This window comes from Pseudomonas sp. SJZ078 (assembly GCF_007828255.1).
Taxonomy (GTDB): Bacteria; Pseudomonadota; Gammaproteobacteria; order Pseudomonadales; family Pseudomonadaceae; genus Aquipseudomonas.
The window spans coordinates 57672-103777 of sequence record NZ_VIUG01000024.1 but is presented as its reverse complement, the minus strand read 5'-3'; the positions used below and the strand labels follow the sequence as shown (position 1 = coordinate 103777).

Genomic DNA, 46106 nt, shown 5'->3' with positions numbered 1-46106 from the left:
CGCGGCGCGCCAATCCCGCTCACCGCCTGGACGGTGAGGCTGAAATCTTCGCCAAGATCGTCCACCGAGAGCATCAGCGGGTAGTTGGTCCGCTCCTCGCCACCCAATGCCTCGATACCTTGCCAGGCTGACGACCCTTGCAATGCGAGGGGCTCCGCCATCGAATGGCGGTAATTGAGCAGCGCACTGAACAACGGCGTCGGTGCGACCACGCCACTGCAACGCTGGGCCAAGGCCAGGGAAGCGTGCTCGTGCCCCAGTAACCCGGTCAGCCGCGCATGTGTCGCCAACACGCCATCGCGCACGCTCCGCGCGCTCACCTGCACACCCAGCGGCAAAGTATTGATGAACATACCCAGCGCTCGGTCGGCGCCCTCGCCCCCTTGCATCCGGCCCATCAGCACGGTGCCGAACACCACGTCTTCGCGACCCGATACCCGGCCCAGCACCAGGGCCCAGGCCAAGTGATGCAGACTGGCCGCGCTCACACCCAACCGACGGGCCTGACTGCGCAGACGACGGCTCAGATCGATAGCCACCTCTTGCCTGGCCTCCTCGACATCGCTGCCGTCGCCACGGACATCCTGCAACCCGAATGGCAAGGTGGGTTCGTCGATGGCACCCAGCATGTCGTGGAAGAACGCTTCGTGTTCTTCACGGCTCACACCCAGGCGGGCCTGGGCCACATAGTTGCGATACGGCACCGCAGCGCCCAACTGCCCGGCCTGCCCGAGCAAGTGCGCCTGCATCTCCTGGCGCACCACTTCCAGCGCCGTGTGGTCGAGGGCCATATGGTGGAACAGCAGGGTCGCGACCCAGCGCTGGTGACTTGCATCCTGGGCAAAACGGATGCACATCAACGGCGCCTGGCGGATATCCAGGTGCTGCCGGGCGTTCAACTGAACAGCAATGTCGCCGTTCTCATCCCGCAACAACACCTGCTCGACGCCCAGCGACGCCTTGCGCCAGACCACTTGCACCGGCTCGTCCAGCCCTTCCCAGGCCATGGCCGTGCGCAGGATGTCGTGGCGATCGATCACGCCTTGCAGGGCCTGGGTGAAATCGTCCAGACGCTCGCGGTTGTCGAAGGCGAACTGCGCTTGCAGCACGTAGGGGTCGCCCTGTTCGGCCGCCAGGTGGTGATAGAGAATCCCCTCCTGCAACGGCGCCAGCGGGTAGATGTCCTGCACATTGGCCGCGCCGCCCGGCACGGTCGCGACGATGCGGTCGATGGCGTCCTGGGTCAACGTCACCAACGGCAGCATGTCGGGGGTGATGCGTTGGCAGTCCGACGCAATCAGATTGGCCGGAACGTTCACCGCGTTGCCGGCATCGTCGCCGACAGCCGCTGCCAGCGCGGCCAGGGTCGGTTGGCTGAACAGCACGCGCACGTCGGCACTCAGGCCGACCTGACGCATCCGTTCGATCAGGCTGACAGCCAGCAACGAGTGGCCGCCGAGTTCGAAGAAGTGATCATGACGTCCCACTTGTTGCAGACCCAGCAGGTCCTGCCAGATCTGCGCCAGGACGGTTTCGGTCTCGCCTTGCGGGGCTTCGTAGCCACGGGTGATCAGTGCATCGTGTTCCGGAGCCGGCAAGGCCTTGCGGTCGAGCTTGCCATTGGGGGTCAACGGCATGGCGTCGAGCCGCACGTAAGCCACCGGCACCATGTATTCCGGCAACTGCCCTTGCAGGTGACTGCGCAAGGCTTCGATGTCCGCTGTTTCGTTCACCGGCGTGAAATAGGCCACCAGGCGTTTGTCGCCGGGTACGTCCTCGCGGGCCAGCACCACCGCTTCTTTTACCGATTCATGCCGGGCAAGCCGGGCTTCGATCTCGCCCAGTTCGATACGGAAACCGCGGATCTTCACCTGGTCGTCGTTACGGCCCAGGTATTCGATATTGCCGTCCGGCAGGTAGCGGCCCAGGTCGCCGGTCTTGTACATCCGGGCGTTCGATTCGCTGCTGAACGGGTCCTTGAGGAAACGCTCGGCGGTCAGGTCATCGCGGTTCAGGTAACCCCGCGCGACACCGGCACCACCGATGTAGATTTCCCCTGGGACGCCCAGCGGTACTGGCTGTTTGTGTTCATCCAGCAGGTAGAACTGGGTGTTGGCGACCGGCTTACCGATGTGCGCGGCAAAGCCGTCCTCACGGGCCATCGACACCCAACTCGAATAGGTCGTGGTTTCCGAAGGACCATAGAGGTTGCACAGGCGTTTGACCTGAGTCTGCTCGAACAGCGCCTCCACCAGACTGCGCTTGAGCGCTTCACCAGCCACGTTCACCCTGTCCACGCCCTCGCCCAGCCCGCCGGATTCCAACAGCGCCTTGAGCGCCGACGGCACAGTGTTGATCAAGGTGATGTCGTGCTCGCCGTGTTGCAGTTCCAGCACATTAGTGACGACTTCGATGCTGCCGCCTGACGTCAACGGTGCGAAGCATTCGTACACGGCCAGGTCGAAGTTCAACGAGGTCGAGAACAGCGTCTTCGACAGGGTTTGCGCATCGAACGACTGATGTGCCCAAGTCAGGAAGTTCACCGTGTTGCGGTGTTCGATCATCACGCCCTTAGGCAGCCCGGTGGAACCTGACGTGTAGATCACGTAGGCCAGATGCGCCGAAGTCAGCTCGGCTACCTGCGGATTCGAGACGGACTCGTCCTGCCAGAGCCCGCTACCCAAATCAATCACCGGCATCGAAGCTCCGGCCAACAACCCGAGAGTCGCCGTCTGCGCCAACACCACCGCCGGCGCACTGTCTTCCAGCATGTAGGCAATCCGATCCGCCGGATAGGCCGGATCCAACGGCACGTAACCGCCACCCGCCTTGAGGATCGCCAGCAACCCGACCACCATGTCGAGCCCACGCTCGACACAGATCGCCACCCGAGAGTCCGGCCGCACACCCTGCCCGCGCAGGTAGTGCGCCAACTGGTTGGCCCGCTCGTTCAGTTCGCCATAGTTCAGACGCTGATCGCCATGCAGCACCGCCAGTGCATCCGGCGTGCGCCGCACCTGCTCCTCGAACAACCCATGAACGGTCTGTTCCAGAGGGAAATGGGCTGCGGTGTTGTTGAAGTCCTGCAACACCTGCCTGCGCTCGTTTACAGACAGGATTTCCAGATCGTTGATCGCGGATTCCGGCGCACGTTCCAGTGCCTCCACCAGGCTCGCCAGGGCCGTCTGCATGTAGGCGCCGACCTGGCGGGCATCGACCCCGCCGGCCGTCTGCACGCTCAGCAGGAAGCCTTCGCCCTGATCGTCCACCGACAACATGCACGGATAGTTGGTCCGCTCCATGACCTCCAACACCTGGGTACCGGCCCAACGCTCGACACTGTCGCCTTCCTGGAGCGGACTGTGCCGATAGTTCAGCAAGGCACTGAACAGCGGCAGCGAAGCCGGCACGCCACTGCAACGCTGGGCCAGGGCCAGCGAGGCATGTTCGTGCCCCAACAGGGCCGTCAGGCGCGCGTGGATCGCCTTGACCCCGGCGCGTACGCCCTGCCCACCCACATCGACGCGCAACGGCAAGGTATTGATGAACATGCCCAAGGCGCGGTCCGCGCCCTCGCCACTTTGCATGCGGCCCAGCAACACGGTGCCGAAGACCACGTCTTCACGGCCGGACACGCGCCCCAGTACCCTTGCCCACGCCAGGTGATGCAAGGCTGCCGCGCTCACGCCGAGTTGACGCGCCTGCTGCCGCAGGCGCCGGCAAAGATCCGGATCAAGATTCAGCTTGACCTCTTCGACGCCCCGACCATCTCCCTGGACCTCCCGCAGGCCGAACGGCAGCGTCGGCTCGTCGACATCCGCGAGCATGTCGCGGAAGAAGCGCTCATGCTGCTCACGCGACACGCCCAGCAGGGTTTGCGCCACGTAATGACGGTAAGGCATGGCCGCTTCCAGGCGGTCGCCCTCGCCATTGAGGAACGCCAGCATTTCCTCCTGCATCACGTCCAGCGCGGTGTGGTCCAGGGCGATGTGGTGGAACAGTAAAACAGCGATCCAGCGCTGGTGCACACTGTCCCAGGCACAGGCCAGACGCATCAGTGGCGCCTTGTCGAGGTCCATCCGGCAACGGCGAGGATCGAACATCCCTTGCAGTTGCGCCGCGATATCGCCCCTGGCCGGATCGAGGGCCTGCTCTTCGAGCATCAACCGGCACTGGCGCAGAACCACCTGCAACGGCGTCTCGAGGCCTTCGCGCAGCAGCGCGGTCCTCAGGATGTCGTGCCGGTCGATCACGGCCTGCAACGCTGCGACGAAGCCGTCGAGTTGCGCGCGGCTGTCCATGGCGAAAGTGGCTTGCAGCAGATAGGGATCGCCTTCTTCGGCGGCGATGTGGTGGTAGAGAATGCCCTCCTGCAACGGCGCCAGCGGGTAGATGTCCTGGACATTGCCGACACCGCCCGGCACACCGGCGACGATCCGGTCGAGGGTATCCTGGTCCAGCTTCACCAGCGGCAGCATCGACGGGGTGATCCGTTCGCAGCCGGCAACAATGCCGTTGGCCGGTACGCTCAGCTCGGCACGACTGCCCACTGCCGCTGCCAGGGCGGCCAAGGTCGGCTGGCCGAACAGCACCCGCACATCGGCGCTCAGCCCCGCCTTGCGCATCAACTCGATCAGTTTCACCGCCAGCAGCGAATGCCCGCCCAGCTCGAAGAAATGATCGTGCCGCCCCACCTGCCCGACACCGAGCACGTCAGCCCACAACCCCGCCAGCGTGGTTTCCACCTCGCCCAATGGCGCTTCATATGCACGGCTGGCGAAAGCGTCCGCCTCCGGGACCGGCAGCGCGCGGCGGTCGAGTTTGCCGTTGGGCGACAAGGGCAGTTTTTCCAGGCGCACGTAGGCCGCCGGCACCATGTAGTCCGGCAGCAACGCCTGCAAATGCGCACGCAATGCGTCGGCCTCCGGTGCCGCATCCGTCACCTGGGCGGTGATGTAGGCCACCAGGCGTTTCTCGCCGGGTTGGTCTTCACGGGCCACGACGGCCGCTTCCTTGACTCCGCCATGCTGGCAAAGCCGGGACTCGATCTCACCCAGCTCGACACGGAAGCCACGGATCTTGATCTGATCGTCGTTGCGTCCCAGGTACTCGATATGCCCGTTGGGCAAGTAGCGGCCCAGGTCTCCGGTCTTGTACAGGCGCGCCTGCTCATCGGCCGCGAACGGATCGCGGACGAAGCGCTCGGCGGTCAAGTCAGCGCGGTTCAGGTAGCCATGGGCAACGCAGATGCCGCCGATGTGGATCTCGCCGGCGACACCGACCGGAACCGGTTGCTGCTGTGGGTCCAGCAGGTAGATACGGGTGTTGGCCACCGGCTGCCCGATGGCGGGCAGCGTCGGCCAGGCGGCGACATCGTCCGGCAGCGTCAGGGCGGTGGTGACGTGGGATTCGGTCGGCCCATAGTGGTTGTGCAGGCGGCAGCCATCCAGGCGCTCGAACAACGCACGGATCTGTGGCGTGATGCGCAACTGTTCGCCAGCGGTGATGACATCCTTCAAGTCGCAGGTCAGCGGCGTGTCTTCACGCTCGCCGGCGACCGCTTCGGCCAGGGCCTGCAGGGCGATGCACGGCAGGTACAGGCGTTCGATGCGCTGTTGGCAGATATGCTCGAACAGGCGATGGAAATTCAGGCGGATGTCGGCGTGGATCAGCGACAGCTCGCCGCCGGCACACAAGGTGCTGAAGACTTCCTGGAACGCCACGTCGAAACCGAGTGCGGCAAACTGCAAGGTGCGCGCAACGGCACGCCCCTGCTGTGCGGCTTGCTCGATTTGCCACTGCATCAGGTTGACCAGGGCCCGATGCGGCATGGCCACGCCCTTGGGCTGGCCGGTGGAGCCCGAGGTATAGATGACATACGCCAGGCTGTCGGGGTTCAGGCCGCTCGCCTGGGCATCCGGGTTGGTGGACGGCTGCCGGTCGATGCCGGCGGCGTCGCGATCCTCACTGTCGAGCAGCAAGGCCGGAACACCCGCCGCAGGGAAGCGTTCCTGCAGGCTGCGCTGGGTCAGCAGCACCTTCGGTGCGCTGTCTTCCAGCATGTAGACCAGGCGCTCGGCCGGGTAAGCCGGATCCAGCGGCACATAGCCGGCCCCGGCCTTGAGGATACCCACCAGCCCCGCAACCATTTCCAGGCTGCGCTCCACGCAGATCGCCACCCGGTCGTCGGCACGGATACCCCACTCGATCAAACGATGGGCGATCTGGTTGGACAGCCGGTTCAGTTCACCGTAGCTCAGGCTCTGCCCCTGATACGTCAGCGCAACGGCCTCAGGCTGAGCTTCGGCGTGGGCCTCGAACAGTTGATGGATCAGCAGCCCCGACGGGTACACCGCATCGAAGTCATTGAAGTCGCGCAGCAACTGCTGGCGTTCGTTGGCAGGGACAAAGGCCAGCGTGTGCAGCGGGGTATCGCCATCCCGGTCGAGGGCATCGGCCAATGCTTCGAGTACGGTGTGCACGTAGCCACATACCCGCTGCGCGCCGATCCCGGCCACGGTTTGCACGGTCAATCCAAACGAATCACCGAGGTCATCCACCGACAGCGACAGCGGGTAGTTGGTCCGTTCTTCGCCGCCGAGGATTTCCGCGCCGGCCCAGATTCTGGCCTGGCCCGCATCCTCGCCCGCCTGTGCCGCCACGGCGGTCTGCCGATAGTTCATCAGCGCACTGAACAGCGGCGCCGGCGCCGCAACGCCACTGCACCGCTGTGCCAACGACAACGGCGCGTGTTCGTGGCCCAGCAGCGCCGCCAGGCGGCCATGGGTCGCCTGCAACGCCGCCAGTATCCCCTGGTTCCCCGCCTCGACCCGCAACGGCAGGGTGTTGACGAACATGCCCAAGGCATGTCCGGCCTCCTGCCCGCTGTGCAACCGGCCCATCAATACGGTGCCGAACACCACGTCCTGACGATTGGACAAGCGCCCCACCACCTGGCCCCAGGCCAAGTGGTGCAGGCTGGCGGTACTGACCCCCAGGCGTCGGGCCTGGGCACGTAGGCGCCGGGCAAGTCCGACCTCCAGCGACAGCGTCGCCTCTTCGATGCCGCTGCCGTCGCCCTGCACATCCTGCAGGCCCAATGGCAGCGTCGGCTCGTCCACGTCACCGAGCATCTCGCTGAAAAACGCCTCGTGTTGCTCGGGATGATTGTCCAGGCGGACCTGAGCCACATAGTTGCGATAAGGCACCGACACCGGCAGCTCCGCCGCGCGACCTTGCAGGTGCGCATCGATTTCCTTGCCCAGCATGCCGAGTGAGGTCGCGTCATCGATCAGGTGATGGAACAGCAACACCGCCACCCAACTATCGCTGACAATATCTTCGGCAAAGTGAATACGCATCATCGGCGCCTGACGCAGATCGAAGCGGGTATGGCGCGGATCGAAACGGACCTGCAACTGGCCGGAGATGTCGCCATCGGCCGGGTCCAGGGCCAGCTCTTCGACCATCAGGCGCGCCTCGCGCCAGACCACCTGCACCGGTTCGCCGAGCCCTTCCCACGCCACCGAGGTGCGCAGGATGTCGTGCCGGGCGATGACCGCCTGCAAGGCCTGCCCGAAGGCTTCCAGCTGTTCCCGAGTGCCGAAGCGTAACAGGGCCTGCAACAGGTACGGATCGCCTTCGCTGGTCGCCAGGTGGTGATAGAGAATGCCTTCCTGCAACGGCACCAAACCGTAGATATCCTGCACATTGTCCGCGCCGCCCGGTACGGTTGCGACAATGCGATCGATTTCACCCTGGGTCAGGGTCACCAGGGGCAGCATATCCGGGATAATGCGCTCGACATCCCGGGGAATCCGATTCTCCGGCACCACCACACCGCCGCTGGTGCTCGTGGCAGCGGCCAGGGTCTGCAGCGTCGGCTGGCCGAACAGCACGCCCACGTCGGCGTTCAAGTCCAACTGGCGCATGCGCTCGATCAGCTTGACCGCCAGCAGCGAGTGGCCGCCCAGCTCGAAGAAACGGTCGTGACGCCCCACCTGCTCGACGCCCAGCAGCTCGGCCCACAACGCGGCCAGGGTGATTTCCACCTGACCCACCGGCGCTTCATAGCTACGACGGGCAAACGCCTGCGAATCGGGAGCCGGCAGCGCCTTGCGGTCGAGCTTGCCGTTGGTGGTCAGCGGGAAGGCGTCGAGCATCACGAAGGCACTCGGCACCATGTAGTCCGCCAGCGAGACCAGCAGCTCGCTGCGCAACTCGCCCGCAGACACGCAGGCGCCATCTTCGGCAAGCACATAGGCCACCAGCCGCTTGTTCCCCGGCTCGTCTTCCCGGGCGATCACCACCGCCTCGCGCACTTTTGCGCAGGCCGTCAGCCTCGCTTCGATTTCACCCAGTTCGATACGGAAACCGCGGATTTTCACCTGTTCATCGTTGCGCCCCAGGTATTGCAGTTCGCCGTTGTGCAGCCAGCGACCAAGGTCGCCGGTACGGTACATCCGTGCGTTCGCACCGGTGTCGAACGGATCGGGCAGGAACCGCGTTTCATTGAGCTCCGGCCGGTTCAGGTAGCCTCGCGCCACACCGGCGCCCCCTACGTACAACTCGCCCTCCACGCCCTTGGGCACCGGCTTGCCGTACTTGTCCAGCAGGTACAGGCGCAAATCGGGAATCCGCTTGCCGATCGGGCTGACACCGATCAACTGGGCGTCGGCCGCTTGCAGCGCACGATAGGTCACATGCACCGTGGTTTCGGTGATGCCATACATGTTCACCAGTTGCGTGCCGGCATTGATTTCCCGGGCGTACCACGGTTTGAGGATGCCGGTTTCCAGGGCTTCGCCACCGAAAATCACCTGGCGCAGGCTGTGCTTCAGCTCGCTTTCGCCCTGCGCCGCGATCAACTGGCGGAACGCGCTTGGCGTCTGGTTCAACACCGTGACGCCCGCCTCGCACAACAGCGCATAGCAATCCTGCGGCGAGCGGCTGACCAGTTGCGGCACCACCAGCAGGCGACCGCCGTGGGTCAGCGCACCCCAGATTTCCCAGACCGAGAAGTCGAAAGCGAAGGAATGGAACAGCGCCCACACGTCCTGTGGGCCGAAGTCGAACCAGGATTGCGTGGCCGAGAACAGCCGCGCGACGTTGCGGTGCTCGACCATCACGCCTTTGGGCAGGCCGGTCGAGCCCGAGGTGTAGATCACATAGGCCAGGTGATGGGACGCCAGGGTACCGATATTCGGATCGTGCCGTGGCTGCTCGGCAAACCCCGCGGCTTCTGGCTGATCGAGCAGCAGCACCGGGACGGCCGGCGCAGGCACCTGGTCTTGCAGCGCTGCTTGGGTCAGCAATGCCACCGGCGAGCTGTCTTCGAGCATGAAGGCCAGGCGGTCCAGGGGATAGGCCGGATCCAGCGGCACATAACCGGCGCCGGACTTCAGGATACCCAACAGGCCAACGATCATGTCCAGGCCGCGTTCGACGCAGATGGCCACCCGGTCATCCGGGAACACACCCAGGGCCAGCAGCCGATGGGCGACCTGGTTCGCCCGGGTATTCAGTTCGCCGTAGGTCAGGGTCTGTCCTTCATGGATCACCGCCACCGCGCTCGGCTGTGCGGCGGCCCGCGCTTCGAACAAGCCATGGATCGTGCGGTCGTGCTCATACCGCTGCGCATCGCTCACGTTCCAGGCCTGGAGCAGACGGGCTTCAGCCGGTGTCGGCAGGACAAAGTCCCGGATCGGCAGCGTATCGTCGCCCAGTCCCTGCTCCAACACGTGGACGAAGCGCTCGGCCATCGCCTCGATTTCATCGGCCTGCAGGAATGCCTGGTTGTAGATCCAGTGCACCCAGGCATTTTTCTCGTTGGGGTTGGTCCGGAAATGGATCGCCAGCGGCATCTGTTCCTGGCCGTTGGAACTCTTCACCGAATAGGCCGTGGCATCGCCGAACCGGTATAGATAGTTCTCTTCCTCGTAGGAGAACGACACATCGAACAGCTGCGCACGATTGTCACGCCGCAGCTCCAGAGAGCGATGAATGTCGCTTAGAGGGAACCGTTGGTAGCGATAGTCCTGCTTGAGCGCGCGCGCCACCTCCTGGATCAGCTCGCCGAACGACAGGTCATCGGCGAATCTCAGGCGCATGGCACTGACCTGGGTGAACAACCCCACGGTCTGCTTGAAGGTCGGATTGGAGCGATTGAGGATCGGCAGGCCCACCACCAGCTCGTCACGCTGGGTCGTGCGAACAAAGTACACGTACAACGTCGCCAGCAGCACCGGGAAACGCGAGACCTGATGGGTCAGCGCCAGGGCATCGATCCGCTCGTTCAGCATCTGTGGGAACGGCGTCATGGCATGGGCGCTGGGCACCACGGGCTCGACGTAGCGATCACGGTAACGGGCGGTGAACAATGGGTCCGGCACATCATCCCGGTATTTGTCGAGCCAGTAGGCCTGGTCCCGCTGGAAACGGTCCGAGTCGTGGTAACGGGCATCATCCTCGATGAACCTGGCATAGGACGGTGCCGACAGGTCGGGCTCGCGGTTTTCCTCCAGCGCGTTGTACAGGTCACTGAGGGACGCGAGCATCAGGTTGATGCCCCAGCCGTCCTGGATAATGTGGTGCAGGTTGACGACGAAATAGAACGAAGCGTCGTTGAGCTTGATCAGGTAGAAGCGAAACAGCGGCCCTTTTTCGAGCTCAAATGCCACTTCCAGCCCCTGTTGCACCCAGGTCTGGGTCGCGGTCTGCGGTTCGGGGCGATTGGAGAAGTCGATCAGCGGGACCCGCACCTCCAGCGACTCGACCAGGGTCTGCATGGGCACGCCGTCGCCACCGACGTCGCAGTGCAGGACCGTGCGCAAGGCATCGTGCTTGCGAACCAACAGTTCGACTGCCTGCTGGATACGATCAGGGTCGACGACGCCCTGGATATGAAGGTAGCCACCCATGGTGTACAAGGGCGAGTCGCCCTTGGTCATCTGGTCCAGCCAGATATCCCGCTGGGACGCCGTCAGCGGATAGGTTGCTGCAAGCTCCAGGGACTGGTTCATACCCGGCCTCCTGTCACTTGCACGCCGGCAGGCTCTGGATTCCGGCTGGTCAAGCGCCCCATGGCGACAACATCACCCACAGCAAAGAAAAATGTCATACGTTCCTTCTCAGATATTTGTCAGTGCTGCCCGGGGCAAACGCAACAGGGCACGCCTGGAGTTAATGATGCAGATCCGCACAGACAGCCGGCGCCACCCGGCAGAGTTCCACTGCTGTCGGGTGCGGGTTGGTGTCAGGCGTCGTTCACAGGTTGGCAGGGGTGTTGTCGCTACAACATCGCCAGCCGGACGGTGCAGTCAGAACAGCCATTCAGGCGCGCTTGTCGCGAATGGCGCAGTTGATATCGGAGACGATGTGCCCGTCCGCCAGCTTGATGATCCGGTCAGCCAGCTGGAAGTACTGGTCGTCATGGGTAATGATCAGCACCGTCTTGCCGCGCCGCTTGAGGTCGGGCAGCAGCTCCTCGTAGAAGAACTTCTTGAACGGCGGGTCCTGGTCGGCGGCCCATTCGTCGAGCACGTAGACCGGCCGGTCCTCCATATAGGCACACACCAGGGCCAGGCGTTTCTGCTGGCCATAGGACAAAGCCTTCAGCGTCGAATAGCCGTGCCCTTCGATCTTGATCTTGTCGGCCAGCCCGAGGGTTTCCAGGTACTTGTTCGCCAGGTCCGGGCTGCCCTCCTCTTCGTCGGGACCGATCAGGCGGTTGAACAGATGGAAGTCCGAGAACACCGCGGAAAACAGATCGCGGTAGTCACTGCGGCTCTCGTCGGTAATCGTCAAGCCGTCGAGCAGCACCTCGCCGCTTTGCGGGATGTAGAGCCCGCATAACACCTTGGCCAGGGTGCTCTTGCCGCAACCGTTGCCGCCCACGATGTAGATCAATTCACCCGCCTGTACCGTCAGGTCGATGGGGCCCAGGGAGAAACCGCTTCCGGCATGCGGGTCCTGATAATGCATCCGCACGCCCTTCAACTCGATGCTGTCCCAGGTCTTCTTGTGCTCGAGCAGATGCACCTTCGGCGCTTCCACCGCAACGGGCTCGGGATGTGGATCGTTGATCGCGAAACCGAATTCCGCGAGCCGGGTACAGGCGACCCGACCCGCCGCCAGCACCGGCATCGCCCCCACCAGCAGCGAAAGCGGCCCCATGATGTAGAGCACCGCCAGCACGCTGGCGGTCATCACCTTGGGATCGACCGTGCTGACCAGCGGCGCGGCGAACAGCAGGCAGCCAATCAGCAGTGACAGGGTGAACTGGCCCACGTTATCGGCGGCGGTGTACCACAGGCGTTCGACGAAGTTGTAGCGCGCCACCCGGGTCGAAGACGCCTCGATGGCGGAACGGCCGAACCAGCGACGACGGATGCCGTTGAGCTTGAGTTCCTTGAGGCCGAACACCAGGGCATGGGTATATTCGTTGAACGCGGTGAACTCGTCCCGAACCCGATTGGTGGACCTCACGCCGCTGGCGAAGAAGAACAGGTACAAGCCCACGCCCAGGACCATCAGCGAAACCGTCAAGGCCAGGACCACCCACGACAGGTACGCCAGGTAGGCGATACCGAACAGGAAGACCGTGGTTTCCACCAGCACCGTGGGCATGACGATCAGCGTCGTGTTCAGCTGCGGGATGTCGTTGGTCAGCATGGTCAGCACGTTGGGCGGGCCGCGCCGGTCCACCTCTTCCAGCGGCGTGGCGAGGATCTTGCGACACAGTGCGATGCGCAACCGGGTCATGATCCGCATGCTGGCGTAGGCCGGAAACAGTGCGGCACCGTTGCGCAGGATCAGCGCTACGGCACTGAGCCCGACAAACCAGTACAACGCCTGCATGCGATCGCCTTCGTTATGGATGGCCTGGTTGATCACACTCACCACCGCGATGGACGCGACCCCGCTGATGACACCACAAATCAAGGTGAAGAACGTCAGCCAGGGGTGGTTGCGCCACAGCAGGCGCATGACCGAACCCGGCTTGGGTTTCTTCTCTTTCTGGTTTTTCATGGGTTGCTATCCTCGAATGAACTCGCGATATGGCTCAGGCCGGCTGCCAGACGTCGTCCCGGGCGGTCATCTCGCCCATCGCCACGACAATCAGGCGCGGTTCCTCGTAAGGATCGCGAGCATGGGCGGCCAGCATGTTGTCGAGCATGACCACGTCGCCCTTGCGCCAGTCGAACCTGACGGCGCAGGCCTCATAGGCGTCGCCGACCAGGGTCATGACCTCGTCTTCAATCGGTGTTCCGTCGCCGTAACTGACCATGCGCGGCAAACGGTCGGCGCCGAACATGTCGAGCAGGTCTTCGCGCATTTCTTCACCGAGGCAGAACGGATGGTGCAACTGCACCTGGTTGAAAAACGCCGCCTCGCCGGTCTGCGGATGACGGATCACCGCCGGGCACAGGGTGCGCACTTGCAGGCTGTCACCGTCGAGCCATTCGAAATCGGTGCCCTGCTCACGGCAGCGCCGTTCGACTTCGCCACGATCGGTGGTACCGAAGAACGATTCCCAGCTCGGCTCGACGCCGGCGGTGAAGGTGCGGCTGTACGTCAGCCCCTTTTGTTCGAAGCGGGCCACCACCTCGGCAGGCAGGTGCCGTAGCACTTGCCGGATGTCCGCCAGCGGCGTCGCGCCGCCGACCCGGGAAGGCTGTTCGCAATAGAACCATTGCTTGCGTGGCCAGCTTTCCAGGTGCGAGCTCTCGTTGTGGTAGAGGATCATTTCCCGCTCGGGATAAGGCGTGGAGCGGTAGACGTTACGTCCGCCCTCCTTCTTCGGCAGGTCGCCGTAACTGCCATGCAAGCCGGGAGACAAGGCTTCGGCAAATGCTTCGAAAGCCGCCACCGAGGCGAGGTCGAAACCACGAAACAGCACCGCGCCATGACGGCACAACAAGGCCTCGATGGCCTCGCGATGAGTGGCGGCCCATGCCGATGGATCCAGACCAGGGGCGATCGCTTCGATCACCACCGGCAGGCTCAGGCCATCGGCCAGCAGCGACAATCGGACCTGCCCATCGACTGGCTGACCGGGCCAGGAAAGCGAATCCGCCGTCCCGTCATCGCTCATCACGGGCGAAGCGTTAGTTTGAAGACTCATGCATCACTCCTGAACCACGGATCCGCGGATCCACGTCTACGGGGCAAAACCAATGCGCCCCACTGTCGGGCAAGGATAAAAACACTGATCCACGGTGATGTCTGGCACCGCAAACCGGGACAGACCCGACACACCCGGTTACACCGTCGCAGTCGACGTTCATCCCAAAGCGCTTTGTCCCCATTTCCCGCGACAGACGCCGGCACGAAGTCGGTGCTGAAATGCGGCAGCTGCGAATCGCACAGGCGCATTAAACGATCCCGTGGGCCGCAGTGACGTCTCGAGTGCAACGGTTTTCGCAAATGCGCAAATACGCTGCACCTGGCAATCAACAGGAGCGTTAGTCATGCCGATTAAGAACACTGGCGGATCGGTCAACCCCGCGCCAGCCCCTCTCACGCCCGGTGCATTCCTGCATGAAATCTTCACTGCCCGGGCCCGTGAATTTCCCGAGCGAACGGCCGTCTCCGACGCCACCCGGGCGCTGAGCTACGCGCAACTCGACGCGGCCTCGTCGCAACTGGCCGCCCGTCTTCGCCAGGAAGGCGTCAAGGACGGCATGCTGGTCGGGATGTGCCTGACACGCAGCGTCGACCTGGTCATCAGCCTGCTGGGCATCCTCAAGGCCGGCGGCGCCTACGTCCCGGTCGACCCGCAATACCCGGGCAAGCGCGTCGAACACATCGTGCGCGACAGCGGCCTGAGCCTGATCATCGGCGCACCCGCCGAGCTGGCGCAGAGCGCGTCCGTGCGCGCCCTGCCCCTGGCCGATCTGTTGGCCGGCCCAGCGCTGGAACCGATTGCCGAGGTCGACCGCCGCAACCCCGACCAGGCACCGGCCTACGTCATCTACACCTCCGGCTCCACCGGCGAACCCAAGGGTGTGCTGGTCGCCCACGGCAACGTCAGTCGCCTGTTGGAAAGCACCCAGCGTGAATATGCTTTCAACGAGCACGACGTCTGGTCGATGTTCCACTCCATCGGCTTCGACTTCTCGGTCTGGGAAATCTGGGGCGCGCTGGCCCACGGCGGCCAGGTCGCCGTGGTGCCTTACGATGTATCGCGCTCGCCAACCGCCACCCGGCAATGGCTGGTCGACCGCGGCGTGACTGTCTTGAGCCAGACCCCATCGGCCTTCCGTGGCCTCGATGAGGCTGACCGCCAGGCCAAGACGCCACTGGCGCTGCGCTACGTGGTATTCGGCGGTGAGGCCCTGCCGGCCACCGTGCTGCGGCCATGGGTCGAACGCCACGGCGACCAGAAGCCTGCATTGATCAACATGTACGGCATCACCGAAGCCACGGTGCACACGACCTTCAAGCGCGTGCTGGGTCAGGACCTGGAAAGCGCCGCCATGGTATCGATCGGTGCCCCACTGGATGGCTGGCGCCTGAACCTGCTCGATGCCGACCGGCAACCCGTGCCCCAGGGCACCGCCGGTGAGCTGTACATCGAAGGCGCCGGCGTGGCGCTGGGTTACCTGAACCGCCCGGCCCTGAACAGCGAGCGCTTCGTGCAACTGCCGGGAACTTCGAACCGCGCCTATCGCACCGGCGATCTGGTGGTGCTGGGCGATGACGGTGAGTACCGCTACGCCGGGCGTTGCGATGAGCAACTGAAGATCCGCGGTTTCCGCATCGAACCCGGCGAGGTCGAAGCCTGCCTGCAGAGCAGCCCCGCCGTGGCCACCGCTCATGTGACCGGTCACGATTACGGCGACGGCGACTGGCGCCTGGTTGGCTACGTGGTACCGGCCCAGGGCGTGGATGCCTGGACCGAACAGGTCCGCGGCGAAGTCGCCGCACTGGTGGCCGCCAACCTGCCGGACTACATGCGTCCTTCGGCCTACATACCCCTGGCGCAGCTGCCGGTCACCGATCACGGCAAGATCGACAAGCAACGCCTGCCCTCTCCCGAATCCGTAGAAGCCACCGTGCAACACACGGCCGACGGCCTTACCGAACAGGAGCAGTTCGTGCTCAAGGTCTGGTCGCAGGACATCGGCCTGAAGAACATTGGCCTGAACGATGACTTCTTCGATTTCGGTGGTACCTCCCTGGCACTGATTCGCTCCCTGAGCACCTTCAAGGCCCACTACAAGGTCAACCTCGACCCCGGTGTGCTGGCCAACGGTGCAACCGCCAAGGTATTGGCCGACTGCATCCAGCGCTCCCTTGTCCAAGCCCATTGACCGAAAAGGAACAGCCCATGAGCAAGAAATTCGCCTTGACCCCGGAAGAACGCGCGTCCTTCGAGAAGAACGGTTTTATCGGTCCTTTCGACGCCTATACCCCCGAAGAAATGAAAGAAGCCTGGAAACGCACCCGCCTGCGCCTGCTCGATCGCAGCGCCGCGGCCTACCAGGACCTGGATGCGATTTCCGCCGGCACCAACATTGCCAACTATGATCGCCACCTGGATGACGAATTCCTCGCCAGCCACATCTGCCGTCCGCAAATCTGCGACCGCGTCGAAAGCATCCTCGGCCCGGATGTACTGTGCTGGCGCACCGAGTTCTTCCCCAAATACCCGGGCGACGAAGGCACCGACTGGCACCAGGCCGACACCTTCGCCAACGCCTCGGGCAAGCCGCAGATCCTGTGGCCGGAGAACGAAGACTTCGGCGGCACCATCACCGTCTGGACCGCGTTCACCGACGCCAACATCGCCAATGGTTGCCTGCAATTCATTCCCGGCACCCAGAACAGCATGAACTACGACGAAACCAAGCGCATGGCCTACGATCCCGAAGCCAACAACAGCACGGTGGTCAAGGATGGCGTGCGCCGCGGCTTCTTCGGCTACGACTATCGCCAGTTGCAGATCGACGAGAACTTCAAGCCTGACGAATCCGCCGCCGTACCGATGCAGATGAAGGCCGGCCAGTTCATCATTTTCTGGTCGACCCTGATGCACGCCTCCTACCCCCACAGCGGCGAGTCCCAGGACATGCGCATGGGCTTCGCCTCGCGCTATGTGCCGTCCTTCGTGAAGATCTATCCGGACTCCGACCACATCGAGGAATACGGCGGTCGCATCAGCCTTGAAAAATACGGCGCGGTCCAGGTGATCGGGGACAAGACCCCGGAATACAACCGCCTTGTCACCCATACCACCCGAGGCAAGAAATTCGAAGCGGTCTGATTTTTCAGTGCCATAAGACAGTGGCATGCGCAACGTGCCTGACAGGAGTCCCCCAATCCATGACTATTTCCACCGACGCAGCAACGCGCCTGTGCGAGACCGTGAGGATGCTTAGGCACCTTGCCATCCATCTGCCCGGTCCCATTTGCCTGAGCTTTCTCGCTCAGGCAAATGAGCCGCCCATCGACCAGGCCTCCCCCAGCGTGAGAGCCACGGAACGGGCGGTGAGCGCCACCTTTGCACGCATCGGCGTCAAAGCCGTGCAGTACTTGCACGATGGCGAGGCGCAGCTGTCTTCCTTCGAGATGTTTATCAGCAAGAAAATCTGCCAGGCGCTGGATTTCTCCTATGACCACTTCGACGAGTTCGAAAGCGTCAGGGAATTCGGGCGCCTGGTCAGACACTTCGATTTCAGTGGTTCGGTGCCCGAGGTCGAGACCGTGCACCTGATCACCCGCGACAACGTTGCGTTGTCGGTGCATGCCAGCACCGATCAGAACCGCCCGGCTATCGTCCTGGCATTGCCCTGCGGCATGCCGTTCGACCTGTGTCGCGACTGGTTCAATGCCCTGAGCGAGCGATTCTTCGTGGTCACCTGGGAAACCCGGGGGCTGTTCGGTTCCTGCACCTCGTTCGACCAACTCTCCGTGGACACCGATGCCCAGGTCGGCGACCTGATCAACGTGATGAACCACTACGAGCTGCCCAATGCGCACTTGATGGGGATTTGCGGCGGCGCGGTGATCGCGTTGAGCGCGGCCGCCATCCACCCTGAGCGGGTGAACTCCCTGAGCCTGTGGCACGGCGACTACAACCTGGGCGACAACAGCCTGCGCACCGCCCATCAGCAGAATTTCGAATGGCTGATGGAATCGGCCGCCGTCGACCGCAACGAAGCCAGCGACTTGCAAGCGTTGTTCCTGGACCAGGCGACACTGGCGACCATCCCGGATTCGATCGCCCATGCGGCGCTCTACCCCTACGTCAACGAAGAACTGTTCTACCGTTATGCGCGGCTTAACGATGCATTGAACAAGACCGAGCTGCAGTCACGGCTGGAACAGATCAGCGTGCCGACCCTGGTGGTCGCCGGCGACGCCGACGAAACCACCCACATCGGCGGCTCCCAGCGCATTGCCGAGTCCATCAGCGATGCACTGCTGCACGTGGAGAGCAACGGCAGCCACCTGGCGTTCTTCGAATCGACCCACCGTTCGAAACAGACCGCCTTCCGCTTCCTTGAATCGACCCTGGAGTCGGTGGCTGTCTGAGCTGCAAGACAGGGGCCTGTCCTGATGCAAGCTTTGCTCCCACAGGTTTTGCACCGCTAACTGGCATCAGGCTCTGCCCGCCTTTGGACTCATGGCCTGAGCACGGTGCCAACCATTGAGGTCGGCGCTCGGTGGTCGGACATGCATTGTGCTCAAGGCGTGCTGACCAGGCTCCGACTCTTGCCATCTCTCGCAGGCATTGAAAAGCCCCGATACCGCACGGTACCGAGGCCAGGCGCCTGCACCGACAGGCGCTATTTTTTCAGCGAGTCATACGCCTCCAGGGTGCGTAACGAATAGATGTAGGCAGCGCCCGCGTTGAGCGAGACTGCGGTTGCCAACGTAGCCGCCACCTCTTCGCGGCTCGCTCCAGCCTTGATCGCCGCGTCCGCGTGAACGGCGATGCATCCGTCACAACGGGTGGTGACTGCGACGGCAATCGAAATCAACTCTCGGGTTTTCGCATCCAGTACCTCGTTTTCCGCGGAGGCCTCGCCAAGGGCCATGTAAGCCTTGACCATCTTAGGGTTGCTCCTTCCGAGCGCACCGAAAGCCTTCTGAATGGTGGGTAGCAGTTCGGACCAGTTATTGAACATCGCATGACTCCTGAGCAAGTTGGTGTACTGTTTCGACAGGCTCAGTTTCCCTCCAGGGCGTGATTCGGTTTTGTCCGATCCGCTCAGATTTTTATGCGAAGCACTCAAATGAATTCGATCGATAAACTCATTAGCTTGGCCAACGTGCGGGGCAGCGTGGATCTGCGGTGTCAGTTCCAAGGCGACTGGGCACTCGATCACCAGCAGGAAGCCTTGGGGAAAGCGCCCTATCACATTGTCCTGGCGGGAGAATGCCGGGTCGAACTTCCAGACGGCCAGCGCCTGCCAATGCGAGCGGGAGACATCCTGCTCCTGCCCCGTGGGGCACCGCACCTGCTGCATGGCATCGGCAAAACGGCCAAGCCGGGTACCCCGCGGCTGGTTCCCGGTGGAACTCTGCCGCTTTACCGCATCGGCCGCGGGAGCACGGACCTGGACATGCTTTGCGGGACCTTCCACTACAATCGCGCTTCCCTGTTGTTCAGCGCCCTCCCCGAACACCTCGTGATACCCAGTGCAGCTCTCCCTGCAAGCGCACCCTTGCCGGCACTGGTCGACATGTTGCGAGGTGAAGCCGATAACGAGCAGGTCGGCGCACACTTTTTACTCGATGCCTTGTCCCAGGCGCTGTTCACCTTGATCCTGCGCGCTCACCTCGCAAGCCACGGCCAACACACCGGCACCCTGGCCCTGTTGGCCGATAAGCGCCTGGGCCGAGCCTGGCAGTCGATGCTGGCGGAGCCGGGCCATGAATGGACAGTGGACGCGCTGGCCGAGATTGCGAGCATGTCCCGTGCAACATTCATGCGGGCTTTCGTGCGGGTCGCCGGCGTTTCGCCTTGGGTCTTGTTGACGCAGGTTCGAATGGAACTGGCTTTCAGCCTGCTGAGCCATTCGCACCTGGGATTGACTGACATTGCCTCCCAGGTGGGGTATCAATCCCAGGCGGCTTTCAGCAAGAAGTTCAAGGAGGTATATGGTAAGGCGCCGGGGCGGGTGCGGCGTGGGATGTAATTGATCGCCTGGGTACAACGCTACATTAATAATGCGCAGGAGCAGCAATGACGGAACAGTCAAAAGGAATCGGGCTAGTCGACGACCTCGACTCGCCTGAGGCACTGGGTTTTACCGCCTGGGCTCGTGTATGGACGGAGCTTGGGGTCAGATGCGCGTCGCAAGAGACGCACGAAAAACTCATTCGGCACTACGACGAGCCACACCGCGCATACCACAACCGCCAGCACCTGGCTGAGTGCCTCCGGGTGCGTCGACTCCTCAACGCGGCCTGCCAGACCCCCGCCGAAATCGACCTCGCGCTGTGGTTCCACGACGCGATCTACGACCCCCTGCGCAGCGACAACGAACTGCGCAGCGCCCAATGGCTGGATGAGGTGGCAAGTGATAGCGGCCTGGGCGACGAAACGCGCCGCAGGCTTTACGACCTGGTCATGGTGACCCGACACGACAGCGCCCCGCAGTCGCTAGACGAGGCGGTGTTGGTGGACACGGATCTGGCGATCCTTGGTGCATCGTTCGAGCGGTTCGAGGAGTATGACCAACAAATCCGCCGCGAGTACCTGCACGTGCCGATGTCTATATATCGCCGAAAGCGACGCCAGATCCTGGAGGGCTTTCTAGCGCGCGGCCGCATTTACACAACCGCACCCTATTTCGACGCGTTCGAACAGCAGGCACGTGTAAATCTTACACGCGCCATCGATCGTCTCGATTGAGACCGGATCGGCGCAGCGGCATCGTTGCCGACTTCCATGTGCATCGGTTGCACACCGCCCCCGGTAAGAACAGCCCGTTGCAGTGGGCAGACTTGAAAACTACCACGGCACCGGTTTGTTCCACTGTCAGCACAACCGCTTCTGGTAATAGAACCGGGCATGCCCCGGCGGATAATTCACAAGGCGTCCAAATTCGGAATAACCCAGTTTTTGATAGAACTCCGGCGCCTGAAAGCTGAAAGTCTCCAGCCAGATGCCGACGCAATGCTTTTCCTTTGCCACGTCTTCTGCCATGCGCATCAGTCGTTCGCCGATACCCTGACCGCGCATCGACTCGGGAACACTGACAAGATCGATGAGCAGCCACCGATAAGAAATCTTTCCATACAGCCCCCCAATGACTTCATCGCTACCCGGGGCTCGTAGCAACAGGGCGAAGGTTTCGTGGGCATCGTCCCCACCATTGGCCAGGTTATGGGCCAGCAGCGGGTTCAATATTCCCAACCGCTCTGATTCGGTCACATTTTCTGAAAGTTGAATTTGCAAGGACATGCGCTCTCCCTGAGCGATAAGCAAGCGGGTCAGTAAGGTAGCTCATTTCTGCCGGACAGAAGGCTCGGGCTATCTGATCATTCTCAAAAAAACCACAAACAGCTCACAGAATTTTCATCCGCTCTGGCCAACCCTGTAATGGCTGGCAAAGAGCCAGCTCTCGAAAGGCGTTACGTGGTTAGCCACACCGGAGCCAAACATGAATCTCAGATCGCTCAATATCGCACGCAGAGCTGCATTCTGCTTCGGTGTCATCACTTTGCTTTTGATCGGGCTGGGAGCCTTCTCCTACGTTCAAGTCGGCGAGTTGCGTTCCGCAGAACAAAACATAGAAGAAAAATCACTGCCTAGCATCCAAGTGGTCGATGACATCCAGATTGCGCTTCTGCACGCACGCCTCGAGAGCATCAGGATGCTGGGCAGCACCGATCCTTCAGTCAAAAGCGCGTCGCAAGCCAAAGTACGGAAAGCCATGGAGACCCTGCAGTCTCGCAGCGAATACTATCGGCAGAATCTGATTACAAGCGATAAGGACCGCGCGCAGCTCGATGACGCTTAAGCCGCGATGAACACCTACATCGATGGATTGAAGCAAGTCATCGCAATGGACGCTTCCGACCATGACAAGGCCGCTGCCTTCGCCAACTCCGAACAGGCCAACCGCGCCACTGCCTATCAGGAAAAACTCACGCTCATGCGCGAGCTGAACGCAAAAGAGACGGAGCAGTCAGGCGCCATTGCAACGGCAGTGTATGACCATAGCGTCAACGTCCTGATGATTGTTGTAGTCGTCGCGCTGATCCTCACGGTCTTCCTCGCTATCGCCTTGACCCGCAGCATCGTCGATCCGATCAACACCTCGCTGAAGCTGGCTGAAGACATTGCCGAAGGCGATCTGACCCGGCAGCTTGAGGTTACCGGGAAAGACGAAGCCTCCCGCCTGATGCAGGCGCTCAACATCATGTCGCAGAAACTGCGGCGAACGGTTCTGGAGATTTCCGGTGCGTCTACGCAACTGAGCACTGCCGCCGTCGAAATGACGTCCATCACTGAAAGCGCCGACCGGACATTGCAGCAACAGAACAGCGAAATCGAGCAAGCCGCCACTGCAGTCAACGAGATGAGCGCGGCCGTTGAGGAAGTGGCTCGCAACGCTACGTCTACCTCCCAGGCAGCCCAACAGTCGAGCCTGTCGGCAGACCTGGGCAATGAACGTGTCACTGAAACCCTGGCAGCCATGCGTAACCTGACGAGCCTGGTGGAAGGTTCATCCGCACAAGTGCTGGCGCTGGCGGGCCAAGCCCAGGACATCAGCAAAGTGTTGGGCGTCATCAGGGGCATTGCCGAGCAGACCAATCTCCTGGCATTGAATGCCGCCATCGAGGCGGCTCGGGCAGGCGAGCAAGGTCGAGGCTTTGTAGTGGTTGCCGACGAAGTGCGCGCCTTGGCGCACCGTACGCAAACCTCCACCCAGGAAATCGAACAGATGATCGCGGCGATCCAGGCGGGCTCTTCTGCCACGGTGGAATCAATGCACAAAAGCACCCAGGAGGTGCATAGCACCCGGAAAACCGCAGAAGGCGCCGGGCAGTCCTTGCAACAAATCACCCATGCCGTACTGGAGATAAACGAACGCAACCTGCAGATCGCAACAGCATCCGAGCAACAGGCGCATGTGGCACGCGATGTGGATCGAAGCCTGGTCAGCATTCACGACTTGGCGGTGCAGAGCAGCGAGGGAACCCGTCAAACGCTGATTGCCAGCAACGAGCTGTCGCAACTTGCGGTGAACCTGAACAATCTGGTGCTGCGGTTCAGGACGTAACGGCCCTGCTGTCTTTTCTGAAAGCCCCTGATGCCAGGACGAGACTCTCCCTCTCAAGGGAGAGCCCACCCGCGATGACGTCGGTTCAGCCGACGATGAGGTCGGCTGCCCCACATCCTCTACGAACAGGCTGCCCCCGCCCCACCAGGTACACCTCACGCCGCCATGTGCTTCTCGCGATAGAACTCAAGATAAAGCACGGTGCGATGAGCCCGGGAAGCGTTGACGGCGAAGTGGTCGAGGGAGCCGTCGAAGATCACCAGGTTGCCGTTGGTGCTCTGGTTGAAGCTGCCATTGACGTTGAGATAGGCGTAGTTCTGGGTGGTCGGGGCATCAATGGTCAGTTGCATGTGCAACAGGCCTTCTTCCCAAGTGCCGGTATGCGAATGGGTGCCGAGGAAAACGTTGGGCTCCATGCGCAGCAACGCGCAGAGCTTGATCCCGGGGATCTTGCTCAGCAGGTCGATGGTCCCGGGCATGGCGGCGCGGGCATAGGGGATCGGGGTGTCATAGGCGACCAGGCCGTATTGGGTCCATTCCGGCATGACGTCCATGTCGTCACCCCAGCCCCAGAGCCAGCCATACTCACCGCCGGCCTCCATGTGCGCGGCCACTTCATCGACGATCTCGGTGATCGACTTGCCCACGCGGTTGATGGTCAGGGTCGGTGCATCGAGAGCCAGGAACTCCTCGCGGATTATTTCCCAGTTGTCGGCAAGGTTCTTGAGGTGCGGAAAACGGCTGGAATCATAAAACGACGGGCGCATAGGAGCTCCTTTTGTTGAGGGTTGTCGATTCCGATGGCGACGAGGGGCACAGCGGACCAGCCTGGGAAGGTTGACCCAGCGGGCCCGGCCTGTCTGTCACGGGAATCCGGTACAGCGTCACAGCGGGTCGACCTGCGGGCCGTCGACCATCCGTGCCATGGCCATCGGCGTGGGCGCCTCGTCCAGGCGACGCATCGGTCCGTAGAGCAGGACGCTCAGCGGCAGCAGCGCGAACAACGCCCCGGCGACCACAAATAGCATCCCCACCCCACGCCCCGGGCCTGTCCCCAGCCACCGTCCGATCGAATCGGCGTACAGGCCGCCGGGCATCAACGCCGGCTGGAACCAATGGTCGACCAGGAAGCCGCCGACGATGACGGCCAGGCTGGTGGCGGCAATGGTCAGCATGCTGATCAAGGCAAACACACTGGCGCGGCTGCCGGCGGGGATCCTGCGCATCCACAGTGCGTTCACGCTGGCATCGGCGATGCTCGCCATGGTGATCGCGACGAAGGCCAGGGCGCAGTAGGCCACGGCCTGCGAAACCATCCCCAGGGCAACGACACACCCCGCCAGCAACAGGTCGGCCACCGCCACCATCGCCATCAACCGGCGCGGATTGCCCATGGAAATCAACAGCCCCGCACCGGCCAGGCCGCCCAGGGCCGCCCAGGTATAGGCCATGCCCAGTACCTGGCTGCCCAGGGTCGACAACAGCAACGGCGTCATCATCAGCGTCGCCAGGGCCAACAGCGCGCTGCGCATCATGGTGTACACCAGCAGCCCGGCCATCAGGCGCTCGGCGACGAAGAACTTCAGCGCCGCGGCGACATTGCCCAGGGCGCCGCCGAACACCGTACCCTTGGCTATCGCGTCGTGGTGGGCCGCCAGCGGCCGCACATGGGAAAACGCCTTGATCACCAACAGGGTGCCGGAGCAGAACGTCACCAGATCCACGGCCAGGATCGTCACCAGCCCGGCCTTCGCCATGATCGCCCCCGCCAAAAGAGGCGCCACCAAGGCCGAAGCGTTCTTGCTGATGCTGATCAATCCCGAGGCGCGGGTGAATTTATCCGGGGCGACAATCGTGCTGACGGCCGCCTGGTACGCCGGCTTGCGGAAGGCGCTGACAATCGACGCCAGGCAATTGAAGATGTACAGGTGCAACGGCTCCAGCCGCTCGAACCAGAGCAACGCCATGACGCCCAGCAACAGCACCGCAAGGCTGACATCGCAACAGACAATGATGACCCGGTGACTGATACGGTCCGCCAACCCTCCCGCCAGCGGCAGGAACAGCACCGCCGGCAAGGTGGCCGCCAGCACCACGTTGGCGAACGCCACCGCCGAGCCGGTGTGGGTGTACACCCACACGCCGAGGGCGAACTCCATCAGCGCCGTGCCGATGACCGCCAGAGACTCGCCGCACCAGAGGAAATAGAAACCCCGCCCCAGATCGAAGCCCCGGCGGTCGCCCACCAGGCTCATGTGCGCACATCGCGGGACGTGGCCACATCGACCAGCTTGCTCATCAGTCGATAGACCATGGAATACGCCACCGCGCCGAGCACTAGCGGCGCATAGCGGGAAAACAGATAGGTGCGCAACACCCGTCTGGCGATGGGCGAGCTGATGTTGCCGCTGACATGCAGAGGCGTCGGGAACGTGGCCGCGACCGTGGCGCCGAATGCATCGTCCATCGACTGGACCGCATGCCACCAGTAGACCGGGATGTACAACGCATCCCCCGGCTCCACCACCGTGCGCAGGGCACGCAGGTCCAGCGTTCCGGGGAAACGCCCGGTATCGATGTCGTACAGGTAGCCCGCTTCTTCGATCACCGGTCGCAACGCCCGCCAACTCTTCTCGTCCGGCGGCAGCAGCAGGACCTCCTTGGCCCCCACCACCTGGGCCATGAACGTCTCGTCGGTGACATGGAAGTGCCAATCGGTGTAGGAGTTGCGATACAGGAAACTGCGATGGGGAGGATAGGCCCGGGTCTTGCCTAACTGAGGCATGAACGGCAGGCCACCGACGTCCTCCTTCAACCGCTCGATGGCCGAACCTTCGGAGAAACGGCAACTGTCGGCCACTAGCGGCGAGTCGCCCTCCCCCAGGCTGTCGAGAAACTCATGGAACGGCATGTCCCGGTAGACCGTGTTCGCATACTCGGTCAGCTCCGCCTTGACCTTGGGATTGGACCAGCCGATGACCTCCGAGACGATCTGCGAGCGGACCACCACGTTACTGTTGTGGGAGTGAGCCTTGAGGTAGTCCAGGCGATTCCACTTGTGGAAGGCCGGCCAGTGCCGCACGGCATTCTTGATCAGGCAAGGCCGGTTGCGATTGACGTAGCGGCGGGTGAAATCCTCTTTGGAAATCGCCAGCGCATCGATCACTTCGACCGCCCCTGCCTGCGGGTGGTTGGGAAAACGGGACAGGCTCCAGAACTTGGAAACCGGACGTTCCGATTCGGCGGTCAGTGGCATGTTCAACCCTCGCAAACTCACTCAGGGTCGTTGGTATAACAGACTCGCGCGACCACGCCCAAGCGCCGCAAAGCCGCGTTTCCCGTCGTTGTCCCTGCTTCCCATGACAGACATCGGGAAACGGATCCTCTAATTTTTTCCCACCTTGTGAAGGGACATCAGGCGTGACCGCACGGCAGGACGGCCCATCGACAGCCGCACCACAGCCCCCAACGCCCCCCTCGCATCAGGCGCCTGCCTACGGCCCCGATGTCCCTATACACGACCATTTGCATCCGCCGATTGGCAGTCGCCCAGGCCTTCATGCACCGCCATTCGAACGGAGACAAACCTCAATTGATTCTGCCTGCAGGTGCTCCGAAATGGATTCGTCGACCGAAATGCTGCCCACGCAAGACTGCGCCACCCACGAATTGGCCTCCGTCCAGCAGGGCATCTGGCTCGACCAGATCGCGCACCCGGACCTGCCCTACTACAACATCGGCATGTCTCTGGAGATCAAGGGTGAAATCGACATTCCGCTGTTCGAGAAAGCCATCGAGCTGGTCGCCAACAACCACGACGCCCTGCGGCTGAGCTTCAGCCATGAAGGCGGCATCGGCCGCCAGCGGGTCTTGCCCGAGGTCAAGGTCAAGCTGGAGGTGGTGGAGTTCACCGAGGCCGAAGCCGAAGCCGGCCTGGCGATGGAATACCTGCGCAACGCCTTCCGCCAGCCGTTCCCGGAACTGACCGGGCAACTCTGGGAAGCGCGCATGGTGCGTTGTGGCCCGAACCGTCACTACTGGCTCAACCGTTACCACCACCTGGTCACCGACGGTATCGGCGTGGCGCTGATCGGCCATGCCGTGGGTGCCGCATACAATGGTTTGCTGGCCGGCAACGACGACGTCGCCCAAGGACATTCCTACCTGTCGTTCCTGGAGGACGACCGCGCCTATCTGCAATCGTCACGCTACGAGCGCGACCGCGAGTTCTGGCAGGAAACCTACGCGCAGTTGCCGCCGTCGCTGCTGCAACGCCAGGCCGACTTCAAGACCGGCCAGGCCAATGAACTGGCCCCCAGCGCGCAAGTCCAGGCGATGCTGCCGCGGGCGCTGTACAACGCCCTGACGGAGTTCGCCAGCGAGCGCAGCCTGTCGGTGGCCCACGTGCTGATCAGCGTGGTCGCCACCTATTTCTGCCGTACCGTGGGCGTCGATGAGATGGTCATCGGCATGCCCGTGCACAACCGCACCAACGCTCGCACCAAGGAAACCGCGGGGATGTTTTCCTCGGTGAGCCCGATTCGCTTGCCCGTCGACCTCGACGCCTCGCTGCTGGACCTGATGCACTCCGCCGGCGGCCAGCTGCGCCGCTGCTACCGCCACCAGCGCTTCCCGATTGCCGAGCTCAACCGCATCCTGCGCCTCGCGCAAACCGGGCGTCGGCAGCTGTTCGACGTTTCGCTGTCATTCGAAAGCCTGGACGGTGACGACCAGTTCGGCGGCACCTCCTCTACCGTCATCACCATGGACAACGGCTACGAACAGACGCCCATGGCAATCTTCGTGCGTGACTATCACCCGTTCGAAGACGTGCATCTGGATTTCAACTTCAACACCGCCTACTACAGCGTGGAAGAAGCCCGCCTGCTGCAACAGCGCATCGTCTCGATGCTCGAAGCGGTGCTTGAGCAGCATGACACGCCGGTGGGCGACTATCCGCTGATGAGCGCGGCCGAACGCCAGCGCCTGCAAGTCGAGTTCAATGCCACCGCCCGCGAATATCCGCGGGATGTGTTGATCCACACCCTGTTCGAACAGCAGGTCGAGCAACGCCCTCATCACTGCGCCGTGCGCGGCGACAGCGGACCGTTGCTCAGCTATGAACAACTCAACCGCCAGGCCAACCAGCTCGCCCATCGCCTGATCGAACTCGGCGTGAAGCCGGATGCCAGAGTGGCCGTGTGCCTCAAGCGCAGCCCGGAAATGGTCGTCGCCCTGCTGGCCGTGCTCAAGGCCGGCGGCGCCTATGTGCCCATCGACCCGGACCTGCCGAGTGCGCGCCAGGCCTATATGCTCGAAGACAGTGCCCCCCGTGCTGTACTGAGCAGCCACGTCTTGCTGAACCAGTTGCCGCCATTGAATATCCCGGCGCTGGCGCTCGATGACGAGGACGCCCTGAGCGCCCTTCCCACACACAATCCAGATTCCCAGGCGCTTGGCCTGACGCCGCGGCACCTGGCCTACGTGCTCTATACCTCGGGCTCCACCGGTACCCCGAAAGGGGTGATGAACGAACACCTGGGCGTGGTCAATCGCTTGCTGTGGGCCCGGGACGAGTATGGCGTCGACGCCAGCGACCGGATCCTGCAAAAGACCCCGTTCGGTTTCGACGTGTCGGTCTGGGAATTCTTCCTGCCCTTGCTGGCCGGTGCCGAGCTGGTCATGGCCCGTCCCGGCGGTCATCAGGAACCGGCTTACCTGGCCCAGGTGATGCGCGAGGCGAGCATCACCATGCTGCACTTCGTGCCGTCGATGCTCGACCTGTTCCTGGAGCACCCCGACAACCGCGACTTCCCCGAACTGCGTCGGGTGCTGTGCAGTGGCGAAGCCCTGCCCCGTGCCCTGCAGCGGCGTTTCGAACGGCAACTGGCAGGCGTTGAACTGCATAACCTGTACGGTCCGACCGAAGCGGCCATCGACGTAGCCGCCTGGCACTGCCGCCCCAGCGATCCCGGCGAAAGCGTGCCCATCGGCAAGCCGATTGCCAACATCCAGATGCACGTGCTCGACGCCCGTGGCAAACCGCAACCGTTGGGTATCGCCGGGGAAATCCATATCGGCGGCATCGGCGTGGCGCGCGGTTACCTCAACCTGCCGCAACTCAGCGCCAAAAGCTTTATCGCCGACCCGTTCAGCGATGCCCCGAACGCGCGCCTGTACAAGACCGGTGACCTCGGTCGCTGGCTCGCCAACGGCGCGCTGGAGTACCTGGGCCGCAATGACTTCCAGGTGAAGATCCGCGGTTTGCGCATCGAGATCGGCGAAGTCGAAGCGGCCCTTGCCCTGTGCCCCGGCGTCCGCGAAGTGGTGGTCATCGCCCGGGAAGACATCCCCGGCCAACCCGAGAGCAAGCGCCTGGTGGCCTATGTCTGCGGTGAACCGGTGCCTGCCGAACAGCTGCGCAGCGCCCTGCTCAAACACCTTCCCGAATACATGGTACCCAGCGCCTTCGTACACCTGGACGCCCTGCCCCTGACCGCCAACGGCAAGCTCGACCGCCGCGCCCTGCCCGAGCCCGGTCAGGACGCCCTCGCCAGCAAGGTCTACGAGGCACCGCAAGGTGACACCGAAGTCGCCATCGCCGAGATCTGGAAAAACCTGCTGCACCTGGATCAGGTCGGCCGTCACGACGGTTTCCTCGAACTGGGCGGCCATTCCCTGCTCACCGTGCAATTGCAAGCCCGCCTGCACCAGGACCTCGGTGCCGAGATCGACCTGCGCACCCTGTTCGCCCAGACCTCCCTGAGCGAACTGGCCCGACACGTCGAACAGGCCGGCCAGTCCCGGCTCCAGGCGATTGCCGTGGTCTCCCGCGAGCAGCCGCTGCCGCTGTCCCTGGCCCAGCAGCGCTTGTGGTTCCTCGATCAACTGGACCATGCCGCCAGCGTCGCCTACCACATGCCCGCCGCCCTGCACCTGCGCGGCAGCCTGGACCGGGACGCCTTGCAACGGGCCCTGGACCGCATCGTCGCCCGCCACGAAAGCCTGCGCACCACCTTCGAGCGCCAGGACGGCGAAGTGCGCCAACGTTTCGCCTCGGCCGACATCGGCTTCGCCCTCGTCGAGCATGACCTGCAAACCCTGGACGCCGAGGCCCGGCAACAGGCCGTCGAACAGCTGTCCCAGGAAGAAGCCCGCGCGGCCTTCGACCTGAGCGCCGGCCCGCTGATTCGCGGACGCCTGCTGCGCCTGGCCGATGACGAGCACATCCTGCTGGTGACCCAGCACCACATCGTCTCCGACGGCTGGTCGGTGGCGGTGTTGATCGGTGAATTCAATGCGCTGTACGCCGCGTTCAGCCAGGACCGCGAAGATCCGCTGCCGCCCCTGGCCTTGCAATACGCCGACTACGCCGCCTGGCAACAGCAGCACCTGCAAGGCGAGCGCCTGCAAGCCCAGACGCAATTCTGGAAGGAACACCTCACCGGCGCTCCGGCGCTGCTGGAATTGCCGTCCGACCATCCACGGCCCCAGGTGCAAAGCTACCAGGGCGCCGCACTGGCGCTGCAACTGCCCGCTCCGTTGAGCGCGCGCCTGCGGCGTTTCAGCCAGCAGCGCGGCCTGACCCCGTTCATGACCCTGCTGGGGGCCTGGTCGATCCTGCTGTCGCGCCTGAGCAATCAGGCGGAAGTCGTGGTCGGCACGCCCGTCGCCAACCGTCCACGCCGTGAAACCGAAGCGTTGATCGGCTTCTTCGTCAACACCCTGGCCCTGCGCATCGACGTGCAGGCCGATAGCCCTGTGGAACAACTGCTCGAACGCATCAAGGCCACCACCCTCGACGCCTACGGCCATCAGGACCTGCCGTTCGAACAAGTGGTCGAAGCCCTGCAACCGGAGCGCAGCCTCGGCCACAGCCCGCTGTTCCAGGCCATGCTGGTGCTCGGCAACACGCCACAGGACCAGGCCCTGGAATTGCCAGGCTTGAGCCTGAGCCCACTGGCCCAGCCCACCGGCACCACCCAGTTCGACGTGAGTCTGTCCCTCAACGATGACGGCGAAATCATCAGCGGCCAGTTCGAGTACGCCACCGATCTGTTCGACGAAGCCACCATCGCCCGCTGGGGCCGGCACCTGCTGCACCTGCTCGATGGGATGCTCGACGACGCCACGCAGCCGGTAGCGACCCTGCCGTTGCTGGATAACCAACAACGCCGGCAACTGCTCGGCGGTTTCAACCAGACCCATGCGCCGTTTGCCGAAGGCATGCTGCTGCAGGAATGGTTCGAACAACACGTACAGAAGCGTCCCCAAGCCATCGCCGTACAGGCCGAAGGGGTCAGCCTCAGCTATGCCGAACTCAACACCCGCGCCAACCGCATCGCCCATCGCCTGATCGCCGCGGGCCTGCGCCCGGATGAACGGGTCGCCTTGCTGGTGGAACGCAGCCCGGAAATGATCGTCGGCATCCTGGCCATTCTCAAGGCCGGCGGCGCCTACGTGCCGCTGGACCCGAACTATCCGCAGGATCGCTTGCAGCACATGCTCGACGACAGCACCCCGCGGGTCCTGCTCACCCAGGGCTACCTGATCGAAACCATGGCCGAACAACTGCCGGCGCTGCACATGCCGCAGCTGTTGCTGGACGACTCGACTGATGGCGATGACAGCAATCCAAGGGTCGAAGGCCTGACCTCCCGGCACCTGGCCTACGTCATGTACACCTCCGGCTCCACCGGCAAGCCGAAAGGCGTAATGCTCGAACACCGCTCGGTGTGCAACCAGATCGGTGCCCTGCAGGAACGCTACGGCCTCAATCCCCAGGATCGCATCCTGCAATTCGCCACCATGACCTTCGACATGTCGGTGGAAGAGATCTTTGGTGCCTTGCTGTCCGGCGCCACCCTGGTGCTGCGCAGCGATGCCTGGATCGCCGGCACCGCCGCCTTCGCCGCGCTCTGTGAGCAGTACGCAATCAGCGTCGCCAACCTGCCGACCGTGTTCTGGCAACAGGTCGCCCGGGACGCCCATGTCGCCCTGCCCGCTTGCCTGCGTCAGTTCATGATCGGTGGCGAAGCGGTGGGCAAGCAGGCCGTGAGCCAGTGGTTCGCCCGCGCCGGCCATCGCCCCGCGCTGTTCAACGCTTATGGTCCGACCGAAGCCACGGTCAACGCCTCGATCCGCCGCATGGAAAGCGACCATGACGATTTCCGCTCCATTGGCAAACCGCTGCGTAATACTCAACTGCACGTGCTGGATGCGCTCGGCGAGCTGGTCCCCATGGGGGTCGCCGGGGAGATTCATATCGGCGGCGTCGGTGTCGCTCGCGGTTATCTCAATCGCGAGGCACTGACCGCCGAGCGGTTCATCGCCGACCCGTTCAGCACCGACCCGGACGCACGCCTGTACAAGACCGGCGACCTTGGCCGCTGGTGCGCCGACGGTACCCTGCAGTACCTGGGACGCAACGACGATCAGGTGAAGATCCGCGGTTTCCGCGTGGAGCTGGGGGAGATCGAAGCCGTCCTCGCCGGGTGCGCCGGTGTCCGCGAAGCGGTGGTGGTTGCCCAGGAAAGCAAACCGGGGCAGTCCGACAGCAAGCGCCTGGTCGCCTACCTGTGTGGCGAGCCGGTGCCGGTGGAGCAATTGCGTACCGCACTGTTGGCGGCGCTGCCCGAGTACATGGTGCCGAGCGCCTTCGTCCAGCTTGAAGCACTGCCGCTGACCCCCAACGGCAAACTCGATCGCCGGGCCCTGCCCGCACCGGGCCAGGAAGCGTTCGCCAGCCGCGCCTACGAGGCACCACGGGGCGAGATCGAACAGATCGTTGCCAGCGTCTGGCAGGACTTGCTGGGCCTCGACAAGGTTGGCCGTCACGACCGTTTCTTCGAACTCGGCGGGCATTCGCTGCTGGCCGTGAGCCTGATCGACCGCTTGCGCCAGCACGGCTTGAGTGCCAGCGTACGCACGGTGTTCACTGCCCCCAGCGTGCGGGAAATGGCCCAGGCCCTGAGCCGCAGCCAGGACACACCGTTCCTCGCCCCGGCCAACCGGATTCCGGATGGCTGCACTGCGCTGACACCCGACATGCTGCCGCTGGTGGAACTGAGCGAGGCCGAGCTCGAACGCATCGTCGCCGCCGTTCCGGGCGGGGCCGCCAATATCCAGGACATCTACCCGCTGGCCCCGTTGCAGCAAGGGATTCTGTTCCATCACCTGCTGGGACACGAAGGCGATGCGTACCTGGTCCGCTCGCTGATCGAATTCGACAACCACGCACGTCTCGAGGCCTTTGTCGGTGCCTTGCAGCAGGTGATCGACCGCCACGACATCCTGCGCAGCGCCGTGCATTGGGTCGGCCAGCCGCAGCCGGTGCAGGTGGTGCAACGCCGGGCCACGCTGCCGCTGCAGCACATCGCCCTGGCCGCCGATGAAGACCCGCGCGCTCAACTGGAACGCCTGAGCGATCCCCGGCACCTGCGTCTGGACTTGCAGCAGGCGCCGCTGATGCGCGCCTGCATCGCCCGGGTCCCGCACTCCGAACGCTGCTTGCTGGCGCTGCTCGACCATCACATGATCAGCGACCATGTGTCCCTGGGCATCGTCCTCGAAGAAGTCCAGGCTCTGTTGCACGGCCAGGGCGACAACCTGCCGCCGCCGATGCCTTACCGGGAATTCGTCGCCCAGGTCCTCGCGACACCGCCCCAGGCCCATGAAACCTATTTCAGCCAGCGCCTGGGCACTGTCGACGAACCCACCGCGCCGTTCGATGTGCTGGATGTCCAAGGTGACGGCAGCCAGGTCGCCGAAACCAGCGTGCGTCTCGATCCCGTCCTGAGCCAGCGGATCCGCGCCCAATCGCGCACGGCCGGCGTCACGCCAGCCGTGTTGTTCCACATCGCCTGGGCCCAGGTACTCGCCCGCTGCACCGACCGCGACGACGTGGTGTTCGGCACCGTGGTCGCCGGCCGCCTGCAAGGCTCGGTGGGTGCCGACCGGGCGCTGGGGGTGTTCATCAATACCTTGCCGGTGCGGGTCCGACTGGCCGGGTTCGGGGTGGCCGCGCTGGTGGACGAAACCTACCGCGACCTCAGCGAACTGCTGAACCACGAACAGGCCTCCCTGGCCCTGGCCCAACGCTGCAGTGGCGTCGGCGCCGGCCTGCCGCTGTTCACCACGCTGCTCAACTACCGCCATCAAACCGACGGCGGTTCGCTGGCCAATACCGATCAGGTCCTGGCCTGGGACGGTGTGCGCTTCCTGAGCAACGAAGCCCGCACCAACTATCCGATTGAAGTGGCCGTGGCGGATGAAGCCGATGATTTCTCCGTGACCGCCCAATCCATCACCGGCATCGATCCACAACGCATCGCCGCCTACCTGGGCCAGGCCGTGGCCGCGCTGGTGGACGCCCTGGAGCAGGCCCCTGACCGTCTCGCCAGCAGCCTCGACGTGCTGCCCGTCGGCGAACGCCAGTTGCTGCTCGAAGACTTCAACCACACCGCTCGCGATTTTGGCCCGGCGCAACCGATCCACCAACTGTTCGAAGCCCAGGTGCAGGCCAACCCCGACGCCGTGGCCCTGGTCTGCGAAGACCGCCAGTTGAGCTATCGCCAACTCAACCGCCGCGCCAACCACCTGGCCTGGCAACTGCTTGAACTGGGCGTGCAGCCCGATCAGCGCGTGGCCATCTGCGCCGAACGCAGCCTGGAGATGATCGTTGGCCTCTTGGGCGTGCTCAAAGCCGGCGCGGCCTACGTGCCCATCGACCCGGCCCACCCGGCCGAGCGCATGGCCTTCATGCTCCAGGACAGCCAACCCCAGGCGCTGTTGACCCAATCGGCGCTGTCCCTGCCGTCCGGGGAACTGCCGGTGTTGCTACTGGACATCGTGGAATCGTTGCAAGCGGCGGACGATGCGGCGTTCGACAGCAACCCACAAGTACCGGGCCTGACCGCGGAACACCTGGCCTACGTGATCTATACCTCCGGTTCCACCGGTCAGTCCAAGGGCGTGATGGTCGAGCACCGCTCGGTGTTCAACTTCTGGCACGTGCTGACCCGCACCACCCATCAGCACTGCCCGACCCCGGCCACTGTGGCCCTGAACGCCGGGTTCTTCTTCGACATGTCGATCAAGGGCATCTCCCAGCTGTTCTCCGGCCATCGCCTGGTGATCATCCCGCAACTGATCCGCGCCAGCGGCAGCGAGTTGCTGGACTTCCTCGAACAGCATCAGGTGCACGCCTTCGACTCCACCCCATCGCAGCTCGACACGCTGCTCGCCGCCGGCCTGTTGGAGCGCCAGAGCTACCAGCCGGTGAGCGTGCTGCTCGGTGGCGAGGCGATCAACGCCGCCACCTGGGAAAAACTGCGCAACTGCCAGAGCATCCGCTTCTACAACATGTACGGCCCCACCGAATGCACGGTGGACGCCACCCTCGACCTGATCCGCGACTTGGGCGAACGGCCGAGCATCGGCCGACCCTTCGCCAACGTCCAGGTCCACGTGCTGGATGCGCGAGGCGAACCGGCACCGTTGGGGGTGGCTGGGGAAATCCATATCGGCGGTGTCGGCGTGGCCCGGGGTTACCTGAACCGGCCGGAGCTGAGTGCCGAGCGCTTTATCGCCGATCCGTTCAGCAGCGAACCGAACGCGCGCTTGTACAAGACCGGCGACCTCGGTCGCTGGTTGGCCGATGGCACGCTCGAATACCTGGGCCGCAATGACTTCCAGGTGAAGATCCGTGGTTTCCGCATCGAGTTGGGTGAGATCGAGAACGTGCTGCTCGGTTGTGCTGGCGTCACCGACGCCGTGGTCATTGCCCGGGACAATAATCGCCTGGTGGCCTATGTCTGCGGTGAACCGGTGCCAGCCGAGCAACTGCGCAGTGCACTGTTGAGCGGCCTGCCCGAATACATGGTGCCCAGCGCCTTCGTACACCTGGACGCCCTGCCCCTGACCGCCAACGGCAAGCTCGACCGTCGTGCCCTGCCCGAGCCCGGTCAGGACGCCCTCGCCAGCAAAGCCTACGAGGCGCCGCTGGGTGACACCGAGATCGCCATCGCCGAAATCTGGAAAGGCCTGCTGCACCTGGATCAGGTCGGCCGTCACGACGGTTTCCTCGAACTGGGAGGCCATTCCCTGCTCACCGTGCAATTGCAAGCCCGCCTGCACCAGGACCTCGGTGCCGAGATCGACCTGCGCACCCTGTTCGCCCAGACCTCCCTGAGCGAACTGGCCCGACACGTCGAACAGGCCGGCCAGTCCCGGCTCCAGGCGATTGCCGTGGTCTCCCGCGAGCAGCCGCTGCCGCTGTCCCTGGCCCAGCAGCGCTTGTGGTTCCTCGATCAGTTGGACCATGCCGCCAGCGTCGCCTACCACATGCCCGCCGCCCTGCACCTGCGCGGCAGCCTGGACCGGGACGCCTTGCAACGGGCCCTGAACCGCATCGTCGCCCGCCACGAAAGCCTGCGCACCACCTTCGAGCGCCAGGACGGCGAAGTACGCCAACGTTTCGCCCCGGCCGACATCGGTTTCGCCCTGGTGGAGCATGACCTGCAAACCCTGGACGCCGAGGCCCGGCAACAGGCCGTCGAACAGCTGTCCCAGGAAGAAGCCCGCGCGGCTTTCGACCTGAGCGCCGGCCCGCTGATTCGCGGACGCCTGCTGCGCCTGGCCGATGACGAGCACATCCTGCTGGTGACCCAGCACCACATCGTCTCCGACGGCTGGTCGGTGGCGGTGTTGATCGGTGAGTTCAATGCGCTGTACGCCGCGTTCAGCCAGGACCGCGAAGATCCTTTGCCGCCCCTGGCCCTGCAATACGCCGACTACGCCGCCTGGCAACAGCAGCACCTGCAAGGCGAGCGCCTGCAAGCCCAGACGCAATTCTGGAAGGAACACCTCACCGGCGCCCCGGCGCTGCTGGAATTGCCGTCCGACCATCCACGGCCCCAGGTGCAAAGCTACCAGGGCGCCGCACTGGCGCTGCAACTGCCCGCTCCGTTGAGCGCGCGCCTGCGGCGTTTCAGCCAGCAGCGCGGCCTGACCCCGTTCATGACCCTGCTGGGGGCCTGGTCGATCCTGCTGTCGCGCCTGAGCAATCAGGCGGAAGTCGTGGTCGGCACGCCCGTCGCCAACCGTCCACGCCGTGAAACCGAAGCGTTGATCGGCTTCTTCGTCAACACCCTGGCCCTGCGCATCGACGTGCAGGCCGATAGCCCTGTGGAACAACTGCTCGAACGCATCAAGGCCACCACCCTCGACGCCTACGGCCATCAGGATCTGCCGTTCGAACAAGTGGTCGAGGCCCTGCAACCGGAGCGCAGCCTTGGTCATAGCCCGCTGTTCCAGGCCATGCTGGTGCTCGGCAACACGCCACAGGACCAGGCTTTGGAATTGCCAGGCTTGAGCCTGAGCCCACTGGCCCAGCCCACCGGCACCACCCAGTTCGACGTAAGTCTGTCCCTCAATGACGACGGCGAGACCATCAGCGGCCAGTTCGAGTACGCCACCGACCTGTTCGATGAAGCCACCATCGCCCGCTGGGGCCGGCACCTGCTGCACCTGCTCGATGGGATGCTCGACGATGCCACGCAGCCGGTGGCAACCCTGCCCTTGCTCGATGACACGCAACGCCGGCAACTGCTGGAGACGTTCAACCCTGCGTCCGTTGCCCTGGATGAAAGCCCGAATCGCTTCCCTCACGCCGTCTTCGCCGCACAGGCAGGTCGGACACCGGATGCGGTGGCGCTGGTCGGTACCGGGCAAACCCTGAGCTACGCCGAACTCAATGCCCAGGCCAACCGCGTGGCCCACGGTTTGATCGCTCTGGGCGTGCGGCCTGACGACACCGTCGGCCTCTGCGCCCGTCGCAGCCCGGAGATGGTCATCGGCCTGCTGGGCATCCTCAAGGCCGGGGCGGCCTATGTGCCGCTGGACCCGCAATACCCGGCACAACGCCTGACCCACATGCTCGCCGACAGCGCGCCGCGGGCCCTGGTGCGCCAGCAAGGCCTGGAGGAACTGCCGGTGCCGCAAGGCCTGGCCACCCTCGAACTGGGCAGCCCGACGCTGCTGCAGCAGCCGGCCTATGACCCGCAAGTGAACGAGCGGAACTTCGCTCATCTGGCCTACGTCATCTACACCTCCGGTTCCACCGGGCTGCCAAAAGGTGTGATGGTCGAACATCGCGGCCTGCGCAACCTGCTGGACTGGTACCTCGACGACCTGGCCTTCCATGCCGGCGATGCGGTGCTGCTGGCCTCGTCCTATAACTTCGACCTGACCCAGAAGAACATCCTCGCCCCGCTGATGGTCGGCGCCGCGTTGCACCTGGCCGAAGAACCGTTCAACCCGAGCGCCATTGTCGCGCAGATCGCCGAGGCCGGGATTACCCACCTCAACATGTCCCCCAGCGCCTTCCACGCCCTGGTGGACGCCGACCAGCACGAAGCACTGGCCTGCCTGAAACGGGTGGTGCTGGGTGGCGAACCGATCCAGGTCGCCATGCTGGAAAAACTGCCGCTGCCACGGCCGGCGATCATCAACAGCTACGGGCCCACCGAGTGCAGCGACGTGGTCGCCTGGTACACCGCCGATACCGATCTCGGGGCTTACCGCAACCGCTCGATTCCGATCGGCCGGCCGATCCGCAACATGCAACTGCATGTGCTGGATGCTCACGGGCAATTGCTGCCAATGGGTGTACCTGGCGAAATCCATATCGGCGGTGTCGGTGTGGCGCGGGGTTATCTCAACCTGCCACAGCTCAGCGCCGAACGCTTCATCGCCGACCCGTTCAGCGAGCGGGCCGATGCCCGCCTGTACAAGACCGGCGACATCGGCCGCTGGCTGCCCGACGGCACCCTGCAATACCTGGGACGTAACGACGATCAGGTGAAGATTCGTGGCCTGCGGGTCGAGCTTGGGGAAATCGAAGCTGCCCTCGCCGCCCTTGCCGGGGTCCGCGAAGCAGCCGTCGTCCCCCGCGACCATCAGGCCGGCAAGCGCCTGGTGGCCTACCTGTGCGGCGAACCGGCGGCCGCCACCGCGTTGCGCGCCGAACTTCTGGGCCGCCTGCCCGAGCACATGGTACCCAGCGCCTTCGTGGTGCTGGACGCCCTGCCGCTCACCCCCAACGGCAAGCTGGACCGCCGGGCCCTGCCCGAACCGGATCAGGACGCCTACGCCAGCCAGGCCTACGAGGCACCGCAAGGGACGGTGGAACAGACTATCGCCGATATCTGGAAACAACTGCTGGGCCTCGAACGGGTCGGCCGCCACGATGGCTTCTTCGAACTCGGCGGTCACTCGTTGATGGCGGTCAGCCTGATCGAACGCCTGCGCGAACACGGCCTGAATGCCGACGTGCGCAGCGTCTTCGGTGCCCCGACCCTGCGGGACCTCGCTTCGGCCCTGACGGATGCCAGCCACAGCGCCTTCCAGGCCCCGGCCAACCGCATCCCGGCCGATTGCACCGCCCTGACGCCGGACATGTTGCCCTTGGTGGACCTGACAGCGGATCAGCTCGAACGCATCGTCGCCGCGGTACCGGGCGGCGCCGCGAACATCCAGGACATCTATCCGCTGGCCCCGCTGCAGCAAGGCATCCTGTTCCATCACTTGCTCGGACACGAAGGCGACGCCTATCTGGTGCGCTCGCTGCTCGAGTTCGACGACCGCCAGCGCCTCGATGCCTTTATCGGCGCCTTGCAGCAGGTGATCGACCGCCATGACATCCTGCGCACCTGCGTGCAGTGGGACGGCTTGCCCCAGGCGGTGCAAGTGGTGCAACGCCAGGCGCGTCTGCCGGTGCACAGCGTCACCCTGGACAGTCACCAGGACCCGCTCAGCCAGCTCGAAGCCCTGAGCGACCCACGGCAACTGCGCCTGGATCTGCGCCAGGCACCGCTGATGCGGGCCTGCATCGCCCGGGATCCGCGTTCCGAACGCTGGATGCTGGCGCTACTCAATCACCACATGGCGAGCGACCACGTCACCCTGGAAATCGTCCTGGAAGAAATCCACGGGATCCTTCACGGACAAGGCGACAGCCTGGGCAAACCACAGCCTTATCGCGACTTCATCGCCCAGACCCAAGCCACGCCGGCCCAGGTCCACGAGGCCTACTTCAGCCGTCGACTGGCCGACGTCGATTCGCCCACCGCGCCCTTCGACCTGCTCGAAGTACAAGGGGATGGCAATCACATCGAAGAGGCCAGCGTGCAACTGAGCGTCGAACTCAACCTGCGCTTGCGGGCTCAGGCCAGGGAACGCGGCATTACCCCGGCGACGCTGTTCCACGTGGCCTGGGCGCAAGTGCTGGCCCGCTGTACCGGGCGCGACGATGTGGTGTTCGGCACCGTGGTCGCCGGTCGCCTGCAAGGCTCGGCGGGGGCCGAACGGGCCTTGGGGGTGTTCATCAACACCTTGCCGGTGCGGGTACAACTGGCCGGCGCTGGCGCCAACGACAAGGTCCTGGCGACCCACCGCGACCTGATCGAACTGCTGGCCCACGAACAGGCCTCCCTGGCCCTGGCCCAACGTTGCAGCGACGTACCCAGTGCCTTGCCGCTGTTCACTACCCTGCTCAACTACCGGCACCAGCGCGACGACAGCCAGTTGCAATGGCCGGGCATGCGCATCCTGAACAGCGCCGAACGCACCAACTACCCGCTGACCCTGTCGGTCAACGACTATGGCGATGCCCTGGGGCTGACGGTACAGAGCGTCCGGGCGGTGGACCCGCAACGCATCTGCGCCCTGATGCAACGGGCCCTGGAACAACTGACCCAGGCCTTGATGTACACGCCGCGGATTGCACTCACGCAACTGGATGTGCTGCCACCCCAGGAACGTAACCTGCTGCTGGAGACCTTCAACCAGACCCGCGAGGACTACCCGACGCACCTGTGCATCCAGCACCTGTTCGAAGAGCAGGTACTCCGCACGCCGGACGCCTGTGCCCTGGTCGACGCTCGGCAGACCTTCACTTACGCCGAGCTCAACGCCCAAGCCAATCGCCTGGCCCATCACTTGATCGCCTCGGGGGTTCAACCGGGTGATCTGGTGGCGATCTGCGTTGAACGCAGCGCGGCGATGATCAGCGGCCTGCTGGGCATTCTCAAGGCCGGCGGCGCCTATGTGCCGCTGGACCCGACCTACCCGGCCGAACGCCTGGCGTCGATTGTCGAGGATGCACGGCCGCGCCTGCTGCTGGCCGATCCGGTCGGTCGCGCAGCCGTCGGCACGCTGCAGGAAGGCACCCGCTACCTGGCCATCGAGCAGGCCCTGGCGGCGCAGACCAGTACCCGCGATCCACGCTGGGATGCCACCGGCCTGACTCCGGCACACTTGGCCTATGTGATCTACACCTCCGGCTCCACCGGCAAACCCAAGGGGGTGATGATCGAACACCGCAACCTGGTTGCCTCGACGCTGGCCCGACGCACGGTGTACGGGCCAGCGACCGACAAGCGCTTCCTGTTGCTCTCGTCGATTGCCTTCGACAGCTCCGTGGCGGGAATCTTCGGCACGTTGATCAGCGGTGGCACCTTGTGCGTTCCGACGGCCGAAGCCGCCCGCGACCCGCAAGCCATCGCCCGCGTCATCGGCGAACAGGCCATTACCTCACTGCTGTGCGTGCCGTCCCTGGGCCGGCTGGTGCTGGCGAGCCTTGCCAGCGAAAACGGGCACGGCAGCCTGCGGGAGATGATCGTCGCCGGCGAAGCCTGCCCGGCCCAGTTGGTACAGGAATGTGCAGGCCTGGAACCGGCCATCGTCCTGTACAACGAGTACGGCCCCACCGAAGCCACCGTCTGGGCCACGGTGCATCGCTGCACCGCCCGGGACCAGGGCACCGTGCCGATTGGTCGTGCCATCCCCAATAGCCGCCTGTACGTGCTCGACGAACAGGGCCGGCCGGCACCACTCGGCGTGCAGGGTGAGCTGTACGTGGGCGGCGCGGGTGTCGCCCGGGGCTACCTGGACCGGGCGCAACTGAACGCCGAACACTTCCTCGTCGACCCGTTCAGCCCAGACGACGAGGCGCGGATGTACCGCACCGGCGACCTGGTGCGCCTGCGTGACGACGGCGTACTCGAATTCCTCGGACGCAACGACCAGCAGGTCAAAATCCGCGGTTTCCGTATCGAGCCCGGCGAAATCGAAGCCCTGATGCTGACCCTGCCGGGGGTGCGCGAAGCGGCCGTCATCGCTCGTGAAGACAGCCCCGGGGCCCTGCGCCTGGTGGCCTACCTGAGCGTCGAGCCACATCTGACCGGCCGCAACGCCAGCAGCACTCTGCGCCCGTACCTGACCTCGCAATTGCCAGACTACATGGTCCCGGCGGCGTTCGTGGTGGTCGAGCAGTTGCCGCTGAGCCCCAACGGCAAGCTGGACCGCCGCGCCCTGCCCGCGCCTCGCAGCGAAGACTTCGCCTACCGCGAGTACGAAGCCCCCAACGGCGAAACCGAAGAACTGCTGGCGCAGATCTGGGCCGACCTGCTGGGGCTGGAGCGGATCGGTCGGCATGACGATTTCTTCGAACTCGGCGGCCATTCGCTGCTGGCGGTACAGGTCACCCTGCGGGCGCGAGAAACCTTCGCCGTCGAAGTGCCCCTCAGGAGCCTCTTCGAACACCCGTCCCTGCTGGCACTGGCCGACCTGATTACCACGCTGCAATTGGCCCAGTACGAGTCGGACGAATTGATGGACCTGCAACAAGAAATGGCTTCGCTGTCTGAAAGCGAACTGCTCGCTATCGTCTCCAAGGATGCTTAACAATTGAACGAACATAACGATAGTCTCGACCAGTTGAAACGTGCCGCACTGCTGCGCCTGCTCAAGCAGCGCGGCGCCACACGGGTCATCGAAACGGCTCCCGACGACATCACCGGCGCGGATCGCGAGGGACCGCTGGCGCTGTCGTTCGCCCAGCAGCGGCTGTGGTTCCTCGATCAGCTGGACCCGACCGCCAGCGCCGCCTATCACATCCCCGCTTCGCTGGTGCTGCGCGGGGCCCTTAACCGGGCCGCGCTGAAGAATGCCCTCGATCGCCTGGTGGCGCGGCATGAAAGCCTGCGCACCACCTTCCGCCGCGATGGCGAACAGCCGGTGCAGGTGATCGCCCCGGCCGACTGCGGCTTCAACCTGCAGGAACAGGACCTGCGCCACTTGCCTCGGGAAGAGGCTGAACGGCAAGCGGCCCGGCTGGCGGAAGAGGAAGCGGCCCGAGCGTTCGATCTGCTGCACGGTCCGCTGATCCGCGGCACATTGCTGTGCCTGGCCGACGATGAGCATCGGTTGTTGATCACCCAGCACCACATCATCTCCGACGGCTGGTCCATCGGCCTGCTGGTCAAGGAATTCGCCGCGCTGTACCAGGCATTCAGTGCCGGACAAGCCGATCCGCTGCCACCACTGGCCCTGCAATATGCCGACTACGCTGCCTGGCAGCGCCGTCACCTGCAAGGCGAGCGCCTCGACCAGCAGGTGGAATTCTGGCGCGCTCACCTGGCCGGCGCTCCGGCGTTGCTCGCGCTGCCCACCGACCGGCCACGCCCGGCGGTGCAAAGCTATCGGGGTGAAACCCTGGGCTTCGACCTGCCCGCCGCGTTGTCCGCCGCCATCGCCCGGTTCGCCCAGTCCCGCGCCGCAACGCCGTTCATGACTCTGATGGCGGCCTGGGCGGTGTTGCTGGCACGGATCAGCGGCCAACAGGACCTGGTGATCGGCACCGTTGCCGCCAACCGCGACCGCCAGGATGTGCAGTCGTTGATCGGCTTCTTCGTCAACACCCTGGCCCTGCGCATCCGCCTGGAAGCCAACCCGACCCTCGAGCAGGTGTTGCAGCAGGTCAAGGATCTGATGCTGGAGTCTTCCAGCCGCCAGGACACCCCGTTCGAACTGGTGGTCGAAGCCCTCAAGCCGCCGCGCAGTGCCAGCTTCAGCCCAGTGTTCCAGACCATGCTCTACACCAATGCCGGGGGTGCCGGCGGCCAGTTGCAGTTGCCGGGTCTGGACCTGGAGTTCCTGCCGTCGCGCAAGGACAACACCCAGCACGACCTGTCCCTGCACATCGACGAAGGTGGCCCGAGCCTGTCATGCAGCCTGTCATATTCCACCGCGCTGTTCGATGCCGCCACCGTCGAACGCCTCGCGGCGCGCTTCGAACGCCTGCTGCACTGTTTCACCGAAGCACCGGACACCCGTATCGGTGCATTGGAACTGGACCCGACCCTGGTCCTGCCACCCATCACCGCGCTGACGCCGGTGCCGGAGCGCATGCCGCTGTCCTATCACCAGGAACGGCTCTGGTTCGTCGACACCTTCGAGAACGGTTACCTGTACGACGCCAACCCGGTCTATCACAACATCCCCTTGCTGCTGGAGCTGACCGGCGAGATCAACCAACCGGCCCTGCAAACCGCCCTCGACGGCCTGCTGGCTCGTCACGACATCCTGCGTTGCCGGATCCAGAGCGACGGTGCAAGTGCCTGGCAGTGCTTCGACGGACCGGCAACCCTGTCTCTTGAACGAATCCAGGGCAACCCGGACACCCTCGCCGCCCAGGCCCTGGCCGAGACCCGTCGGCCGCTGGCCATGAACAGCGGTAGCCTGGTGCGCGCCAGCCTGGTGCAGGCGGACGAACGCACCGCCGTGCTGGCGATTGCCGTGCATCATTTGCTGGCCGACCGCACCTCCATGCAACTGCTCAAGCGCGACCTGCTGGCCCTCTATGAAGCCGCCTGCGCCGAACGCAACGCCGAGCTGCCGCCCCTGCCGCTGGGCTATGGCGACTTTGCCGCCTGGCAACGCCAGCTCCCGGCTGCGGTGCTGGAGAACCTGCGGGCCTATTGGAGCTATCAGTTGCGCGGCAAGCTGCAAGCCCTGGAACTGCCGCTCAATCGGCCGCGCATGGCCGTGCATGTGTTCGCCGAAGCGACCCATGCCTTCAGCCTCGAAGCGCCGCTGGTCCGCCGCCTCGAAGCCCTGGCCCGGGAAGTCGGCGTGAGCAGCGACAGCCTGGCCCTCAGCGCCTTCACCGCGTTGCTGCGCCGCTATGCCGGCCACGACGAACTGGTGATCGGCACCACGGCCGCCTGCCGCGAGCCCGGTCTAAACGACGTCGTCGGGCCGCTGGACAACCTGCTGGTGATGCGCGGCTTCTGCGACAGCGACACCACCTTGCAACAGCTCTGGGAACAGACCAGCCACAACCTGACCCAGGCCCTGCGCCATCGACACATGCAGTTCGACCAGTTGGTGCTGGCGCTGAATCCGGCCAAGGACATGAGCCGCACCGCGCTGTTCGACGTACTGTTCAACTTCCAGCGCGACACCGACGCCAGCGCCCGGGTCGCGGGACTGGCGGTCAATACTCTGGAAAGCAACCTGGGCTACGGCAAGAACGACCTGCACCTGTTGATCACCGCTGGTGAACAACACTGGGCCGGGCATGTGGTGTACAACGCGGAGTTCTTCGACGCCGGGTTCATCCAGCAATTGATGCGCCATTACGTGCGCCTGCTGGAAGCCTTTGTCGAAGATGCCCTGCAGCGAGTCGACGATGTTCCTCTGCTGGACAGCGCCGAGCGGCAGCGGCAGATCATCGACTTCAACGACAGTGAAGCGGCCTGGCCCGACACCCTGACCCTGCAGCAGATTTTCGAGGAGCAGGCCCGCCGGACACCGGAGCGCATTGCCGTCAACCTCGGCGAGGAGCAGTTGAGCTATCGCCAACTCAACGAACAGGCCAACCGCCTCGCCCACCGTTTGCGCGCCGCAGGTGTGCGGCCCCAGGAACTGGTGGCCATCACGCTGGAGCGCTCGGTGCAGATGATCGTCGCCACCCTGGCGGTGCTCAAGGCCGGCGGCGCCTATGTGCCCATCGAC

Annotated in this window: 15 protein-coding genes and 2 pseudogenes (1 of these 17 only partly in view); 9 read left to right on the top strand and 8 right to left on the bottom strand. The window is 64.1% G+C overall.

Translation table 11 applies throughout. The features are described from left to right. The 3 genes and pseudogenes from FBY02_RS19895 to FBY02_RS19885 all read right to left on the bottom strand — a co-directional run. Window positions 1–10985, bottom strand: a pseudogene (locus tag FBY02_RS19895) (amino acid adenylation domain-containing protein); the annotation flags it as partial. Between the two features lie 346 nt (window positions 10986–11331). Continuing rightward, window positions 11332–13029: a cyclic peptide export ABC transporter gene (locus FBY02_RS19890; protein WP_144929923.1), complete on the bottom strand. Its 1698-nt coding sequence runs from the start codon at window positions 13027–13029 to the stop codon at window positions 11332–11334. A gap of 34 nt (window positions 13030–13063) precedes the next feature. Next, window positions 13064–14125: a TauD/TfdA family dioxygenase gene (locus FBY02_RS19885; RefSeq protein ID WP_144929922.1), complete on the bottom strand. Its 1062-nt coding sequence runs from the start codon at window positions 14123–14125 to the stop codon at window positions 13064–13066. A gap of 346 nt (window positions 14126–14471) precedes the next feature. Between FBY02_RS19885 and syrB1 the strand changes: the two genes are divergently transcribed. The 3 genes from syrB1 to FBY02_RS19870 are packed head-to-tail and all read left to right on the top strand — an operon-like array spanning window position 14472 to window position 18540. Next, a complete protein-coding gene (syrB1, locus tag FBY02_RS19880; protein ID WP_144929921.1) occupies window positions 14472–16316 on the top strand; it encodes a syringomycin E biosynthesis L-threonine--[L-threonyl-carrier protein] ligase SyrB1 in 1845 nt (614 codons plus the stop codon). A gap of 17 nt (window positions 16317–16333) precedes the next feature. Further along, window positions 16334–17269: a syringomycin E biosynthesis L-threonyl-[L-threonyl-carrier protein] 4-chlorinase SyrB2 gene (syrB2, locus tag FBY02_RS19875; protein WP_047701003.1), complete on the top strand. Its 936-nt coding sequence runs from the start codon at window positions 16334–16336 to the stop codon at window positions 17267–17269. A gap of 59 nt (window positions 17270–17328) precedes the next feature. Then, window positions 17329–18540 carry an alpha/beta fold hydrolase gene (locus FBY02_RS19870; protein WP_144929920.1) on the top strand — a complete coding sequence of 404 codons (1212 nt, stop codon included), beginning with the start codon at window positions 17329–17331 and terminating at the stop codon, window positions 18538–18540. Between the two features lie 254 nt (window positions 18541–18794). Here FBY02_RS19870 and FBY02_RS19865 read toward each other — a convergent pair whose 3' ends face one another. Continuing rightward, entirely contained in the window at window positions 18795–19136 is a 342-nt protein-coding gene (locus FBY02_RS19865) for a carboxymuconolactone decarboxylase family protein (RefSeq protein ID WP_047701000.1), read from the bottom strand. Between the two features lie 108 nt (window positions 19137–19244). Here FBY02_RS19865 and FBY02_RS19860 point away from each other — a divergent pair, with 108 nt between their 5' ends. Then, window positions 19245–20150: an AraC family transcriptional regulator gene (locus tag FBY02_RS19860; RefSeq protein WP_144929919.1), complete on the top strand. Its 906-nt coding sequence runs from the start codon at window positions 19245–19247 to the stop codon at window positions 20148–20150. A gap of 47 nt (window positions 20151–20197) precedes the next feature. Further along, window positions 20198–20869 carry a hypothetical protein gene (locus FBY02_RS19855; RefSeq protein WP_144929918.1) on the top strand — a complete coding sequence of 224 codons (672 nt, stop codon included), beginning with the start codon at window positions 20198–20200 and terminating at the stop codon, window positions 20867–20869. A 126-nt stretch (window positions 20870–20995) separates the two neighbouring features. On the opposite strand, the gene FBY02_RS19850 is transcribed toward FBY02_RS19855, so the two are convergent. Further along, entirely contained in the window at window positions 20996–21421 is a 426-nt protein-coding gene (locus FBY02_RS19850; RefSeq protein WP_144929917.1) for an N-acetyltransferase, read from the bottom strand. A gap of 199 nt (window positions 21422–21620) precedes the next feature. On the opposite strand from FBY02_RS19850, the gene FBY02_RS28830 reads away from it, so the two are divergent. Together FBY02_RS28830 and FBY02_RS19845 are read left to right on the top strand one after the other, a co-directional pair. Beyond that, window positions 21621–21980 carry an MCP four helix bundle domain-containing protein gene (locus FBY02_RS28830; RefSeq protein WP_371921431.1) on the top strand — a complete coding sequence of 120 codons (360 nt, stop codon included), beginning with the start codon at window positions 21621–21623 and terminating at the stop codon, window positions 21978–21980. A 6-nt stretch (window positions 21981–21986) separates the two neighbouring features. Beyond that, window positions 21987–23246 carry a methyl-accepting chemotaxis protein gene (locus FBY02_RS19845; RefSeq protein WP_371921430.1) on the top strand — a complete coding sequence of 420 codons (1260 nt, stop codon included), beginning with the start codon at window positions 21987–21989 and terminating at the stop codon, window positions 23244–23246. 155 nt (window positions 23247–23401) lie between these two features. Here FBY02_RS19845 and FBY02_RS19840 read toward each other — a convergent pair whose 3' ends face one another. The 3 genes from FBY02_RS19840 to FBY02_RS19830 all read right to left on the bottom strand — a co-directional run bounded on the left by FBY02_RS19840 (window position 23402) and on the right by FBY02_RS19830 (window position 26502). Continuing rightward, window positions 23402–24013 (bottom strand): aspartyl/asparaginyl beta-hydroxylase domain-containing protein, encoded by a 612-nt coding sequence (locus tag FBY02_RS19840; protein ID WP_144929916.1) that lies wholly within the window; start codon window positions 24011–24013, stop codon window positions 23402–23404. A 117-nt stretch (window positions 24014–24130) separates the two neighbouring features. Further along, window positions 24131–25501, bottom strand: a complete 1371-nt coding sequence (locus FBY02_RS19835; protein ID WP_144929915.1) for an MFS transporter — start codon at window positions 25499–25501, stop codon at window positions 24131–24133. Further along, on the bottom strand, window positions 25498–26502 hold the full coding sequence (locus FBY02_RS19830) for a cupin-like domain-containing protein (protein ID WP_144929914.1): 1005 nt from the start codon (window positions 26500–26502) through the stop codon (window positions 25498–25500). Before FBY02_RS19830 ends, FBY02_RS19835 begins: the two co-directional genes overlap by 4 nt. 362 nt (window positions 26503–26864) lie before the next feature. Between FBY02_RS19830 and FBY02_RS19825 the strand changes: the two genes are divergently transcribed. Next, a complete protein-coding gene (locus FBY02_RS19825; protein WP_144929913.1) occupies window positions 26865–42992 on the top strand; it encodes a non-ribosomal peptide synthetase in 16128 nt (5375 codons plus the stop codon). A 3-nt stretch (window positions 42993–42995) separates the two neighbouring features. Beyond that, window positions 42996–46106 (top strand): annotated as a pseudogene (locus tag FBY02_RS19820) (amino acid adenylation domain-containing protein); its annotated part runs 10473 nt beyond the window's last position; the annotation flags it as partial.

Coding starts and splice junctions, on each gene's coding strand:
- FBY02_RS19845 (WP_371921430.1), top strand. CDS start 21,987: ATGAACACCTACATCGATGGATTGAAGCAAGTCATCGCAATGGACGCT.
- FBY02_RS19830 (WP_144929914.1), bottom strand. CDS start 26,502: ATGCCACTGACCGCCGAATCGGAACGTCCGGTTTCCAAGTTCTGGAGC.
- FBY02_RS19860 (WP_144929919.1), top strand. CDS start 19,245: ATGAATTCGATCGATAAACTCATTAGCTTGGCCAACGTGCGGGGCAGC.
- syrB1 (WP_144929921.1), top strand. CDS start 14,472: ATGCCGATTAAGAACACTGGCGGATCGGTCAACCCCGCGCCAGCCCCT.
- FBY02_RS19850 (WP_144929917.1), bottom strand. CDS start 21,421: ATGTCCTTGCAAATTCAACTTTCAGAAAATGTGACCGAATCAGAGCGG.
- FBY02_RS19825 (WP_144929913.1), top strand. CDS start 26,865: ATGGATTCGTCGACCGAAATGCTGCCCACGCAAGACTGCGCCACCCAC.
- FBY02_RS19855 (WP_144929918.1), top strand. CDS start 20,198: ATGACGGAACAGTCAAAAGGAATCGGGCTAGTCGACGACCTCGACTCG.
- FBY02_RS19885 (WP_144929922.1), bottom strand. CDS start 14,125: ATGAGTCTTCAAACTAACGCTTCGCCCGTGATGAGCGATGACGGGACG.
- FBY02_RS19840 (WP_144929916.1), bottom strand. CDS start 24,013: ATGCGCCCGTCGTTTTATGATTCCAGCCGTTTTCCGCACCTCAAGAAC.
- FBY02_RS28830 (WP_371921431.1), top strand. CDS start 21,621: ATGAATCTCAGATCGCTCAATATCGCACGCAGAGCTGCATTCTGCTTC.
- FBY02_RS19870 (WP_144929920.1), top strand. CDS start 17,329: ATGACTATTTCCACCGACGCAGCAACGCGCCTGTGCGAGACCGTGAGG.
- syrB2 (WP_047701003.1), top strand. CDS start 16,334: ATGAGCAAGAAATTCGCCTTGACCCCGGAAGAACGCGCGTCCTTCGAG.
- FBY02_RS19890 (WP_144929923.1), bottom strand. CDS start 13,029: ATGAAAAACCAGAAAGAGAAGAAACCCAAGCCGGGTTCGGTCATGCGC.
- FBY02_RS19865 (WP_047701000.1), bottom strand. CDS start 19,136: ATGTTCAATAACTGGTCCGAACTGCTACCCACCATTCAGAAGGCTTTC.
- FBY02_RS19835 (WP_144929915.1), bottom strand. CDS start 25,501: ATGAGCCTGGTGGGCGACCGCCGGGGCTTCGATCTGGGGCGGGGTTTC.